This window comes from Paraburkholderia heleia NBRC 101817 (assembly GCF_000739775.1).
GTDB classification, from domain to species: domain Bacteria; phylum Pseudomonadota; class Gammaproteobacteria; order Burkholderiales; family Burkholderiaceae; genus Paraburkholderia; species Paraburkholderia heleia.
Genome location: NZ_BBJH01000055.1, coordinates 1 through 55,060, shown reverse-complemented (window position 1 = coordinate 55,060; position 55,060 = coordinate 1). Strand labels below are relative to the sequence as shown.

The window sequence follows — 55,060 nt, the reverse complement described above, 5'->3', positions numbered from 1 at the left end:
CAGACGCCCTCCGCGCCGGGTTTCAGAAAAGCGGACGACGCAGCGTCCGAGCCGCTGGACTGGCGTTGCACAAGCTGCGGGGACGGCGGATCGACAAAGGCAAGGCGCATGGACAGAGAATTTCGTTGGCGTTGATGACACGGCGACGGCGCCGCGGCGGTACGCATCGCCCGCGCCGTCGTTACAGCTGACGGCCGGCGGCCGGGCTTGCCCCGAGTGAAACGGCACGACAGTACTACAACCTTCATGACACTCACAACCGCACCCCGGCGCATCGCGAAAGCCCGACCAGACGGGCTTTCGGCGCGCTTTCGCCGGCCTTCTGGAGACCTTCCGGAACGCGCCGCGAGCGGCCTGCGCACGTCATCGTGATGACGCATCGATGACGCCTTGATGACAGGACGACGCCGCGTCTGCCTCCGCGCTTGCCTCGACTCCTGCCTCATTCGGGCCGCCAACGCCAGTGGGCGTCGCTTGCGCGCCACATGCTGGCGCTCGCGCGAACCTCGCGCACGAAACCGCTCTGACCACGCTTGCGCCCCCTGCCCCCCGCTCATCGCCGCGTATCGCCGTGCTGACGGCATGTCGCTTGCATATCGGCGCCCCTCGCGCGCGCCGCCGCCCGCTCGCACCGCCTCGCAACCCCGCGCAGACGCTTCGGGAGCGGGTTCGCCAGCCCCGTTCGAGGGGTAAAATCGACACGCTCCGTCAGTGGCGCTCCGACACCCGGGGGCGCCAATCACCACACCTCAATACCCGTCACGAACCAGAAGGCCGATGAACAGGAGACTCTTGCGTCAGGCAGCCGGACCCCTCGGGGTCGTGGTGGTCGCGCTCGTCTGCTGGGCGGCGGCCGGCTGGCTCGCGGACCGCATGGTCCGCCAGGAGTTCGAGACTGCGCTCGCCGCACAACGCCAGGTGATGCGCTCGGTGGTGGACAACATGGCCGAAGTGGTCGCCAGCGACCTCGCCATGTCGCGCGCCATTCCGGCGACGATGGCCGAAACCCGCGTCGTCCAGCAGGCGCTCACCGGGGCTGCGCATTATGCCGCGTCGAGCGATTCGACGGAACTGGCGCGGCGCAAAGCGCTGCAAGGCGTGCCGGCGCTCGCCGGGATCGACCGCTTTCTCCACGACGCCCAGGGCTTCTCCGGGCTCGATGCGATCTGGCTCGTGAACGCGAATGGCATCTGCATCGCGTCGAGCAATGCGCTCGAAAGAATCTCCTACGTCGGCGTGGACATGCGTGCGCGCGCGTATCTGAACGACACGCTGCTTGGGGCGTTCTCCGAAGCCTACGGCGTGGGCACGACAAGCGGCGAGCCCGGCATTTTCGTCGCCGCGCCCGCCTATGACGACGGCTTGCTGGTCGGCGCCGTGGTCGCGAAGGTCGGCATCGCGCGGCTGCGCCACTGGGTCGCTCATCCGGACACCTTCGTCGCGGACAACAATGGGGTCATCATCATGGCCCATGACAGTGCACTCGAAGGACGCGCCCTGCCGAGCTCGCACGTCGCCGAAATGAACGCGGTGGACCGCGTGAGCACCTATCTGCGCGAACGCTTCGCGCCGCTCGATCTGCGCCCGGCGTCGCAGGCCGCGTTGAACGAGGCACCGTGGATCCCGCGAGCCGACGCCGCGCAAATGGTCGAGTTGCCGGGCCAACGCGCGCCTGCCCTCTACGAACAGCGCGGCGGTCTGAACTCCGGGCTCTCGGCGCACCTCGTGGATCCGGTCAATGCGTGGTCCGAGCTGATCGCGAATCATCGGCGCGACCGGCTTCTCATTTTCCTCACGCTCGCGGGCACCGCGGCGCTCGCGGCGGTGATCTCGGTGTCGTGGGTACGCGAGCGGCGTCTGCACCACGCGAGCCGCGATCTCGCCGGGCAGTTGCAAGCGGCGAACGCCCTGCTCGCCGCGGAGGCGCGCCACGACGCCCTGACCGGCGCACTTTCGCGGCGCTATTTCCTCGATCTGCTGCGCCGCGAGATCGACACGGCCTATGCGGCAGGCAAACCGCTGTGCATGGCGATTGCCGACCTCGACTACTTCAAGCAGATCAACGACCGCTTCGGCCACCCGGCGGGTGACCGCGCGCTCCAGCATTTCGTGCAAACCTGCCGCGCCGAACTGCGCGCCGACGACGCCGTCGGGCGCCTGGGCGGCGAGGAGTTCGGCATCCTGCTGCCCTCGACCTCGCTCGCCACGGGCCTCGTCGTGCTCGACCGCCTGCGCGAGCAGGTGGGCAAACGCGTTTGCGTGGAACTGCCCGAGGAAGCGAGCGTGAGCGTGAGCATCGGCGTGACCGAACTCGCGGCCGCGCAGGATCAGCCCGAGCGTCTGATGAGCCGCGCCGACCTCGCCCTCTACATGGCGAAGGCGGCCGGGCGCGACCGCTGTGAGGCCATGACGGCCGAGGGCGTCGTGCCGCCGCGCGCCGCGGCGCCGACCTGGTGAGTGCACAACCCGCTTGCGATCCGTCACACGAGGGATGCCCGTACCGGGCTGCGGGGCTCGCCCGGCTCAACCGGCGAGGCGCGGTATCATGGGATAAACGGCGCGCGCCAGTCCATACCGCGCGCATGAGTCAAACCGCGCCACTTCGGTGTTCCGCACAAATCTGGAGGCATGCATGAAGGGAAATCTGGTCATTGTCTGCCGCGATCAGGATGCACTCGCGTTCGACCAGTTGATGGTCGAGTACGGCGCGTTCCAGACGCGCCTGTCATCGACCGCGTGGTACCTGAAACTCGACGCCACGCCCGAGCTGATTCAGGAAGAGATTCTTGCCCGCCTCGGCAAGTACACCACGCACTACATCTTCGAGGCCGACACCGTGACCTACAACACGGTGGACAATGAGGCCGCCGCCGCGCTCGACACGCTCTTCACGGCCTGAGAACTGCGCCCAACCTCGTCTGGCTGGACATGGCGTCGCTGACGCGGCGCCTTCGGGACGAAGGTCCGGTCCGCCCATCCGGCCATTCAAACGCGAATTACCAGATCTGCGCCGCCTCGGACACGGTGCGCTCCACCACGTCGAACGCAAACGTCATGCGCACCGCGAGGCCGCCGCTCTCGCCGTTGCCGATCGAGAGTTCGCCGCCCGCGCGGCGCACGAGCCGCTCGACGATCGCGAGGCCGAGGCCGCTGTGGCCGTTGCCGCCGCGCGCAGGATCGAGGCGCACGAACGGCCGGCTCGCCTGCGTCAGATCCTGGTCGGCAATGCCCTTGCCGTGGTCGCGCACGGTGAGCGAAAAACCCGTCGGGCCGCGCTCGCTCTCGATCACGACGGGCGGTGCGCCATACGCATGCGCGTTGTCGAGCAGGTTCGAAACCACGCGCTCGAGCGTGGCCGCGGGCAGACGAAACTCCGGACCCGCGCGCAGATGCGTTTCGATCGCAATCGCCTCGCCGCTCGCCGTGCGGTGGTTGCGCGCGATGCGCTCGCACTGGTCGTCGACCTCGACGGGCTCGCTGCGATCGGCGCCGTCGTGCGCAAACACGAGGAACTGGTCGACGATGTGTGCCATCGACTCGACGTCGCGCACGACGCCGTCGCGCACCTTTTGCTCGTCCATCATTTCAGCGCGCAGGCGCAGCCGGGCAAGCGGCGTCTTGAGATCGTGCGCAACGCCCGCCAGCATGACGGCGCGGTCTTTCTCCGTGCGCTCGACTTCCTTGACCATCTGGTTAAAGCCCAGCGTGAGCTGGCGCAGCTCGCGCGGCCCGCGCTCGGGCACGGGCGGCACGGGCTCGCCGCGGCCAAAGCGTCCCACGGCCTGTGCGAGCGCACTCAGCGGCTGCTGCAGCATCCACGCGCCCACGAGCGCGGCGATGACGGCGGTGGCGAAAATGGTGATGACCCAGGGCAGAAACTTGTCGAGCGGCCGCATGATGCGCAGCGGCTGGCCCGGCAGCACGATCCAGCGGGCGTCCTGCGGCCCGCGCACCCAAAGCGTGGGCGGCCCGCCAGGCGACCCGACGCGTACGTCGGTGCCGGCCGGCATGCGCTCGCGCACGTCGTCGATGAAACGGCGCAGCGCCTCGGGCATGCGTTCGGTGACCGGCGGCACGGCGGGACTCGCCGGATCGACGAGTTGCACGCGCGAAGGCAGCGGCTGGTCAGGCTCGCGCTCGACGTGCTGGCGCACCGCGTCGACGAGGAAGCTCGCTTCCTCGACGGCGTAGCGCGTTTGCATCTGATTGTGTTCGACGCGCATGAGCGTGAACCAGGCAACGTGCGACACCAGCAGAACGCCGATGAAGATGACCGCGAGGCGCCCGAACAGCGAATCAACTGGCCGGCGCATGGTTGCCCTGCTCTCCGTCGGGAACGAACACGTAGCCGCGCCCGCGTACGGTCTGAATGAAGCGCGGGGTGGACGGATCGCTCTCGAGAATGCGCCGCAGACGCCACACCTGCACGTCGATGCCGCGGTCGGTGCCGTCATACTCGGGGCCGTGCAGCAATTCCAGCAGGCGCTCGCGCGTCAGCGTACGCATGGGGTAATTCACGAATATTTTCAGCAGCGCGAACTCGCTGCCCGACAACATGATGGGCTTGCCTTCCTGCTGCAGCGTGCGCGACTGGAAGTCGAGCGTGAAGCGGCCGAACGCGTACGGCTCGCGCTGCTCGGGCGCCGCGGCCGAAGGCACCGTGCGGCGCCGGCGCAGGACCGCCTGCACGCGCGCGAGCAGCTCGCGCGGGTTGAACGGCTTGCCGAGGTAGTCGTCCGCGCCGAGTTCGAGGCCGACGATGCGGTCCACGTCGTCCGCGCGCGCCGTGAGCATGATCACGGGAATGTCGTCGCCGGCTGCGCGCAGCTTGCGCAGCGCGGTCAGGCCGTCCACGCCCGGCATCATCAGGTCGAGCACGATCAGGTCCGGGCGCTCGCGCTCGAGCCGACGCTCCAGCGAGCCGGCGTCGTGCAGCACCGAGACCTCCATGCCCTGGCGCGCGAGATAGTCGCGCAGGAGGTCGCGTAGTTCGAGGTCGTCGTCGACGACAAGGATTTGAGTAGCCATGGGATGAAGTGTAACGCGCGCGCACAGGCCGTTTGCTTACAGCTCTTCCAGCCGGGTTACGAGGTGTTACTGCGAAAGGCGCATGTAATGTTGCGTAATCCCGGCGCCCCGCCGCGTAACACGGCCTGTCCGCCGGGTCGATACGCTAGGGACACCGGTTGCGAGCGCCACCACTTCCGGAAAGCGCCGCGCCAGACCGGATAAAACCCTCATGGATTTGTCAGGAGCATCACCATGTACAAGACGACTTCGCGCCTTCTCGCCATCGCCGCCGCCTCGCTCGCGCTCACCGTTGGCGCCACCGCCGCCAACGCCCAGACCCCGCCGCCTCCGGGCGGCCCCGGCATGATGCACGGCGGTCCGGGCATGCATGGCGGCCCCGGCATGCACGGCGACTTCATGCCCGGCTTCAAGAAGCTGCACGACAAGCTGAACCTGAACGCCGCGCAGGAAAAGCAATGGCAGGCCGCACTCGACACGATGAAGCAGAACGGCCAGGCCATGCGCAAGAATCATGAACAGATGAAGCAGCAGTTCGATGCGATGAAGAACCAGCCGATCCTCGACCTGAACGCCATGCACACGGCGCATGAGCAGGTCGAGCAGCAGAACCAGCAGCTGCGCGAGCAAACCACGCAAGCGTGGCTCGCCTTCTATAACGGCCTGAACGACCAGCAGAAGACGACCGTGAGCACGGCGATCAAGGAGCGCTTCGCGAAGATGGAGCAGCGCCACGAGCAGATGCGCCAGCGCTGGGAGCAGCACCACAAGGACGGCGCTTCGGCACCGGCCGCGCAGCAGTGATCGGTACGCGCGCGCAACACACGCAATAATGCGCACACGACAAGGCGCCGCGGGATTCGCACCCCGCGGCGCTTTTTTCATGGCGCGGGCGGTTGTCGGCCGCCGCCGGTCAAAAGCTCAGGCGAGATCGAACAGCAGCACTTCGGCCGCTGCGCCCCGCGCGAGAGCGACCCCCGCCTCGGCCTCGATCATCGCGGCATCGCCGGCTTCGAGGCGCTGGCCGTTCACGTCCAGCGCGCCGCGCGCCACATGCAGATAGACGCGCCGCCCGGCGGGCACCGCGTATTCGACGCGTTCCTCGCCGTCCACGAGGGCCGCGTAGATCGAGGCATCCGACTGCACGGTCACCGATCCGTCGCGCCCATCGGGCGAGGCGACGAGACGCAGCCGCCCGCGCTTGTCGGCGTCGTCGAAGCGCTTCTCCTCGTAGCCGGGCGCTCCGCCACGCTCGCGCGGAAGCAGCCAGATCTGCAGCAAGTGCGCTTCCTCTTCCTTCGAGCCGTTGAACTCGCTGTGCATCACGCCAGTGCCGGCGCTCATGCGCTGCACGTCGCCGGGACGGATGGTCGAGCCGTTGCCCATGCTGTCGCGGTGTGCGAGCGCGCCGGAAAGCACATAGGTCACGATCTCCATGTCGCGGTGGCCGTGCGCGCCAAAGCCCTGGCCGCCCGCAATACGGTCGTCGTTGAGCACTCGCAGCGCGCCGTAGTGCATATGCGCTTCGTCGAAATAGTCGGCAAACGAAAAACTGTGATACGAGTCGAGCCAGCCGTGGTTGGCGTGGCCGCGTTCGTCGGCGCGTCGGATAGTCAGCATGGCAATCTCCGGTCAATCATGTCGATGTCCGAAGGTAAGGGCGGCGGCCCGCTTGCACAATCCGCAGCGGCGCACCGCATCGTTTCGCCAGCAACATCAATAGCCGGTTGCCGGCGTCGCCCTGTGCCGGATCCGCACGTCTTCCGGCTTCGGGTAAAATACCGCGCTTTTCGGCCGGCGCGAGCCAGACGGACCGGAGTGCGGCACCCCGTGGCGGCTACCCCGCCCCGCCAGCGCGCGCCGGGGCCGGGACCGAAGTGCGCCACGCTTTCCGACCCGCATTTTTGATCGCATAGAATGGCGGCCAACGGCCACGAGCCGGGCCGCCTTGCGTCGGCCGCGGCGCCCTTACTGCGCCGCGCCGCCCGTATCAGTCGCGCATGGGACGGAGTCAGTGCTAAAAGGGCACGCGCTCCGGCTCGACAGGAGAATGATGAAGAAGTTTGCAGTGTGCGTGGCGCTCGCCCTGATCGCGGGCAGCGCCGCCGCCAAAGAGTGGAAAACCGTGCGTATCGGCGTGGATGCCAGCTATGCGCCGTTCGAATCCAAAGCGCCGAACGGACAGATCGTTGGCTTCGATGTCGACCTCACGAAAGCCCTGTGCGCGCGCATGAACGTGAAGTGCGTCTGGGTCGAGAACGACCTCGACGGCATTATCCCGGCGCTCAAGGCCCGCAAGTTCGACGCGATCGTGTCGTCGCTGACCGTCACGCCGCAGCGCGCCCAGCGTATCGACTATTCCGCGAAGATGTTCGATGCGCCCGCACGCATGCTCGCGCGCGCAGGCTCGCCGCTTCTGCCCACGCCGGCTTCGCTCAAGGGCAAGAACGTGGGCGTCGAGCAGGGCTCGACCCAGGAAGCGTACGCAAAGGCGCACTGGGCGCCGCAGGGCGTGAACGTGATCTCGTACCAGAATCAGGATCAGGTCTACCAGGATCTGATCGCCGGGCGCCTCGACGCCACGCTGCAAGACGAGGTCCAGGCGGATTTCGGCTTCCTGAAAACGCCGCGCGGCAAGGGCTTCGCGTGGGCGGGCCCGGAAGTCGAAGATCCGGCGACGATCGGCGACGGCACCGCGATCGGCCTGCGCAAGGACGACGCCGACCTCAAGGCGAAGTTCAACACGGCGCTGGCCGCGATTCATGCCGACGGCACGTTCGACAAGATCGCGAAGCAGTACTTCGACTTCGATATCACAAAGGCAAGTGAACGGGAAGGCACACGCAGGTAAATAAACCACGAGACACCACCGCTCGCGCCTCGCGCCAGGACACATGAAAGCCGGCGGCGCCCGGCCCCGGGGGCTCCCCGATAGACCGCCACCGGGCTTCGTATACAGTCACAGGCGCGCTCACGAGCGCAATCGCATCGGCCGCGCGCGCGTACGCAACACCGCGCAAAAAAACCGCGCGGCCATGAACGGATTTGAACCGCGGCAAACAAGCGCCGCGCCTTTCGCGGTGTGAGAAACGCACCGACAAGGAACTCGCCCATGTTTCTTCAAGGCTACGGCCCGCTGATCCTCGCCGGCACCTGGCAGACCGTCAAGCTCGCCGTGCTGTCGCTCGCGCTCTCGTTCGTGCTCGGGCTGATCGGCGCGGCGGCCAAACTTTCCAGGAACCGCGTCGCGCACGGCGCGGGCACGCTCTACACCACGCTCATTCGCGGCGTGCCCGATCTCGTGCTCATGCTGCTGCTCTTCTACAGCATCCAGATCTGGCTGAACAACCTCACCGACATGCTCGGCTGGGATCAGATCGACATCGATCCGTTCCTCGCGGGTGTGGTCGTGCTCGGCTTCATCTACGGCGCGTACTTCACCGAGACGTTTCGCGGCGCGTTCCTCGCGGTGCCGCGCGGCCAGCTCGAAGCGGGCCACGCCTACGGCATGACGAACTGGCAGGTGTTCACGCGCATCATGTTCCCGCAGATGATGCGCTTCGCGCTGCCCGGCATCGGCAACAACTGGCAGGTGCTCGTGAAATCCACCGCGCTCGTCTCGATCATCGGCCTCGCCGACGTCGTGAAGGCAAGCCAGGACGCCGGCAAGGGCACGCTGCGATTCTTCTTCTTCACGCTGCTCGCCGGCGCGATCTATCTCGTCATCACCACGGTCTCCAACTTCGTGCTGATGTATCTCGACAAGCGCTACTCCACCGGTGTGCGCAAGGCGGATCTCTGAATCGCGCGAGGCCAAGACCATGCAAGACTTCGTCCAACTGATCCAGCAATACTGGCGCAACTACCTCTTCTCCGACGGCTACCATTTCAGCGGCGTGGCGATCACGCTGTGGCTGCTCGTCATCTCGATCGGACTCGGCTTCTGCCTCTCGGTGCCGCTCGCCGTGGCCCGCGTGTCGAAGAAGAAGTGGCTCGCCGGGCTCGTGTGGCTCTACACGTACATCTTTCGCGGCACGCCGCTCTACGTGCAGCTGCTGCTGTGCTACACGGGCCTCTACAGCCTCGAGATCGTACGCAACCACGAACTCACGAGCGCCTTCTTTCGCAGCGGGATGAACTGCACGCTGCTTGCGTTCACGCTGAACACCTGCGCATATACCACTGAAATCTTCGCGGGCGCGATCAAGGCGACACCCTACGGCGAGATCGAGGCCGCGCGCGCTTACGGCATGTCGCAATTCACGCTGTACCGCCGCGTGATCCTGCCTTCGGCGCTGCGCCGCGCCCTGCCCTACTACAGCAACGAAGTCATTCTGATGCTGCACGCAACGACCGTGGCCTTCACGGCTACCGTGCCCGACATCCTGAAGATCGCGCGCGACGTGAACTCGGCGACGTATCAGTCGTTCGGCGCATTCGGCATCGCCGCCCTGCTGTACCTGATCATTTCTTTCACGCTCGTGTGGCTGTTCCGCCGCGCCGAGCGCCGCTGGCTCGCATACCTGCGACCGCAGGGCAAGTGAGCCCCAGGGCGTGTTCACGCCATAAAGGTCAATTGATGAATTCCCAGAAGCAGAAGCTGTTCGTCGACTCCATCCACAAGAAGTACGGCGACAACGAAGTCCTCAAGGGCGTGTCCCTGAAAGCGAATGCAGGCGATGTGATCAGCGTGATCGGCTCGTCCGGTTCGGGCAAGAGCACGATGCTGCGTTGCATCAACTTCCTCGAGCAGCCCAACGAAGGGCGCATCGTGGTGGATGGCGAGGAAGTCGCCACGCGCGCGGACAAACGCACGGGCGCACTGCATCCCGCCGACGCGAAGCAGCTCCAGCGCGTGCGCACCAGGCTCGCCATGGTGTTCCAGCACTTCAACCTGTGGTCGCACATGTCGGTGCTCGAGAACGTGATCGAGGCGCCGGTGCACGTGCTGGGCTTGCCGCGCAAGGAAGCCGAAGATCGCGCGCGCACCTGTCTGGAGAAGGTCGGCCTCGCGCCGCGCGTGGAGAAGCAGTATCCCTCGCACCTCTCGGGCGGTCAGCAGCAACGCGTGGCGATTGCCCGCGCGCTCGCCATGCACCCCGACGTGATGCTGTTCGACGAGCCGACTTCGGCGCTCGACCCCGAACTCGTCGGCGAAGTGCTCAAGGTCATGCAGAAGCTCGCCGAGGAAGGCCGCACGATGATCGTGGTCACGCACGAAATGGGTTTCGCGCGCAACGTTTCCAACCACGTCATGTTCCTGCACAAGGGACTCGTGGAGGAGGAAGGCCAGCCGGCCGAGGTATTCGCCAACCCGAAAAGCGAGCGCCTGCGCCAGTTTCTCTCAGGCAGCCTCAAGTAAGGCGCCCCATTGGGTCGCCGCCCTTCGGCAATGTAGTCAAAGTAGCTTTACAAGGCGCTTACGGCGCCTTTGCTTTTTCGCCTTTTCCCCTCGAAAAAACCGCCCGTTTATGCCCAAAAGCGGCGTTTTTCGCATTACTCCTTGTGAAATCTCTCGTCAATAGTGGCAATCCTGAACCCAGCCATTCAATCGACGTGAGTGCCTTATTCCGTCAGGCTTCCGACCTATTTGTAGTACCTCTCTGACCACCATCCAGGAAGGCCATATTGCAATTTGACGACACCCTGGGGTGCGAGCACGAATTAGTTCGCCAGCGCGGACCTTTTTTGCTAAATTAGTAACCAAAGTAGCAAAACAAAGTTCATTAAAAGTAGTTTCACTTCAAAAAGAACGGGAGATGCCAGTCAACCAGGGGACCTGCAAGACGACCCAGCCCGGGTTATGCAGCGGCACCAGCCCGTACGCCGGTCCTCGGGGTAATTCTCCCTCACGCGACGATTTCTGTTCGCAGCGCCGCCAAGCGCACGGACGTCTTTCGCAGTACTTAAGGTTGACTCTTTGACAGGGTATGGAGGAGAAGATGAAGAAAGCATTACTCGCCGCAGCATTGATGTCGGCTGGCGTAGTCGCGCATGCACAAAGCAGCGTTACGCTCTACGGCCGCCTCGACATGGGTGTGGCGTATATGAACGGCATCGGTGCCGGCAGCGGCGCGAATGGTCAAGCCACCCACGGCTCCAGCCAGGTTCAGCTCGAAAGCGGCTACTGGGGCACCAGCCTCTGGGGCATGAAGGGCGTTGAAGACATCGGTGGCGGCAACAAGGTTCTGTTCCACCTGGAAGGCAGCTTCAGCACCGCCAACGGCTCGCTCGGCTCGGCCGGCTCGCTCTGGAATCGCTGGGCGACCGTCGGTATCGCGAACGACCAGTTCGGTACGCTGCTCGCTGGCCGCATGCTGTTCATCTCCAACGGCATTTGGGACTTCGACCCGTTCGGTCAGTCGAACTGGTCGTCGGCTTCGATGGTCCGTGGCCGCAACTGGCCGCAATCGAGCAACAACATTTCGTACCAGTCGCCGAACTGGATGGGCTTCGACGTGTACGGCCAGTACGCGTTCTCGAACGCGACGAACTGGAACGGCAACGGTTCGACGTCGCAAGGTCGCGAAGCTGGCCTGCAACTGACCTACACGAGTTCGCTGTTCCAGATCCGCGGCCTGTATGACGAAATCCGCAATCCGAACAACGGTCAACTCGGCGGCGTATACAACGCGCTCGACGGCAGCACGGCCACGCCGGCCGGCAGCCCTGGCAACGGCAATGGCGTGTTCGCCTACTCGCGCGACTACATGGCCATGTTCAACCTGTTCCTTGGCGCATTCAAGGTTCAGGGCGGCTACGAAGCCATCCGTTCGTCGGGCATGAACCCGGGCATCATCGGTCAACCGACCACCCTCGACCACGAGTGGGGCGGTGTGACGTGGCAAATGACGCCGGCTGCAGCGCTGATCGCAGCGGTCTACCACGTCAATGCGAACAACGGCGGCGGCAACGCCACGCTGTACACGATCGGCGGCTCGTACAACCTGTCCAAGCGCACGCTGCTCGACATCCAGGCAGGCACGGTGCAGAACAGCAAGACGGCCAACTTCGGTCTGAACGCCAACAACTTCGGTACGGCTGCAAGCACGACCAACCCGCTCCCGGGCCACAGCCAGGTTGGCGTGTACGCAGGTATCCAGCACTCGTTCTAATTCGAAGCGAGTGTAGAAAGAACAGCAACATCGACGTTTTCACGCTGCTGCGAGAGGCGCGTATCGGTGCGATGTCCGAAAGGGTATCGCACCGTTTTTTATGCCGGGGACGGGCCGCGCAAGCGGCGCCGTCCCCTTTTCTATTGGTGCACGCGGTGCTGCGTGGACTTCGGGGACCGGTCGTGCAATGCGGGCGGCCTCAAACCGCCGCTTCGTTTTCCTCGCCCGTGCGGATGCGGATCACGCGCTCCACGTCGGTCACGAAGATCTTGCCGTCGCCGATCTTGCCCGTGCGCGCCGCGCCGATGATCGCGTCGATCACCTGATCGGCCTGGCCGCTCGCGACCACCACCTCGATCTTCACTTTCGGCAGGAAGTCGACCACGTATTCGGCGCCGCGGTAAAGCTCCGTGTGGCCCTTCTGGCGGCCGAAGCCCTTGACCTCCGTGACGGTCAGGCCCGTGAGGCCCACTTCGGCGAGCGCCTCGCGCACTTCGTCGAGCTTGAACGGTTTGATCACGGCAGTAATGCGTTTCATGGCGAACCTCGTCTCGTTATCGGATGTGTCGGAAATTTCGGAACCTGTCGGAATTCTACGCTGTGCGGCCGGGGCTCACGCCGAGGGCTTGCCCGCAGGCGCCGCGCCCGCTTCATCGGGCACGCGCTCCAGATCGGCGAGCCAGACCACCGACTCCGAATCGCTGGGCGCGCGCCAGTCGCCGCGCGGCGAGAGCGAGCCGCCCGAGCCGACCTTCGGCGCATTCGGTATGCAGGTGCGCTTGAACTGGCTCTGCCGGAAGAAGCGGTCGAGAAAAATGCGCAGATTGCGCTTGATCGACGCGAGATCGTACTGATTGCGCGCGACCTTCGCGTTCTCGGGCCATGCGCCCGCTTCGCGGTCACCCCACGCGTGGCGCGCGAGGAACGCGACCTTCGAAGGTGCGAAGCCAAAGCGCAGCGTGTAGTAGAGGTTGAAGTCCTGCAACTCGTAGGGGCCGATCGTGCTCTCGGTTTTCTGCTCGGGCGCGCCTTCGGACTTGCCGGGGATCAGTTCCGGGCTGATGTCGGTGGCGAGAATCGCTTCGAGCACGTCGCGGCCGCTCTCCCCGTTCTGGCCAATCTGGCCCGTTTCAGCGACCCAGCGCACGAGGTGCGTAATGAGCGTTTTCGGCACGCTCGCGTTCACGTTGTAGTGCGACATGTGGTCGCCCACACCGTATGTACACCAGCCGAGCGCAAGTTCGGAGAGATCGCCCGTGCCGATCACGATCGCGTGGTTGAAGTTGGCGAGGCGGAACAGGTGATTCGTGCGCTCGCCGGCCTGCACGTTTTCGAAAGTGATGTCGTAGGTCGCCTTGCCTTCCGAGTACGGATGGCCGAGGTCTTCGAGCATCTGCATGCAGCTCTGGCGAATGTCGATTTCGCGCGCCGTGCAGCCCACGAGCGCCATCAGTTCGCGCGCCTGGCGCAGCGTGCGCTCGCTCGTGGCGAACCCCGGCATGGTGTACGCGAGGATGTTCGCGCGCGGCAGCCCGAGGCGATCCATCGCCTTCGCGCACACGAGCAATGCATGCGTGGAGTCGAGGCCGCCCGAGACGCCGATCACCACCTTCTTGATGCCCGCTTGCGAAAGCCGCTGCACGAGCGCCTGCACCTGGATGTTGTAGACCTCGTTGCAGCGCTCGTCGCGCCGCTTCGGATCGGCCGGCACATAAGGAAAGCGTTCCACGCGGCGCGAGAGCCCGAGCGTTTCGCGCTGCCAGGCGCCATCGCCCGCCAGATCACATGCAATCACGCGAAATTTCGCGACTTCATCGGCGTGGCGGCGGATCGAATCGCCGAACGTGGTCTGGCGGATACGCTCCTGCTGCAGCCGCGCGAGATCGACATCGGCGAAGATGAGGTGCGAGTCGTCGGAGAAGCGCTCCGATTGCGCGAGCAGTTCGCCGTTTTCGCACACGAGCGCATGGCCGTCCCAGGCCATGTCGGTGGTCGATTCGCCCTTGCCCGCCGAGGTGTACAGATACGCGGCGAGGCAACGCGCCGACTGTTGCGACACCAGCTGCTGCCGGTAGCCCGCCTTGCCCACCACGACGTTCGACGCCGAAAGATTGACGAGCACGCAAGCGCCCGCGAGCGCCGCGAACGACGACGGCGGAATCGGCACCCAGACGTCCTCGCAGATCTCCACGTGAAAGCGCAGACCCGCGACCTGCGGCACCTCGAACAGCAGGGACGCGCCGAACGGCACGTCCGCGCCGGCAAGGCGCACGGTATCGGTGCTCGCGCTATCGGCGGCGCTGAACTGGCGCGGCTCGTAGAATTCGCCGTAGTTCGGCAGGAAGCTCTTTGGCACGACGCCCGCCACACGCCCGCCCGCCACGACCGCGGCGCAGTTGAAGAGCGAATGCCCCGCGCGCACCGGCAGGCCCACGATCATCACGAGCGGCAGCGCCGCCGACGCTTCGACGATCTGCGCGAGCGCGCGCTCGCAGGCGTCGAGCAATGCTTGCTGATGGAACAGGTCGTCGCAGGTATAGGCCGAAAGCCCGAGCTCGGGGAACGCGACGAGCGCCGCGCCCTGCGCGGCGGCCTCGCGCGCGAGCGCGAGCGTCTGGGCGGCGTTGAATGCCGGATCGGCCACATGGCAGCGCGGCACGCCCACGGCCACGCGCGCAAAGCCGTGCGTATAGAGATTGAAGAAGCGCTCTTTCATTTCGATAACCTTGAGGCGGGCGCGCTGCGCACGAAAGCGCGCGCTCTGACGTTCGGGCTGCCTGATACCGCTTGATAACTCTGGATACCGCTCGATGCTGCCTGGCTGACGCCGCTGCACGCGACGCGGCGGTCCTCACCCGCCCGGGACGTTTGCTTTACCATGACCGTTTGCCGCGGCAGGCGCTGCTGAACCACCCAAGCCGCATCCCACGCCAACGGGCACGCATGAAACAGGAACATTTCGATTATCGCACGGGCATCCTCGGCTCACCGTCCGAGGTCGACGCCGCCGAATGGAACGCGCTGCTCGCACGCCAGGCGCAGCCCACGCCCTTTTTGCGCCACGAATTTCTCGCAGCGCTCGACGCCACGCGCTGCACCACCCCCAACGAGGGCTGGGCCGCGCAGTTCGTCACGCTCACCGACACGCGCACGGGCCGCCTCGCCGCCGCCGCGCCGGTGTATCTCAAGGGCCACTCGTACGGGGAGTACGTGTTCGACTGGGCCTGGGCCGACGCGTACAAGCGCAACGGCCTTGAGTACTACCCGAAGCTGCTGTGCGCCGTGCCGTTCACGCCGGTGCAGGGCACGCGCCTGATCGCCGCCGACGCAACCGCGCGCCGCCATCTGGCCGCAACCTTGCTCGCGTTCGCCGAGCAGGCCGACGTCTCGTCGCTGCACGTGCTCTTTCCGACCACCGAAGACGCCGAGGCGCTGACCGGCCTCGGCATGATGCAGCGCGAAGGCGTGCAGTTTCACTGGCTCAACGACGGCTATCGCGATTTCGAGGACTTCCTTTCCACGCTGGAGCAGAAAAAGCGCAAGAACATCCGCGCGGAGCGCCGCAAGGTGCACGACGCGGGCGTAACGATGCGGCGCGTGCGCGGCGAGGACATCAGCGACACCGAGTGGCGCTTCTTTAGCCGCTGCTACCGGCAGACCTACCGCGAGCATTTCTCTTCGCCATACCTGAATCTCGACTTCTTCCGCATGATCGGCGAGACGATGCCGGAGAATCTGCTGCTCGTGATCGCCGAGCGCGAAGGCAAGCCGATCGCGAGTTCGCTCGTGGTCTGGCAGCGCGGCGAGCATGGCCGAGGCGGCACGCTCTATGGCCGCTACTGGGGCGCGCTCGAACACGTGCCCTGCCTGCACTTCGAGACCGCGTATTATCAGCCGCTCGAATTCTGCATCGAGGAAAAGCTCGACGTGTTCGAAGGCGGCGCGCAAGGCGAACACAAGATGGCGCGCGGTTTCCTGCCCACCGCCACGCGCTCGGCGCACTGGCTCGCCCATCCGGCCTTCTCCGATGCCGTCGCGCGCTTTCTCGAAAGCGAGACGAACCATATTCACGCCTATATGCACGAACTCAACGAACGCAATCCTTTTCGTGCGTGACTCGCGCGTGGCCATGACTCATCCGTAAAACCCGCGCGCGGTGTGTCCTGAAACGCCGTCGCCCATCATGATCATCGCTTCCAGAACTATGCCGTGGTTCCTCTACCTGCTCGAATGCGCCGACGGCAGCGTCTACACGGGCATCGCCATTGACGTCGCCGCCCGCTTCGCCCAGCACGCGAGCGGCACCGGCGCGCGCTACACGCGCTCGCGCAAGCCGGTGCAGGTGCTCGCGCAATTCGAGTTCGCCGACCGCGCGCGCGCCTCGAGCGCCGAGTACTGGGTCAAGCGCCTCACCCCGCGCGAAAAGCGCGCGCTCGCGGCCGGCGCGCGCACGCTCGAATCGGTCTTGCCCCCACCGACCCCGGAAGCGCCCCCGGAAGCGCCCCCGGAAGCGCCCCCGGAAGCGGCCCCGGAAACCGCAGCGCCGGAATGAGCAACCGTCGCGCCAAACGAACGCCCGCTCTTTTCATCGAACACGCCGTCCAAAGCCTAAAGCCGCCGCAGTCCTCGCCGTTATTGTGCACAAGACGCCGGTTCTGGCCACCGGCGTGCGCCCTCATTTCACCTCGCAAGCCGACGGGGAACGGCGAAGCATGAAGAGACCCACCGGAACAGAGACGGGCCGGCTTGCCCCCGGCTGGCACGGATTGCGGCGCACGACCGCGGTCCTGCTGCCGCTATGGCTGCTCGCTGCCGTCATGGCGGCGATCGCCGCGGTCAGCCTCGCGATCATGTCGATCCTGCTTGCCTATGTGGCGGGGGAGAGCAGCTGGTCGAAGGGCCAGAAGGATGCGGTTCACGCGCTGGAGCGCTACGCGCGCACGGGCGAGGAGACCGACTACCGCACATTCCTCGCCGGCATCGCCGTGCCGCTCGGCGACCGCGCGGCCAGGCTGGAGATGAACCGTGCGCAGCCGGACACCGCGGCGATCCGGCACGGTTTCGAGCTAGGCCGCATTGCGCGCGCCGACATGGACGGCATGACGTGGGGCTATCGCACGCTCAGGAACACACCGTGGATGCGCCCAGCGGTGGCGTTCTGGGAGATCGGCGACCACTATATTCTGCGTCTTGCCGATACGGGCGAGCGCCTGCATGCACTCGTGCAGGCCGGCAAACTGCACGCGCCGGAGTCCGCCGGCCTCGTGTACGAGCTGCGCGAGATCGACAGCCAGCTCGCGCCCATCGAAAGCGGCTTTTCCCGTTCGCTCGACGACGCGGCGCGCGCCACGCGCTCGCTCCTCACGCTCGCGCTCGCCGCCTCCGCGATCATGCTGCTCGGCGTGTTCTCGCAGTTCATCCGCCGCGCGCTCGCGCGCAGCGACCGCCTGGAAGCCGAGGTGCGCAAAAACGAGGAGCGCCTCACGCTAGGCTTTGAGGGCATCAACGCCGGACTCTGGGACTGGGAGGTCGGCAGCCGGCAATGCTACTTCTCGAACTGGCTTTACGAGCAGCTTGGCTACGACGTGGGCACGCGCTTCGAAAGCGACACGGGCCTCAGCCAGCTCGTGCACCCGGACGACCTCACGCTCGTGCGCCACGCCCTGCGCCAACACCTTGCACGCGCAACGACCTTCGACGTGGAGTTTCGCCTGCGCACGCTCGCGGGCAGCTACTGCTGGTGCCGCGCGCGCGGCCAGGCGGTGCGCGACGCGCGCGGGCGCGCCGTACGCATGGTCGGTTGCCTGTTCGACATTTCCGAGCTGAGGACTGCGGAAGCGAAGGCCTATACGGAACGCGAACTGGCGGAGGTCACACTGGCCTCCATCGGCGAAGCCGTGATCCGCACCGACGAACACGCGCGCGTAACCTACTGCAACGCGGTGGCCGAACGCATGCTCGGCCGCGCGGCAGCCGACATGCTCGCGCAACCGTTCGATGTGGTCTGCGACCTGCGCAACGACGCGCACGAACCGCAGTGCTTCGACATCCTGATGAATTCACAGGCGACGGGCAACGCAGGCGGCGCGGGTCTCTACGTGCTGCGCCCGAACGGCTCGCGCCTCGCGGTCGACTACTCGGTGTCGAAGCTGCGCGACGCGCAGCGCCGTGTGATCGGAAGCGTCATCGTGCTCTACGACGTCAGCGCACTGCGCGAGCATGCCGAGCGCCTCGCCTACCAGGCGACTCACGACGAGCTCACCGACATCTACAACCGGCGCGAATTCGAGCGGCGCCTCGCCGCGTTGCTCGACGAGAGCGCGAGCACACCACCCGGCCAGCCCGGCCACGCCGTCATGTTCCTCGACCTCGACCAGTTCAAGGTCGTCAACGACACCTGCGGCCACTCGACCGGCGACGAGCTGATCCGCCAGGTCTGCCGCGTGCTCAAAAGCGAGCTGCGCTGCGAAGACGTCATTGCGCGCCTGGGCGGCGACGAATTCGGCGTCGTGCTGCCGCATTGCACGGCCGCGCACGCGGCGCGGCTCGCGGAGAACCTGCGTGCGGGCATCGCCGCTATCCGCTTCACGGGCGCAGGGGGCATCGTGCAGACGAGCGTGAGCATAGGCCTCGTCGGCGACGCGGCGGGTCTCGTTTCCGTGAAAGAGGTGATGAAGGCCGCGGACGTGGCGTGCTACATGGCGAAGAAAAAAGGCCGCAACCGCGTGCACCGCTTTCGCCACGACGACGAGGAACTCTCGCAAACGCACGCGCAGATGGCGTGGGTCTCCGACATCAAGGCGGCGCTCGAGAACGACCGGTTCTGCCTCTTCGGCCAGAAGATCCTCTCGCTTGCGCAGTCGTCCACATCGGCATCGGCGGCCGACGACACGCACGTCGAACTGCTGCTGCGCATGCACTCCGCCTCCGGCGCGCTCGTCGAGCCTTCCGCGTTCATCGGCGCGGCGGAGCGCTTCGACCTCATGCCGGCCATCGACCGCTGGGTGATCGCGAACGCATTTGCGATGATTGCCGAAGGCACACACGATTACGGCACCTGGTCGATCAACCTCTCGGGCGCCTCGCTCGGCGACGAGCAGCTCGCCGCCTATATCGAGGAGCAGCAGCGCATCTGGTCCATCCCGTTCGAGCGCGTGTGCTTCGAGATCACCGAAACCGCCGCGATCACGAACCTGAACGAGGCGATCACCCTCATCGAACGCCTGCGCGCGCAGGGCTGCCGCTTTGCGCTCGACGACTTCGGCGCGGGCATGTCCTCGTTCAACTACCTCAAGCATCTGCACGTCGATTATCTGAAGATCGACGGCAGCTTCATCCGCGGCATCGTCGACAGTCCGCTCGACCAGGCCATCGTGCGATCGATCAACGAGGTCGCGCACGCTGCGGGCAAGCTGACGATCGCCGAGTGCGTGGAGGACGCCGCCATCGTGGACTGGATGATCGCGATGGGGGTGGACTACGCGCAGGGCTACGGCGTGGGCAGGCCCGCGCGGCTCGACATGCTGCGCGGGCCGCAGTTGCGCGACGTCGCCGAAGCGGGTTAGGACCTGTTCGCGCTAATAACAGGCCGCGATCGAGCTTCCATGAAAAAACCGCACGGCCCTGAGGGCACGTGCGGTTTTTTCAAACCTGATGCGCGATTTACTTCTTGAAGTTCGCCACGCCTTCGGTGATTTCCTTGTGGGCGGCTTCGATGCCGACCCAGCCGTCGACCTTGACCCACTTGCCCTTTTCGAGCGCCTTGTAGTTCTCGAAGAAGTGCTTGATCTGGTCCTTCAGGTACTCGGGCACGTCGTCGAGCGACTTGAGGTTGGCCGTCATCGGGCAGACCTTGTCGTGCGGGACCGCGACCAGTTTCGCGTCGACGCCCGACTCGTCGGTCATCTGCAGCATGCCGAGCGCGCGCGAGCGCACCACCGAGCCTGCCAGCAGCGGGAACGGCGTGATCACGAGCACATCGACCGGGTCGCCGTCGCCGGAGAGCGTCTGCGGAATGAAGCCGTAGTTCACGGGATAGCGCATGCCCGTGCCGACGAAACGGTCGACGACGAGCAGGCCCAGGTCCTTGTCGGCTTCGTATTTCACCGGATCGCTTTGCGCGGGAATCTCGATGATCACGTTGAAGTCTTGCGGCAGATCCTTGCCGGCGGGGACATTTGCAAAGCTCATGAGCGCTCTCTGTTGAGAAGGGAAAACCAGCGGTTCGCGCGCAAAACCGGCGCAGAACCGGACGTTGGAGGATGGACGCCATTATAGCCAATCGGCCAGGGCGGCCGGCGGTTCGGCCCAGGGCTTTCCCGCACGCAGATGAAGCGCCTGCTGAATTCCTGCGCGTCGCGCCTGCATTCGGCGCGATAATCAACCTGCCGCCGCGGCCCGCCATCGGGCGATTCGAGACACGCGCCGGCGGCGTTTCCCGTTTTGCGTTCCCTCTCCCTCGTTTCACCCCATTTACGAGGCGCATGCATGGAAGAAGCGAAGCACTTCATCGGCGGCGAATGGCAGTCGCCCGCCAGCGGCGAGACGCTCGCTGCGATCGATCCCTCCACCGGCCGGCCCTTCGCGCAGCTTGCGCGCGGCAATGCCGCCGACATCGACGCCGCTGTCACGGCCGCACGCAAGGCCTTCGAGGGCGCCTGGGGCGCACTGAGCGCCGCCGAGCGCGGGCGAATGCTGTTCGCGCTGTCGGGCCTCGTCAGCCAGCACAAGGAGGAACTCGCGCAGCTCGAAGCGCGCGACACCGGCAAGCCGCTCAAGCAGGCGCGCGCCGACGCCGCCGCGCTCGCGCGCTATTTCGAGTTCTACGCGGGTGCCGCCGACAAGCTGCACGGCGAAACGCTGCCCTACCAGGCCGGCTACACGGTGCTCACGGTGCGCGAGCCGCATGGCGTGACGGGGCATATCGTGCCCTGGAACTACCCGATGCAGATCTTCGGCCGCAGCGTGGGCGCGGCGCTCGCCACCGGCAACGCGTGCGTGGTGAAGCCCGCCGAGGACGCCTGCGTGTCGCTGCTGCGCGTGGCCGAACTCGCGCGCGAAGCCGGCCTGCCCGCGGGCGCGCTCAATATCGTCACCGGGCTCGGGCACGAGGCGGGCGCGGCGCTCAGTGCGCATCCCGGCATCGACCACATCTCATTCACGGGCTCGCCGCAAACGGGCAAGCTCGTCGCGCAGATGGCCGCCGAACACCACGTGCCCGTTACGCTCGAACTGGGCGGCAAGTCGCCGCAAATCGTCTTCGCCGATGCCGATCTCGACGCCGCGCTGCCCGTGCTCGTCGCCGCAATCGTGCAGAACGCGGGGCAAACCTGTTCGGCGGGCAGCCGCGTGCTGATCGAGCGCGGCGCCTACGAGCCGCTCGTCGACCGGCTCGCCGCTTCGTTCGGCAAGTTGCGCGTGGGCCCCGCCAGCGCCGATCTCGACTGCGGCCCCCTCATCAACGAAAAGCAGCGCCAGCGCGTGCGCGGCTTTCTCGACGAGGCGGCCGCGAGCCGCATCGTCACGGCGGCAAGCGGCAGGCTCGAAGCCGATGCCCCCAGCGGCGGCTTCTACGAAGTCCCGACGCTCCTGCGCGACGTGCCGCCGCAAAGCCGCCTCGCCCAGGAGGAAGTGTTCGGCCCCGTGCTCGCGGCCATGCCCTTCGAGAGCGAGGAACAAGCACTCGCGCTCGCCAACGGCACGCCATATGGCCTCGTCGCCGGCATCTGGACACGCGACGGCGCGCGCCAGATGCGTCTCGCCCGGCGCGTGCGCGCGGGCCAGGTGTTCGTCAACAACTACGGCGCGGGCGGCGGCGTCGAGTTGCCGTTCGGCGGCACGCGGCACTCGGGACACGGGCGCGAAAAAGGCTTCGAAGCGCTCTATGGCTTCACGGTGCTCAAGACCATCGCCATCCGGCACGGCTGAATCGTGTCGATCAACACAAACGGAGACACCATGCGACTCAAAGGCAAGACAGCCGTCGTGACCGGCGCCGGTTCGGGCTTCGGCGAAGGCATTGCAAAGACATACGCGCGCGAAGGCGCGAACGTCGTCATCAACGATCTGAACGGCGACGCCGCCGGGCGCGTGGCGAGCGAGATCGCGCTTGCAGGCGGCAAGGCCATCGCCGTGCAAGGGGACATCACGCGCGAAGCCGACTGGCACGCGCTGCGCGAAGCGGCCATCGAAGACTTCGGCAGCGTGCAGATCGTCGTCAACAACGCGGGCACCACGCATCGCAACAAGCCCGTGCTCGAAGTGAGCGAAGCGGAGTTCGACCGCGTGTACGCCGTCAACGTGAAGGGCCTCTACTGGAGCGTGCGCGCGTTCGTGCCGCACTTTCGCGAGCGCGGCGGCGGCGCGTTCGTCAATATCGCGTCGACGGCGGGCATCCGGCCCCGGCCCGGGCTCGTCTGGTACAACGGCAGCAAGGGCGCCATGATCGTGGCCAGCAAGGCACTCGCCGCCGAGCTGGGCCCCGACCGGATCCGCGTGAACTGCGTGAATCCCGTAATCGGCGATACGGGCCTCACGGCGGAGTTCATGGGCGTGCCCGACACGCCCGAGAACCGCCAGCGCTTCGTCGCGACCATTCCGCTCGGGCGCTTTTCCACGCCGCAGGACGTGGCCAACGCGTGTCTCTACCTCGCCTCGGATGAGGCGGCGTTCATCACCGGCACCTGCATCGAAGTGGATGGCGGGCGCTGCGTGTAGCTGTCGCGGGCGTTCAGCAAGTCCTTGACCGATCGGTGTTTTCCCCGAGATTTGCGCGCCGTCGCGCCGCGGCGGCGCGTATAGAATGATCGTGCTTTCGCGTCGAATACCCGCCATCACGATGGCGGCAATACAACAAGCACGACCGATCCGACCTGGAGACACCATGGCCAGTCCAGCCAATCATCTGCCGCAAGCGGGAGCGGGCGCCCCGCCCTCCGCCTTCGAAGAAACCACCTACCGCAAAGTCGCGTGGCGCCTCATTCCGCTTCTCATGCTGTGCTACGTGGTCGCGTATCTGGACCGCGTCAACGTGGGCTTCGCCAAGCTGCAGATGAGCTCGGCGCTCAATCTCTCCGATGCGGTTTATGGCTTCGGCGCGGGCATTTTCTTCGTCGGCTACTTTCTTTTCGAAGTGCCAAGCAATGTGATCCTGCATCGCGTGGGCGCGCGCGTGTGGATCGCGCGCATCATGGTCACATGGGGGCTCGTCTCCATCCTGACGATGTTCGTGACCACGCCGACCCTGTTCTACGTGATGCGCTTTCTGCTCGGCCTGTGCGAAGCGGGCTTCTTCCCCGGCATCATCCTCTATCTCACCTACTGGTATCCGGCGCACCGCCGCGGGCGCGTGACCACGTGGTTCATGACGGCCATTGCGCTGTCGGGCGTGATCGGCGGGCCGGTGTCGGGCTGGATTCTCAAGTCCTTCGACGGCGCGAACGGCTGGCAAGGCTGGCAGTGGCTGTTCCTGCTCGAAGGGCTGCCTTCGGTGATCGTCGGCGTGCTGGTGTTCTTCGTGCTCGATGACCGCATCGGCAAAGCGAAGTGGCTCACGCAGGAAGAGCGCGCGCTGCTCGAACGCAACATCGCCATGGAGGACGCCACCAAGGAAGACCCGCCGATCATGACCGTGCTCACGAGCGCGCGCGTGCTGGTGATGAGCCTCACCTACTTCTCGTTCGTAATGGGCCTCTACGGTGTGAGCTTCTGGCTGCCCACCATCATCAAGGCGACGGGCGTGAAAGACGCGCTGACCATCGGCCTGCTTTCGGCGATCCCGTTCGCGGCAGCCGTGATCGGCATGGTGCTCTTCGCGAAGAGCGCCGACCGCGCGCGCGAGCGCCGCTGGCACATCGCCGTGCCGGCCGCCATCGGCGCGCTCGGCCTCGTGCTGTCGGTCACGTGGGCGCACGACACCACGCTCGCCATGACGGCGCTCACCATCGCGACCATGGGCATTCTCACCACCCTGCCGCTGTTCTGGAGCCTGCCCACGGCCTGGCTCGCGGGCACGGGCGCGGCGGCCGGCATCGCGCTCATCAACTCGATCGGCAATCTCGCGGGCTTTCTGAGCCCGTATGCGGTGGGCTGGCTCAAGGAGGCCACGAAGGCCAACGATTCGGGCATGTACATGCTCGCGGCGTTCATGATCCTGGGCGGCTTGCTCGCCCTATCGGCGCCGGCGAAGCTCGTGAACCGCTAAACGCATGACGGCTTCAGCAAGGACAAACGGCCGCCTGTTTTGCAGGCGGCCGTTTTCGTTACGGCTTCGGTTTCGCGACGGCTTCTTCTTTACACCACGTTCATCGACAGTGCGCTCTCGCGGTAGTGCGAAGCCGCCTTCTCGCCATCGCCCAGCTGCTCGTGCAGGCGCGCGAGCGCGCGATGCGAGCGGATCTTGAGCGGCTCGTTCTGCGTCGCGTCGGCGGACTTGAGCGCGGCTTCGAGGAACGACTGCGCCTTGCCCCACAGTTGCTGCTTCAGGCACAAACGGCCCAGCGCGAACAGCAGGTCGCCGTCCTCGGGGCGCTCCTTGCGCCACGCTTCGGCCTTCTGGATGAGCGGCAGCGCGTCGCTGTCCGCCGTGTCCGGATAGCGGCGCAGCAAGCGCGCGTCCCAGTTCTGCGCGAGCGCTTCCTCGACGATCTTGCGCGCGTCGGCCGGGCGTCCGAGCGCGATCAGCAGTTCGGCGGCGCAGTCGGCGAGGCGCGGCGAGTGGCGCTCGACGTTCGAGAGCGACTGCCACAGCTCGAGCAGCGCATCGGCGTTGTGACGGCGGTCGCGCAGCAGATTTTCCGCCGCAAGCTGGCGCAGACGCACGGCCACGGCCGGGTGCAACGCCTCGCGCTTTTCCAGCGTCTTCACGAGCTTGAGCACTTCGCTCCAGTTCTTGAGCTGCTGCTGCGCGCGCAGCGCGATCTGTTGCGCATGGATGCGGCGGCCACCCTGCGTGCGCATTTCGGTGAGCGCGGCGAGCGCGCCATCGGCGTCGCGGCCGTCGGCGCGCATGTCGGCGGTCGCCATGAGGCGCGCTTCCTGGAGGTCGGGGTCGTCGACCTGGGTGAGCCATTCGTCGCGGCGCGCGTATTCATGCAGACGATGCGCAGCCGTCGCGGCGATCAGGCCCGCGGCGCTCGTATTCTTCGCGTCGGCGAGCGAATCGCGCGCGGCTTTCTCGGCACGCGAGAAGCGGCCCGCGTAGAGGTTGCCCACGGCGTCGCGCAGCGCCGAGTTCGCCTTCTCGGCACGCGCGCGCGCGCGGTAGGCGGCCACGCGGCGCGGCATCGTCACGATATTGCGGGCGAAACGCAGGATCGCGTAAAGCAGCAGGAAGGCCACGACGATGCCGACCACGAACAGGTTGAGCGAGACGTCCACGCGATACGGCGGATAGACGAGCAGCACCTGCCCGGTGTCGAAGCGCCCGACGGTCGCGAGCGCGACGGCAATCGCGAAGAGAAGCGCGAGCCAGAGGAGTCCACGGATCGCCATGTCTTACCCCCGGCTCCGGTATTGCTGGATCGCCTTCAGGCTCGTGTCGAGCGTGGGCAGCGCGACGGCGGCCGAGCCGTCGTTCACTTCCTTGAGCAGCTCGCGCACGGTTTGCGTGTCCTTCGAGGCGCCGTCGAAGTAGCGTGCGAGCGTGGCGTCGGCGGCCGCGAGGTCGGACTTGAGCGTTTCCTGGTTGCGCGAGAGCAGCGACAGGCGCGCCGACAGCAAACGCAGCTTCAGGTTCTCGCGCACGAAATAGCCTTGATCGGGCGACACCAGCATGGCGTCCGCGTTGTCGATGCGGCGCACCTGCACGAGGCTCGCGATCTGCTTGCCCACACCGTCGACGAACGTGTCGATCCAGACCTTCCATTTCGGCTGGTTGGTCGCGGCGGCAACCTGCGCGATATCGGCGGGTTGCGCAGCCTCCGGCTTCGTATGCGCGACGATCGCCTCACCCGAAAGCGGCAGCGAGTCGATCTGGCCGAGCGCGGTGTCGAGCTTGATGGCGAGACCCGTGAGGTCGGTGGACGGTGCGGCCTTGAGCTTGTCGATGTCCTGCGCGATCGCCTTGCGCACGGCGATGGCCTGCGCGTTGTCCGAGGCGGCGAGGCGCGTGTCGGCGCTTTGCAGCGCGAAGAGCGCGAGCTGCGTGTTGCCCGTGAGCTGGAGCTGTTCGCTCGCGCTCGACAGCATCTGGCCGACTTCGGCGAGCGTCCAGTCGTCGCGGCTCTTCGACAGGTCGGCGTATTGCTGCGCGAGCGCCTGCTGCGAATTCTGTGCGTCGGCGATCTTGCCTTCGAGCTGGGCGATCTGCTTGTCGATCTGCTGCGCGCCCGCAACCGCCTGGTCGGTGCGCGCGCGCAGCGCGGCGGTCTGCTGCTCGCTCGCCTGCTGACGTTCGATGGCCTGCATGCCGAGATTGTCGACCTTGCGGTTGAGGAAATAGCCGCCTGCGCCCGAGCCCGCCGCGACCAGCACCACGACGAGCCACAGCAGCGCCGTGCCCGCGCCGCGCCGCCCGTTGCCCGCACCCGGCGGCGGGGTCAGCGGCGCAGAAGACCCCGCACCCGACGAAGCATACGAAGGCCGCGCCGATGCGCCGCCCGATGCCGACGCGCTCGTCGCGACGGCGCCCTGATTAGCTGTGCTGCTCGAGTTGTTCGAATCTGTCATGCGTGGGTTGGCCGGCGCCTGGGCCGGAGTGTTCTGAACCGGTTGAACAACGGAAGAAGCGAGGCCTAGCAGCGTCTCGACGATGCGTTCGTCGCCCGCGCCGGACACCGCAATCCTATCAAAACCCATTGAGCGCGCCGTCTCGGCGATCCGCGGGTGGGGCGCGACGAGCGGCGCGTGACGCAGCTCGACGATCTCGCCCGCCGTGAGGTGCTCGCGCGCGAGTTCGTCGAGGTTGCGCACGCCCTCGGAGCTCGTGACGAGCCACGCATGCGGCGCGCCTTCGAGCAGCCCATGCACCTGGGTCCAGGCGGCGATGGGCGGCTCGGGCACGACGCGGCGGTAGGCCGCCACGGTCTCCACCTCGGCGCCCGCCTCGCGCAGACGCTCGGCGAGCCACTCGCGGCCGCCGTCGCCGCGCACGATCAGGACCCGCTTGCCCGCGAACGCGTCCACGCCGAAGGTCTTTTCGAGCGCGGCGTAGAGCGACTCCGAATCGAAGCGCGCAGGCTCTTCGTCCCCCGCGCCCGCGGGGCTCACCACGCGATGCTCGGGTGCCGCCACGCCGTGCCGCTCAAGTGCGGCCACGCTCGCCGGGCCGACCACGGCCACGGGCAGCGCAGGCGGCCAGATCGACGAGACCGAGGCATAGCACGCGAACGCGCGATCGACGGCGTTCGGCGAAACGAACACGACGAGCGCGTAGCGCTCGAGCGCGCCGAGCGCGGCGCGCAGCGGCGCTTCGTCGGTCACGGGCGCAATGGCGATGAGCGGGAAGTCGAGCGTGCGCATGCCATGCCGCGCGAGCTGCCCGGCGAGACCATCCGACTGACCGGCCGGCCGGGTAATGACGACGGTGAATGCATTACCGTCACCACTGCCGCCATGGCGGTTATCGCCGCCTGGCGTCGACGCGCGCTTCGCGCCGGTGGAGGGCGCGCCAGGCCCGCCCCAGTCGTCGGGCTGGTCGGGGTTGCCGTACGGTTGCCTGGGATCGGCCATCATCTGGAGGCCGGGCCTTCGCCCGCGCCGGTTGGGTTGTGGGTGGCGGCGCCCCTGGCGGGCGCGGCATTGGGACCGTCTGCGGCCTGGGCCGCGTCCGCGAGCGCGCGTACGATCTCGAGCGCGCCCTGCGCGATGAGGTCGTCGGCAACGCGGCGGCCGAGCGCCATGGCATCGTCGACCGTGGATGCCGCGTCGGCCTCCTGCGCGGCGAGCACGCGGCTCGCGTCGGGCGTGGCGATCGTGCCGCGCAGCGCAAGCTTGCCGTCGTGCCACTGCGCGTAGGCCGCAAGCGGCACCGTGCAGCTGCCGCCCAGCGCGCGCGAAACCATGCGCTCGGCTTCGACGGCCTTCGCGGTGGCGTCGTCGTGCAGCGGCGCGAGCCATGCGGCGAGATCGGCGCGATCGGCGCGGATCTCGATGCCGAGCGCGCCCTGGCCCGCCGCCGGCAGGCTGTCCTCGGGCTCGATGAGCGCGCGGATACGCGCGCCGAGGCCAAGGCGCTTCAAGCCCGCGGCCGCGAGAATGATGGCCGCGTAGTCGCCGCGGTCGAGCTTGGAAAGGCGCGTGTCGAGATTGCCGCGCAACGGCTTGACGTCGAGATCCGGATAGCGCGCACGGATCATCGACTCGCGGCGCAGGCTCGACGTGCCCACCACGCTGCCCGCCGGCAGCGCGGCGAGCGAGTCGTAGTCGTTGGAGACGAACGCGTCGCGCGGGTCCTCGCGCTCCATGATGGCCGCGAGCGTGAAGCCTTCGGGCAGCTCCATCGGCACGTCCTTGAGCGAGTGCACGGCGAGATCGGCGCGGCCCTCGGCGAGCGCCTGCTCCAGTTCCTTCACGAAAAGACCCTTGCCGCCCACCTTCGAGAGCGTGCGGTCGAGAATTTGATCGCCGCGTGTCGTCATTCCAACAATTTTCACGTCGCAGGCTGGATATAATTTGTGCAGCGCAGCTTGCACATGCTCGGCCTGCCACATCGCGAGGCGGCTCTCCCGCGAAGCGATCACCAGGGTGCGGGGCATGGGCGCGGATAACGTCTCGGAGTTCATGGCAAGGACATCGAATGACGGGATGAAAAGCAGGATCGGATAACAGGCAATGTTAGCACGCGCCCTTTTTACCGCCTCCCCGCTGGGACAGGCTGACAAGGCGCGGGCGGCGGCAAGGAAGAGACTCGGGCGTTGCAGGGGCGCTTACTGTACCCATCGCAGGCAAACTGGCGCGCGCCCGGCACGTATACGGCCCGCGCAGCCCCGGCCATCGCCGCGGCGTTCGGCTTGCGTCCGCCTTCGCAGCGGCGCACTCTCCAGCAAGGCCTGCACCCGGTGCACCGCCATTGGCGAGCGGCGCCGCCTCTGCCCTATCCGCACGGCTCGCACAGGGTGGCACCTTCCACCCTCTCCAGGTTGCACCCGCAGTACACGGCCCGGCACGCGCCGCGGCCACGCAGTTGGCAGTTCCCCGACTAACCTGCCCATATCCTGGCAAGCCTCAAGGAAAACATCGTGAAGTCTTCAGGCTCGGCGCGCGCAGAGCGCCGCAACACCGCATCGCAGAACGCATCCTCGAAGGCCGCATCGGCCACGCCGTCCACGAAACCGCCGAAAACGACGAAGACCACGAAATCCACGAAATCCACGACGCACAAACCGGCCGCCCAGGCTGCAAAGGCGCCGAAGACGCCGAAGGCCGAAAAAGTGACGAAGGCCACGCGGGCGGCGAAGGCGCCGAAAGCGGGCGCCGGCGCTTCGCGCAATGGCCGCGCGCGCGACGACAAGGACCAGCCGCTCTTCGAAGACATCCGGTACCTGGGCCGCCTGCTCGGCGAGGTACTGCGCGAGCAGGAAGGCGACGCCGTGTTCGACATCGTGGAAACCATTCGTCAGACCGCCGTGCGCTTTCGCCGCGAGGACGACAACGCCGACGCGCTGGCACTGGAAAAGCAGTTGCGCGCGCTCTCGCCCGAGCAGACCGTGAGCGTCGTGCGCGCGTTCAGCTACTTCTCGCATCTCGCGAACATCGCTGAAGACCGCCACCGCAACCGCCGCCGCCGCATTCACGACCTCGCGGGGTCGGCGCCGCAGGCGGGCACCATCGCGCATTCGCTCGAACGTCTCGCGCTTGCGGGCGCGGCCGCGACACCGGTGCTCCAGCAGTTTTTCAACGACGCGCTGATCGTCCCCGTGCTCACCGCGCACCCCACGGAAGTGCAGCGCAAGAGCACGCTCGACTCGCAGCACGACATCGCGCGCCTGCTCGCCGAGCGCGACCAGCCGCTCACGCATCGCGAACTCGAGCACAACGAGTCGCTCCTGCGCGCGCGCGTGACCTCGCTTTGGCAAACGCGCATGCTGCGCGAGTCGCGCCTGACCGTCGGCGACGAAATCGAAAACGCGCTTTCGTATTACCACACGACCTTCCTCACCGAGATCCCGGCGCTCTACGGCGAGATCGAAATGCAGTTGAAGGAACACGGCCTTTCGGCACGCCTGCCCGCTTTCTTCCAGATGGGCAGCTGGATCGGCGGCGACCGCGACGGCAACCCGAACGTCACGGCCGCCACGCTCGAAGAAGCGAGCGAGCGCCAGGCGCAGGTGATCCTGCAGCATTACCTCGACGAAGTGCACCGCCTGGGCGCCGAGCTGTCGGTGTCGAACCTGCTCGCGGGCGCAAGCGCTGAGCTGCAGGCGCTGGCCGAAGCCTCGCCCGACCAGTCGCCGCACCGCGTGGACGAGCCGTATCGCCGCGCGCTGATCGGCGTGTACACGCGCCTTGCCGCCAGCGCGCGCGTGCGTCTGGGCGAAGGCGTGGTGGCCGTGCGCAGCGCGGGCCGCAACGCCGCACCCGTGCGCGCCACGCCCTACGCCGACGCGGACGAGTTCTCGCGCGACCTGCATATCCTGATGGATTCGCTCGCCGAGCATCACGGCGCGTCGCTCGCCACCACGCGGCTTGCCCCGCTCATGCGAGCTGTCGACGTGTTCGGCTTCCATCTCGCCTCGATCGATCTGCGCCAGAGTTCGGACATCCACGAAGCCGTGATTACGGAGCTGCTCGCGCGCGCCGGCGTCGAGGCCGACTACGCGGCGCTGTCCGAAGAGGACAAGCAGATCGTGCTGCTCGCGCAACTCACCGATCCGCGCACGCTGCGCTCGCCGTATCTCGACTATTCGGACCTCGTGAAGAGCGAGCTGGGCGTGCTGGAAATGGCGCGCGTGACGCGCGAGAAGTTCGGCGCGCGCGCGGTGCGCAACTACATCATCTCGCACACCGAAACGGTTTCCGACCTGCTCGAAGTGATGCTGCTGCAGAAGGAAACCGGCCTCATGGGCGGGCGCCTCGGCCACGCGGAAGACCCCGCGAAGGCCGCGCTGATGGTGATCCCGCTCTTCGAGACGATTCCCGACCTGCGCCACGCGCCGGGCATCATGCGCGACCTGCTCGCGCTGCCGGGCATCGACGGCATTGTCGAGCACCAGGGCAACGAGCAGGAAATCATGCTCGGCTACTCGGACAGCAACAAGGACGGCGGCTTCCTCACCTCGAACTGGGAGCTGTACCGCGCGGAGCTGGCGCTCGTCGCGCTGTACAAGCAGCGCGGCATCACGCTGCGTCTGTTCCACGGCCGCGGTGGCACGGTGGGCCGTGGAGGCGGCCCGACCTACAACGCGATCCTCTCGCAGCCGCCGGGCACGGTGGAAGGACAGATCCGCCTCACGGAACAGGGCGAAGTCATCGCGAGCAAGTTCGGTAATCCGGAGATCGGCCGCCGCAACCTCGAAACGGTGATCGCCGCGACCCTCGAAGCGACGCTGCTGCCGATGGGCGGCGCGAGCAGCGCGCCCGACGAACTACCCGCGTTCGAAGAGGCGATGCAGCATCTCTCCGACGCCGCGATGGCCGCGTACCGCTCGCTCGTGTACGAGACGCCGGGCTTCACCGACTATTTCTTCGCCTCGACGCCGATCACGGAAATCGCGGAGCTGAACATCGGCAGCCGCCCAGCCTCGCGCAAGCTGCAGGACCCGAAGAACCGCAAGATCGACGATCTGCGCGCGATTCCATGGGGCTTCTCGTGGGGCCAGTGCCGCCTGCTGCTTACGGGCTGGTATGGCTTCGGCAGCGCGGTGGCCTCGTATCTCGACGACGCGGGCAGCGACGCCGAGCGGGCGCGCCGACTTGCGATGTTCAGGAAAATGTACAAGACCTGGCCGTTCTTCTCGAACCTGCTCTCGAACATGGACATGACGCTCGCGAAGACCGACCTCGCGGTGGCCTCGCGCTACGCGCAGCTCGTCGCGGACAAGAAGCTGCGCAAGCTCGTGTTCGAGCGCATCGTGGCCGAATGGGAGCGCACGACGAAGGTGCTCGGCGAGATCACGGGCACAGCCGGTCGGCTCGCCGATAACCCGCTGCTCGCGCGCTCGATCAAGAACCGCTTCCCGTATCTCGACCCTTTGAATCACTTGCAGGTGGAACTGATCAAGCGCTATCGCGCCGGTGACCCGAGCCCGCGCGTGCGGCGCGGTATTCATCTGACGATCAACGGGATTGCTGCAGGGTTGCGCAATACGGGTTGAGCGTTCGCGCTGGGCTCGTGTGCAAACGGCGTCGTGCCCTCGCGGGCACGACGCCGTTTTTGATTGCCGTGCCCGGGCCTCAATCGCGCCGCGTCGCCTCGATCATCAGTGCATCGAGCTTGAACGACAAATCGCTCTGCACATCGAAGTATCCACGCACCTCATCCGGCGCGCGCTCCCACATCGAGCGGATCGCGCTCACGCGCTCCAGCGGCGTACGCATGCGCGCGACCCACGAATCGAAGTCGAGCGCGATGCGCCAGCGTTCGCTCACCTTCGCGTCGAAGCCGGCGGCGTCGAGCATCGCGAGCCACTCGTCGGCGCGGTAGTCACGAATGTGCGACGCATCGCGCAACAGTTCGATCGCCTGAATATGCGTGTCGTAAAGCGGATCGTCGATGCCCGCGATATCGATGAACTTCAGCCGGCCGCCCGGCTTGAGCACGCGGTGCACCTCGGCCAGCGCGCGCGGCACATCGCGCCAGTGGTGTGCGCTCATGCGGCTCACGGCCCAGTTGAAGCTCGCGTCGGCGAACGGCAGCGTTTCCGCCGCGCCCTGCTGCGTGCGCACGGTCGTCAAGCCACGCTCCTTCGCCGCGGCTTCGACCGTGGCGAGCATCTGCGGGGCAATGTCGTAGGCCACGACTTCGCGCACGTGCGGCGCCACGGCGAAGCTCGCATGGCCCGCGCCGCAGCCCATGTCCAGCACCGTCGCATTGCCGCAGGTGGCCGCGAACGTCGCGGCGAGGTTCTCCAGATCCGCGCCGCTCGCGTGGACCTGGCTCGTGAGGTAGGCGGCGGCGGTCGAGCCGAATGCGTCGGCGACCTGATCGTGATGCTTCATCGCATGCTCCTTTTTGCGGGTTTTGATGCGGTGCTTGATGTAGGGCGCGAAGCGTCGAGCGCTGCGCGCCGCGGGTTCTGCCCTCTCCGGGCTGGCCGACGCGGCGGCCCGTCGCCGCGTCAGACGCTACAATAGAGGCCGTTTTGTACCAGTACAAGTTAAGCGATTATTCTGGTATTGCCGCCACCCGCCCCACACCCAATGAGCCTCGACACGCCCGCCGCCGCGAGCGGCTCCGCCAAAACCCTCGACGCGACGCCCGCCCGCGCGCTCGGCGAATTCATCCGCGCCCATCGCGAGCGTCTTTCGCCGGCGGAGGTCGGCCTGCCGCCCGGCCCGCGCCGCCGCACGCCGGGCCTGCGCCGTGAAGAAGTCGCACAGTTGTGCGGCGTGAGTCCGACCTGGTACACGTGGATCGAGCAGGGGCGCCCCGTTTCGGCCTCGGCAGACGCGCTCGCGCGCATCGCCGTCGCGCTGCGGCTCTCGCGCGCCGAGCGCGCCTATCTGTTCGAGCTGGCCGCGCAGCGCGACCCCGCCGAGCCCGATCCTGCCGCCGCCGCGGACGCGCCCGCCACGCTGCTGCAAACGGTGCAGCTCGTGGATGCCCCCGCCTACGTGCTCGACCGCCAGTGGACCGCGCTCGCCTGGAACGCGCATGCGGCGGACCTCTTCACCGGCTGGCTCGACGGCGGGCACGACCGCAACCTGCTGCGCTTCACGTTCACCGAGCCGCTCGGGCGCGAGCTGATCGTGGATTGGGAAACGCGCGCGCGGCGCCTTGCCGCCGAGTTCCGCGCCGACTCCATCCGCCACCTGAACGACGCACCCACGCGCGCGCTGATCGACTCGCTGATCGCCGCAAGCGACGCGTTCGCGCGCTTCTGGGCCTCGCAGGACGTGTTCGAACGCGAGGGCGGCCGGCGCGAGTTCAACCATCCGCGCCACGGCCGCATCGCCTACGACCAGATCACCTTCAAGCCCGCGCACCGCGAAGATCTCAAGCTCGTGGTGCTGGTGCGGCTCTGAGCGGCGCGCTCCGCCTGGCGGCGTTCCGGCAGAGCGCCAATGTTAAAATCGGGATCTTTCCCGCCGTGCCTGACGTAATGCACCGCAATGCGCCGCGCGGCACGCCTTCTCACCGCTTGCTCGTTCACGCCCCATCACCATGACGTCCCAACTGCACAAAAAAGGCGAAGCCTGGTCGGCTCGCTTCTCCGAACCGATGTCGGAGCTGGTCAAGCGCTACACGTCGTCGGTCTTCTTCGACAAGCGCCTTGCGCTCGTCGATATCGAGGGCTCGCTCGCGCACGCGTCGATGCTGGCCGCGCAGAAGATCATCTCCGCCGACGACCTCGCCGCCATCCAGGGCGGCATGGCGAAGATCAAGGGCGAGATCGAGCGCGGTGAATTCGAATGGCTGCTCGACCTCGAAGACGTGCACCTGAACATCGAAGCGCGCCTGACCGCCCTGATCGGCGACGCGGGCAAGCGCCTGCACACGGGCCGCTCGCGCAACGACCAGGTCGCGACCGACATCCGCCTGTGGCTGCGCGGCGAGATCGACCGCATCGGCGTCCTGCTCGGCGGCCTGCGCGGCGCGCTGCTCGACCTCGCTGAACAGCACTCGGGCACGATCATGCCCGGCTTCACGCACCTGCAAGTGGCGCAGCCGGTCACCTTCGGCCATCACCTGCTCGCCTACGTGGAAATGTTCACGCGCGATGCCGAGCGCATGGCGGACTGCCGCAAGCGCGTGAACCGTCTGCCGCTCGGCGCGGCGGCGCTCGCGGGCACGAGCTACCCGATCGACCGCTTCGCCGTGGCGAAGACGCTCGGCTTCGACGGCATCTGCGCAAACTCGCTCGACGCCGTTTCCGACCGCGACTTCGCCATCGAATTCACGGCGGCGGCCGCGCTCGTGATGACGCACGTCTCGCGCTTCTCGGAAGAGCTGGTGCTGTGGATGAGCCCGCGCGTGGGCTTCATCGATCTGGCCGACCGCTTCTGCACGGGCTCGTCGATCATGCCGCAAAAGAAGAACCCGGACGTGCCGGAGCTCGCGCGCGGCAAGACCGGCCGCGTGAACGGCCATCTCATGGCGCTCCTCACGCTCATGAAGGGCCAGCCGCTCGCCTACAACAAGGACAACCAGGAAGACAAGGAGCCCCTGTTCGACACGGTCGATACCGTGGCGGACACGCTGCGCATCTTCGCGGAGATGGTCGCGGGCATCACGGTCAAGGAGCAGGCAATGCGCGCGGCTGCGCTGCAAGGCTTCTCGACGGCCACCGATCTGGCCGACTACCTCGTCAAGAAGGGCTTGCCGTTCCGCGACGCGCACGAAGCCGTGGCGCACGCGGTGCGTATCTGCGTGGACCGCAACTGCGATCTCGCCGACCTCACGCTCGACGAGATGCGCCGCGAACTGCCGGCCGTCTCACACCTGCTGGGCGAGGACGTGTTCGAAGTGCTGACGCTCGAAGGCTCGGTTTCGGCGCGCAACCATCCGGGCGGCACCGCGCCCGAGCAGGTGCGTGCGGCCATCGCGGCGGCGCGCGCAGCGCTCAGGTAAGCGCAGCGTAGCGGGCGCAAAGCGCCCGCACCCCCCGCCCCATGATCGTCCGCCCACATCTCCACTGGTTCCGCATGCTGCTCGCGTGGCGCGGTTCCGTGCTGCCGCAGCTTCTGCCGCGCCTTTTCATCGTGCTGGTCCTCTCGATCATCGCAGTGGCCGCGCACGATCACATCCTCAAGCTCACGGTCAACCTGAGCACCGTGCCGTTCTCGCTGATCGGCATTGCGCTCGCGGTGTTTCTCGGCTTTCGCAACAGCGCGAGCTACGACCGCTACTGGGAAGGCCGCAAGCTCTGGGGGCAAATGCTCAACGAGACGCGCTCGCTGGTGCGGCAAGCGCTGACGCTCCCGCGCGGCGGCGACGAAGCCGCAACGCGCGAGCGGGCGCGGGAACTGGCCGGCCTGCTCGCTGCGCTGCCGCACGCGCTGCGCCATCAACTGCGCCATACCGACCCGCGCGCCGATCTCGAGCCCCGCCTGCCGCCCGCACTGTTCGAGCGCGTGATGGCTTCGCGCTACCGCCCGGCCACGCTCATGCTCTGCGCCTCGGAATGGGTCCGGCGCGAGACGCACGAAAGCCGCCTCGACGGCTACGCGGTGCTCGCGTTCGAGCACAATCTCAATGGCATTTCGGATGTGATCGGCGGGTGCGAACGTATCGTCTCCACGCCGCTGCCGTTCGCCTATACGGTGATGATTCATCGCACCGTCTACTTCTTCTGCGCGATGCTGCCGTTCGGTCTCGTCGACAGCATCGGCGGCTTGACGCCGATCTTCGCCGTGTTCGTGGCCTACGCGTTCATGGCCCACGAGGCGATCGCCTCGCAGCTCGAAGACCCGTTCGGCACCGAAGACAACGACCTCGCGCTCAACCTGATGTCGGCCGGCATCGAGGCCGCGTTGCACGACCTGATGGGCGAGCCCACGTCGCTGCCGGCGCGCGCGCCGGAGCAGTTCATCCTCGACTGAAGGCGCAGCCTCAGTGGTTGTTCACCGTTTCAGCGAGGCGCTTCAAGGTCGCGAGGCGCCCGCCTAGCAGATCGAGCCGCGCATGCTCGTCGATGAGCGGCGTGGTCGCATCGCGATACGCGCGCCAGGCGCTTTGTGCGCGCGAGACCGTAGGCCGCGCGTGCCTGGGCATGCGCGCATAGAGCTGACGGTAGTAGCGATTGAGGTCGTAGCTCACGTGCTCGCAGCGCGCGTCGGCGCTGCAGACGCGCGCCTTCGGCGCGTCGCCGTCGTACGTGGCCGCCTGATTGCGCAGCGCAAGCGCGCGCTCGCGCACCGGCTGCAGGCGCATGTCCGCCTCGTACAGCTGATAGGTGCTGCCGCTCGTGGTGGCAAACGCGGCACCGAGCATGGTGTCCTCGGCGTCGCGCCAGGCCACCCACTTCTGCTGGCTCAGCTGCCAGCGCTTTTGCTGCGTAGCCGGCAACTTCGCGAGCAGCTGCATGAGCGCGGTGTCGGCGGCCTTGCGCCACGCGGTGCGCGCGTCGTCCATGCACTGGATCTGTCCGGCCGTCGTTGACCGGTCCGCGCGCGCGAGACACGTGCGCATGGCCGTGTCGATCGGATCGGCGGCCGCGACCTCGGCGCGCGCCGCCGGCGCCACGGCGAACAGCACCGTGGCCGCGGACAGCGCCGACACCATCCCGGTAAAGTAACGCGCTAGCCGCGCCGATGAACCACCCAACATTCCCCTCCCTTGCGCGTTCAGTCGCGCACGCAATCCACGAAATACTCGATGCGGCCGTTGATGGTCTCGCCCACGAGCCCGTGGATGTCGGTATGGAAGCCCGGGAAGCGCTCGTTGAACTCGCGCGCGAACTTCAGATAATTCACGATCGTCCTGTTGAAGCGCTCGCCCGGAATCAGCAGCGGAATGCCCGGCGGGTACGGCGTGAGCAGGATCGAGGTGACGCGGCCTTCGAGTTCGTCGACAGGCACGCGGTCGATCTCGCGGTGCGCGAGCTTCGCGAATGCGTCCGAGGGCTTCATGGCGGGCTCCATGCTCGAGAGGTACATCTCGGTCGTGAGGCGCGCGATGTCGTTGGCGCGGTAGACGCTGTGGATCTGCTGGCACAGGTCGCGCAGGCCCACGCGCTCGTACATCGGATGCTGCGCGACGAATTCGGGCAGCACGCGCCACAGCGGCTGGTTGTTGTCGTAGTCGTCCTTGAACTGCTGAAGCTCGGTCACCATCGAGTTCCAGCGGCCCTTCGTGATGCCGATCGTGAACATGATGAAGAACGAGTACAGACCCGTCTTCTCGACGATGATGCCGTGCTCGGCCAGATACTTCGTCACGATCGCGGCCGGAATGCCGGTCTCGCCGAATTCGCCGTCCACGTCCAGACCCGGCGTGACGATGGTCGCCTTGATCGGGTCCAGCATGTTGAAGCCTTCCGCCAGCGCGCCGAAGCCGTGCCAGTGATCGTTCGGGCGCAGCATCCAGTCTTCGCGCGAACCGATGCCTTCCTCGGCCAGCTCGTCCGGCCCCCAGACCTGGAAGAACCAGTCGTCGCCGTATTCGGCGTCCACCTTGCGCATGGCGCGGCGGAAGTCGAGCGCTTCGGCGATGGACTCTTCCACCAGTGCCGGGCCGCCCGGCGCTTCCATCATGGCGGCCGCCACGTCGCACGACGCGATGATCGCGTACTGCGGGCTCGTCGACGTGTGCATCAGATACGCCTCGTTGAAGCGGTGACGGTCGAAGGCGCTGTCTTCCGAATCCTGAACGACGATCTGCGAAGCCTGCGAGATGCCGGCGAGCAGCTTGTGCGTGGAGTGCGTCGCGAACACCAGCGCCTTGGTACGCGGACGGCCCGCGCCGATCGCATGCATGTCCTGGTAGAACGCGTGGAATTCGGCGTGCGGCAGCCAGGCTTCGTCGAAGTGCAGCGTGTCGAGCATGTCGCCGAGCAGATCCTTGATCATCTCGACGTTGTAGATCACGCCGTCATAGGTGCTCTGCGTGATCGTGAGAATACGCGGCTTGACGTTCGGGTTCTTCTCGAGCGCCTCGCGCGCGAACGGATTCGCGAGGATCTTCTTGCGGATGTTTTCGGGCTTGAACTCGTCGCGCGGAATCGGGCCGATGATGCCGAAGTTGTTGCGCGTGGGCGTGAGGAACACGGGAATGGCACCCGTCATCGTGATCGCGTGCAGGATCGACTTGTGGCAGTTGCGGTCCACCAGCACGATGTCGCCGGGCGCGACCGTTGCGTGCCAGACGATCTTGTTCGACGTGGACGTGCCGTTGGTCACGAAGAACACGTGGTCCGCGCTGAAGATGCGCGCCGCGTTGCGCTCCGAGGCCGCGACCGGGCCGGTGTGATCGAGCAGCTGGCCGAGTTCCTCGACCGCATTGCAGACGTCGGCGCGCAGCATGTTCTCGCCGAAGAACTGGTGGAACATCTGGCCGAGCGGATTCTTCAGGAACGCGACGCCGCCCGAGTGACCCGGGCAGTGCCACGAGTACGAACCTTCGTCGGCGTACTTGACGAGCTCCTTGAAGAACGGCGGCGCCAGCGCGTCGAGATACACGCGCGCTTCGCGAATGACGTGGCGCGCAACGAACTCCGGCGTGTCCTCGAACATGTGGATGAAGCCGTGCAGCTCGCGCAGGATGTCGTTGGGCAGATGGCGCGAGGTGCGCGTCTCGCCGTACAGGAAGATGGGGATGTCCGAGTTGCGCTTGCGCACCGCTTCCATGAACGCGCGCAGCGCGACGATGGCGGGGGCGTGCTCGGGCGCTTCCTCGTCCGAACCTTCCACGTAGGGCAGCAGCTCGTCGTCGTCGATCGAAAGGATGAAGCACGCCGCGCGGCTCGACTGCTGCGCGAACGACGTGAGGTCGCCGTAGCTCGTCAGCCCGAGGACTTCCGCGCCCTCTTTCTCGATGGCTTCGGCGAGCGCGCGGATGCCGGAACCCGAGATGTTCTCGGAGCGAAAGTCTTCGTCGATGATGACGACGGGAAAACGAAACTTCATGGGCGATTCTCCAAAAGAAACGACCGCTGCATATGACGCGCAGCGGTCCCCGTATGTCGTTGTGTCCGGTGCCAGGAGCGGTTGCGTCAGGTCTTCGGCAGGGTGACGCCGTGCTGGCCTTGATATTTGCCGCCGCGATCCGCGTACGAGACCTCGCAGATCTCATCGCTCTCGAAGAACAGCACTTGCGCCACCCCCTCGTTCGCGTAGATTTTCGCAGGCAAAGGTGTCGTATTCGAGAATTCGAGCGTGACGTACCCTTCCCACTCGGGCTCGAACGGCGTGACGTTCACGATGATCCCGCAGCGCGCGTAGGTGGACTTGCCCAGACACACGGTCAGGACGTTGCGCGGAATGCGGAAATACTCGACCGTGCGCGCCAGCGCGAACGAATTGGGCGGGATGATGCAGACGTCGCCCTTGAAGTCCACGAACGACTTTTCGTCGAAGTTCTTCGGGTCGACGATGGTCGAGTTGATATTCGTGAAGATCTTGAATTCGTCGGCGCAGCGGATGTCGTAGCCGTAGCTCGAGGTGCCATAGCTCACGATCTTGCGGCCGTCTTCCGACATACGGACCTGATCGCGCACGAACGGCTCGATCATCTTCTGCTCTTCGGCCATGCGCCGGATCCACTTGTCGGACTTGATTGCCATGTTCGCTACTTGATAACGAGAAAATCGGGTCGGGAAAGCATGCGGACGGGCCCACCGGGCGGGCGCCGCGTGCGAAAGGCGCCTATTTTACGCGATGTGGATCGGCATGCCTGGAACTGCGTTTCGCGCGGCCGCAAACGCAACCCCCGGCCATGCTCATTGGGCGCGGATCACCCCGCAGGCGAGCGCCGGGCCGGTGCCGCGCTGCGGATACGCGTAGGGGTCGATGGCGTCCCGGTGCACGATCACCGCGCGCTGCAGCACGGAGCGCACGCCGTCGAGCGAGACGTCGGGGGCGACGATAAAGCCCGACGCCACGCCGTTCGAATCCGCATGGATATTGCCGAGGTCGCCTTCCACGCGCGCGCCGGCCTTCAGGCGCTCCGCGGCGGGCGCGAACACGGCGCCGGCGCTCGAGGCGTCGGTGGCGTTGCAGTCGCCGCGCTCGTGCACCTGCAATGCGTGATCGCTGTCGGGCTGCAGGCCCGCGAGGTTGTAGCTCACCTGCACGCCGTCCGAGTGTTCGACGAACGAAACCGTGCCGCGCGCCTGACTGCCGACGGTGGGCAGCAACTGTGCGGCCGCGCGCTTGTCCTGCTGGCCCATGAAGCTCGTGCAGCCCGCCAGCAGCGTGCAGCCGCAAAGCACGACGAGGGCGATCATCCAGACGACCTGCGCATTCCCCGCTTGCCTGTCGTGTCCTTTATCCATGCGATCCTCTTGCCGGGCGGCGGCCGCCCCGTTGCTGCCGCCATGCCGGACCCGATGAAGCCCACATGATACCGCGCACGCGGCGCGGCGCGCGCCTATCTGTCCCCATGCGCGGGGCGCCGCGGCGCGCGCCGGACGTCAAGTGTTCTGCACGACGATGGTCGGGAACTTCGAGGTCATGTCGCGGGCGCGCTCGGCGATCTGGATCGCCACGCGGCGCGCGATCGCGCGATAGATTGCCGCCACCGGCCCTTCGGGGGCGGCCGCCACGGTGGGGTTGCCCGAATCGGCCTGCTCGCGAATGGCGATGTCGAGCGGCAGACTGCCGAGCACTTCCACGCCGTACTCCTTCGCCATGCGCTCGCCGCCGCCCGCGCCGAAAATGTGCTCGGCGTGGCCGCAGTTCGAGCAGATGTGCACGGCCATGTTCTCGACGATGCCGAGAATCGGAATGCCCACCTTCTCGAACATCTTGAGGCCCTTCTTCGCGTCGAGCAGCGCGATGTCCTGCGGCGTCGTGACGATCACGGCGCCGGTGACGGGCACGCGCTGCGAGAGCGTGAGCTGGATGTCGCCGGTGCCCGGCGGCATGTCGACCACGAGATAGTCGAGCTCGCGCCAGTTGGTCTGACGCAGCAGCTGCTCGAGCGCGGAGGTCGCCATCGGGCCGCGCCAGACCATCGGGTTGTCCTGCTCGATCAGAAAGCCGATCGAGTTGGCCTGGACGCCGTGGCCTTCGAGCGGATTCATCGACTGGCCGTCGGGCGACTCGGGACGGCCCTCGATGCCGAGCATCATCGGCAGCGAGGGGCCGTAGATATCCGCGTCGAGCACGCCGACCGAAGCGCCTTCGGCCGCGAGCGCGAGCGCGAGATTCACGGCGGTCGTGCTCTTGCCCACGCCGCCCTTGCCCGAGGCCACGGCGACGATATTCTTCACGTTGGGCAACAGCTTCACGCCGCGTTGGACCGTATGCGCGGTAATCTCGCTTCTGAGCGCGACGCGGCTCGCCTTGACGCCCGGCACGGCGGCGAGCGCCGCCTCGACCTGCGCGCGCACGGCGTCGAACTGGCTCTTCGCCGGATAGCCGAGCACGATCTCGACGCCGACCGTATCGCCTTCGACGGTGACGTTGCGCACGCCCTTGGCCACCGTGTAGGGATGGCCCGTGTTCGGATCCGTCAAGGCCGCGAGTGCGGCGTCGACCAAAGCCCGATCTATGCTCATTGAAACTCCGTGGGGAGAATGCCGGTTTGCGTGAGTGCCTGTCCGAGTGAGGACTGATCGCCTACGCGCCGGAAATCGAAAGAAATTGTTAAGCTGCATTGCGCAAAATTGCCCGACAGGGCACGCTTCGCGGCAGCATCGATTTTGTGTACCGACCAGGCGGTCCCGAAGCCGCGACGCAGCGGCTTTTCGCCTGGCGGCGCACACCTCAAGGCGTCATTGTAGTAGCTGCCGCCGCGCACCGTTCGAAGACCCTGTTCGCATGCGGGGCCGCGAACGCCGCGGGCAGCGTCCGTTCCACTCAAGAAAGGAAAGCAAATGAACACAAGAATCCTGACTCGCCTGTCCGTCTTCGCCATTGCCGGCGCGCTCGTCGCCGGCTGCGCGACGCAGCAGGGCACCAATACAGCCGTCGGCACCGGTGTCGGCGCGGGCACGGGCGCGGCGATCGGCGCCATCTTCGGCGGCGGCAAGGGCGCGGCAATCGGCGCGGGTGCGGGCGCGCTGGTCGGCGGCATTACCGGCTACAACTGGCAGAACATCAAGAACCGGCTTTCGGGCTCCACCAAGGGCACGGGCACGCAGATCACCGAGCAGCCGGACGGCTCGCTCAAGCTCAACATTCCGAGCAACGTGACCTTCGACACCAGCAGCTACGCGATCAAGCCGTCGTTCGCGCCGGTGCTCGACCAGGTCGCGCAGACGCTCCAGCAGAACCCGGAAGTCGTTGCGCAAGTCGTGGGCCACACGGATAACACCGGCCAGCCCGCGTACAACCAGACGCTGTCGGCCAACCGCGCGCAGAGCGTGGTGAATTACCTCGCCTCGCGCGGCATCCAGATGCAGCGCATGTCGGCCGAAGGCCGCGGCGACACCCAGCCGATCGCCGACAACAACACGGAAGCCGGGCGCGCCGCGAACCGCCGCGTGGAAATCTATCTGCGCGCCACGGCACAACACCAGGGCGGCTAAGCCAGCGACTGCGCAGTAAAACAGCGACACACCAGCGGGACGGCCGTCATGCCGTCCCGTTTGCATTTCGGGCGGCCCGAAGATGCCGCCCGAAGACGCGCCCCGAAACCCTTGCTGGACAGCCATCGGACGCCCTCTTCAAAGCGCCTGCAGAGAATCGAAAAAATTTTCGAACTCTCGGGAAAACGCGCTGTCTGTCTTTACGGTACGTGTGCGGCAGCGCCGCAGCGTCACCATTCTCCTCTTGTCGTTGTTGCTCCGGGGCCATTCTTGCCCCGGTTTTTTTTGATCTCGATTTGTGCAACGCAGCATAGCCGTGCCTGCACGGCCCGCGCTCGCTCGAGGCATTGCGCATACGAGCGTCCACCGGCTCGCGGAACGGCGGTGCGCCTGCCCTGCTAAAATCGCGGTTTCCCCCAGCAACATCGGATTCCCCCTCACTTATGTCAGCACCCGCCACCGACCTCGCAGCAGCCGGCGCGCATGCCAATCCAGGCGGCCGCCGCCAGATTCTCGTTACGTCTGCCCTGCCGTATGCCAACGGTCAGATCCACATCGGCCACCTGGTCGAGTACATCCAGACGGACATCTGGGTTCGCGCGCTGCGAATGCATGGCCACGAGGTCTACTACGTCGGTGCCGACGACACGCACGGCACGCCCGTCATGCTGCGCGCGGAGAAGGAAGGCCTCACGCCGCAGCAGCTGATCGCCCGCGTGTGGCAGGAGCACAAGCGCGACTTCGACAGCTTCGGCGTGTCGTTCGACAACTACTACTCGACGGACTCCGAAGAGAACCGCGTGCTCTCCGAGTCGGTGTATCTGGCGCTCAGGGAAGCGGGCTTCATCGAGACGCGCGACATCGAGCAGGCCTACGACCCGGTCAAGAACATGTTCCTGCCGGACCGCTTCATCAAGGGCGAGTGCCCGAAGTGCGGCGCGAAGGATCAATATGGCGACAGCTGCGAAGTATGCGGCTCGACCTACGCGCCGACCGACCTGAAGAATCCGTACTCGGTGGTCTCGGGCGCAACCCCCATACGCAAGACCTCGACGCACTATTTCTTCCGGCTCTCCGATGCGCGCTGCGAAGACTTCCTGCGCGGCTGGGTGAGCGGCCTCGCGCAACCGGAAGCGACCAACAAGATGCGCGAATGGCTGGGCGAGTCGGGCGAATCGAAGCTCGCAGACTGGGACATCTCGCGCGACGCGCCCTACTTCGGCTTCGAGATTCCGGGCGCGCCAGGCAAGTACTTCTACGTCTGGCTCGACGCGCCGGTCGGCTATTACGCGAGCTTCAAGAACCTGTGCGAGAAACGCGGGCTCGATTTCGAGGCATGGGTGAAGGCCGGCTCGACCACCGAGCAGTACCACTTCATCGGCAAGGACATCCTGTATTTCCATACGCTGTTCTGGCCAGCCATGCTGCAGTTTTCGGGCCACCGCACGCCGACCAACGTCTTCGCGCACGGCTTTTTGACCGTGGACGGCGCGAAGATGTCGAAGTCGCGCGGCACGTTCATCACGGCGCAAAGCTATGTGGACACGGGTCTGAACCCCGAGTGGCTGCGCTACTACTTCGCCGCGAAGCTCAACAGCACGATGGAAGACCTCGACCTGAACCTCGAAGACTTCCAGGCGCGCGTGAACAGCGACCTCGTCGGCAAGTACATCAACATCGCGAGCCGCGCGGCGGGCTTCCTGATCAAGCGCTTCGACGGCCGCGTGCAGGACAGCGCGATGCATCATCCGCTGCTCGAGCAGCTACGCGCCGCCATTGCGCAAATCGCTGCGCACTACGAAGCACGTGAATACAGCCGCGCGCTGCGCCAGACGATGGAGCTCGCCGACGCCGTAAACGGTTACGTCGATACGGCCAAGCCATGGGAGCAGGCCAAGGATCCGGCGAACCCGGTGGCGCTGCACGAGACCTGCAGCGTGAGCCTCGAAGCGTTCCGCCTGCTTTCGCTCGCCTTGAAGCCGGTGCTGCCCACGCTCGCAGAAGGCGTCGAACAGTTCCTGGCGATCGAACCGCTGACCTGGGCCGATGCAGGCAAGGCGCTCTCGTCGCAACAGCCGATCAACGCGTACAAGCACCTCATGACGCGCGTCGATCCGAAGCAGATCGAAGCGCTGCTCGCCGCCAATCGCGACTCGCTGCAGGCAACCGAAGCGCCTGCCGCCGCGGCTGCGGAGGCAAACAAGAAGTCGAAGGCTGCCAGGGAAGCGAAGAAACCAGCCGCGGACGAAACGCCGGAAGTCATCTCCATCGACGACTTCGCGAAAATCGACTTGCGCGTGGCGCTGATCGTCAACTGCAACACGGTCGAAGGCTCGGACAAGCTGCTGCAGCTTACGCTCGACGTGGGCGAGGAAAAGACGCGCAACGTGTTCTCCGGCATCCGTTCGGCATACAAGCCGGAAGACCTCAAGGGCAAGCTCACAGTGATGGTCGCGAACCTCGCACCGCGCAAGATGAAGTTCGGCCTGTCCGAAGGCATGGTGCTCGCGGCTTCCGCCGCCGATGAGAAGGCCGAACCGGGCCTGTACATTCTCGAACCGCATAGCGGCGCGAAACCGGGCATGCGAGTCAGGTAAAAACCGCTCGCTCGCCGATGTCGTGCGAAACGCCCCTTTTGAGGGGCGTTTTTTTTGCGCCTGATTTTTCGACGCCGGTCGCGCCGCGCTATCTGTAATCGAGCAAAACGGTCATCGTCCCGCTGAATGCCCCTACGCGCGCGTTCGCAACGAGCCGCGACAACTGCACCGTGTAGGAACGGCCGGCCGTCGCCACGCGGCTGAGGTCGACAAAATCCGTGACCGTTCCGTTGAGCGGCACCGTCGAACCGGTGACGCCATCGATCAGGCTCACCCCCATGCCGTTACCCAGATTCCAGGTTCCGCTGCCCGCGAGCGTGGTGGGCGAAGTGGCGTTGAACGACACGCCTAGCTTGTAGGACGACGTGCACGGCCGGGTCGCCGTGAGGGTGAGCGGTCGAGTGGCCGCCACCGATCCCGCAACCCCAACTGCCAGCAAGGTGCCAAAGTCGATGGTCGAACTCGGCTGAAACGTCAACGTCGCGTAACAACCGACGAAGAGTACCTGGCCCGTAAGCAGGAAGTTGAGGTTGGAATTGCCATGGGAGTTCAGACCTTGATCGCCGTCGACCTGAAACACGCGATAGCTCGTGAATACCGCCGTGCCACTGGCGGGCGATGTCCCGGTCTTGAGCAGCACGACGGTAAACGTCATGGGAAACGTCAGATCGCTTGCCGATGCCTGCAGCGTGTAGCCCGCATAGATTCTGCCGCTCGACTGCCGATACACAGTACCGTTCAGGCGAATGCCGATTTCCGTGCCGGTGGCAGGCGCCACGCTGCCCGGATTGACATACAGATAGACCCCATCGGTTGGAACGCCCCAATCGCGGGTGCACTTCATTGTCACCGTATACTGTGGCGATTCCCAGATAACGGTGCCGGCTGGCGCATCCGCCGCTATCGCGATATTCGACGGTATTGGCTGCAGGATCGAAAGGCTTCCGCTATTCGCGTCCACGCACTTGAGTGCAAGCGCCGCCGGCGAGAGCAAGAGCAAGAACAAGCCGGCGACGACGGCAAAGAGTTTTCTCGTATTCATTTCCCAACATCCATCCTGCAAACGATTGAACCGCGCGGCGCGCCCTGAAGGCTCGCTCACAGACACAGGGCGTCGGTGACGACCGGCGCCATTACCCTGTTATTGGCCCCGCCCGGCGTGGCGGCTTTGCCATTGACCTCGACCGGCGCCGAATAGCGCACCTTGCAACTTTGCTCGATACCCGCGCCCCACCGCACCGTCAATTCGCTCTCGGGCGCCTTGCTGAAGTACATGGCGCGGCTACCCTGGCTCACCGTGCCGACGTTGTTGCCCTCCTCGTCGAGCAGGTCGGCGCCGAACGGAAGCGCAACGCCGTTCGCGCGGCGCAACCGCATGACCACGGGTCGGCCCCGGTTCTGCGTGTCGAACTTCAGGCGCACCACGGCGCCTGCCGTCGGCGCGAATTGCTGTTCCGTGGTGTTGAGCACGACGCCCATCGGGAGGCCCTTCGTGTCGATATCGACCAGGTTGAGCGAGTACGGATTCATGCCGGCGACAAGCGCGTGCCCGAACCCGTCCACGCGCACGCCTGGCGAACTCGACACGCGCGCATCGACCGCGTCGTTCGCCTCGATGACCGCGAACGTGTCGCCCGTCTGCGGTGAGGCCACCACGCCGCCGCGATACGCGAGCACAGCGCCCGTTGCGCCGCCACCCACCTGCGTGTAACCGCTCGCATAGCCCGCGTTGGCCCGCAATTGCGCGTAACGGCTGAGATAGCCTGCATTCGCGCTCACGTTGCCGTTGCTGCCGCTGCCTGAGTTGTAGCCCGCCGTCACGCCGTAGTTGAACGCGTTGTCGACGCCCGCCGTGCCCGTGAAGCTCTCCTGAATCTGGTTGCTGCCGTCGCGCGTGTCGTGGGTATACGAGGTCGTCGTGTTGGCGATCTTCGAACCGATATCGAGCGGGATGTTCAGGTTGAGCATCACGCGGTTGTCCCAGCGGTTCGAGCTGACGTCGAGGGCGCGCGATAGCGAAATGCCCACGCCCACGCGGCGAATGCTGGTGTTGTAGCCGACCTGGAACGAGGTGTCGGTGCCCGGCTTGTTCCAGTAATTCTGCGTAAAGCCCGACGCGTATATCGCGCCCCAGCCCGACAAGCTCTGGTTGAGCGTGACCTGCAGCCGCCCTTTCTGGATGCCGTTGTTCGTGTTTGCGATACCGCGCAGCGAAAGATCGCGCAACGTCATGGCGTCGGTGAGGTTCAGGAACCCGCTCGTCGAATAGCGGTAGGCCGCGAGCGTGACGTCGGTGTTCGTTGGCGAGAAAACGCGCGAGTAGGAAAGCCGCAGGCTCTGCCCGTTGCGCCTGGGCAGTCCTCCGTGCAGGGTGGTATTCGCCTGGGTCACGTCGAACGCGAAGGCGCCAATGCGCGTGTCGAGCGCGACGCCGGCCGCGGCGGAAAAATAGTCCCCCGAGCCGATCACGCCGCCATAGAGCGTGATGAGGTTGCTGATGCCGCGCTGAACGTTCGCCTCGAACACGAAAGGATGGCTGTTCAGGCTGGTGTCGCGATACTGGCCCGCGACGATGCTGTAGCGCCAGCGGCCCTCGCGCAGCGCGTTCACCGGCGCGGCGTAGGGCACGATGGACACGCGCTGGCTGCCGTCTGCCTCCGTCACCACGACCTGGAGGTCGCCGCCATAGCCCGTCGGATACAGATCATCGATCACGAACGGCCCAGGCGCGACCGTCGTCTCGTAGATAAGGTTGCCGTTCTGCCGGATCTCGACCTTCGCGTTGGTATTCGCGATGCCGCGCACCGTCGGCGCGTAGCTTCGCTGCGATTCCGGATACATCCGGTCGTCCGTGCCCATCTGCGCGCCACGCACGCCGAACGAGTCGAAGATGGAGCCGTCCGTGTACGAATCGCCGAGGGTGAACTGGCTCTTGATCGGCGAGAACGAGCGCTGCAAATACGTCTGCATGCTCTGCACGTGCGTGCCCGCGCCCGTAGCGCTGGTGACATTGCCGTTGTAGCGAAAGCGCCAGGCACCGACATTCACGCCCGCGTTGAGACCCAGGTAGGCTTGCGTCGCCGAAAGGCCGCTGCCGTTCGTGTGATAGACATTCGCGTTGTATTGCAGCAGCGCCGCCGGCACGCCATCGTCCCAGAACTTCGGGTCGACCCAGCCGCGCGCGTTGCGGTTCATCATTGCCTGCGGAATGCTCAGGTCGAGGCGCTGCTCGCCTATGTCGAACGTTGCCGTGCTCTGGGGAATCAGATCGGAGAGCATGGCTCCCCCGCTGCCGCCCGCCGTGGCGTCGAGCCTCGTAGTGGCTTCAGCGGAAACGCGAGCGAGATCCACCCCCGCCCGCACGAGCAAATCGCGATTGAAAACGGGCGCGACGGTGTGTTGCGCGTCGCCGATGTCGCGCACATCGACATCGGTCATGCCCACCCAGACCCCGTTCACATAAAGCGTTGCCCGATAGCGCCCCGGCAGCGCGACATTGCCTTTATCGAAGCGGGAGATGTCCACTTTCGCCGCGCTGCTGCCGTTCAGAAATTGCGGATTGAACTGGACGGGCTCAGGCTCAACGGCCGCGCGACTCAACGGCGCCACGGCGGCAAGCGCGGCTGGCGCCGCCGCCGTGTCCATCGCATCCATCACGCCCGGCGGGTCCGGAATCCGCGGCGCGATGCCGGCTGCGGGCGGCGGGACACCGCGCATCTCAGCGGTCGCGGGCCGGCGCCGGGTGGCGACGTCTTCAGCGGGTGCGCTCTGCGCCTGAGCGTTCGCAAGGGCGAACGAAAGCAGCACCGCGATGCTCGTCTGGCTCAGGATGAGAGCATTGGCGTGAGGATGTCGGTAACGGAATATCACGTTGAGATCGTTCATGGTGAGCCGAATTCGCAGGGCCACAGCAGTGCCTGCCCGCTGCGCGCCTGTCCGTCGGCACATCAACCGCCGACATGAAAAAGACCGATCCTGTTGTGAGCACGCGAAGCTTCACGCCTCGCCCTTCTCACAACGAAAATCCGGCCATTAGTATGGATTCCTGAATGGAATTCCTTCATTCAGCCATGCCACTGCCATTGGCTACGGCGCTACTGCACAACTGCCTCGTGTTTCACAGGTCCGCCGTAGTCATTCAGGGTCGTGAACAAGACTTTGCCCCCTGCTGCGAACTCCCCGGAAAGCGGCAAAACGAGTTCGCCGCCCGGCACGACCATATCGCCGTCATCGAATCTCGGGGCATGCGGACCCTCGCCCACCTGGGCTTCGATGATCGTGACGTGATACGGCGTGGGATTCGAAACAAGCAGCGCGGGCTTGCCGTCTCGCGCGCCGCGACGCCACGTGAGGCTGGCCGGCGCGTCGTCGACATTCCCTTGAAGCCCCACGGGACGGAAAAAGAACTTCAGGCGCGACCGGAACGCCAACTGCACATAGTTCGCGCCAGCCTCTGAAGCCGAGGGCTTGGGCGGCACTTCCAGCACGTTGAACCACATGAGCGACTCCCGGTCGGTGGGCAGCGCCTCACCCGTGTAGGTGATGCGGATAGTCTGCGACTTGCCGGAATCGATGCGGGCGAGCGGCGGCGCCATGATGAAAGGCAGATCGAGCTGGCCCGGATCGACATTGGGATCGCCATTGTCGAGCCACACCTGAACCAGTGAAGGCGTCTTGCCCACATTGGAAAGCCTGAGCGTCACTTCGGTGTCGCTGGCGTTGTACACCACGCGCGTGCCCGCGATGACGACGGACGCCTGCGTGGCGCTGGACATCATCATGGCCAGCGCACACACGCCTGCCGCAGCCGCGCTGTTGACGAGTTTTCGTAGATTCATAACGCTCGAACAGAAGATTGGCGCCGAGGCAACGCGCTCGGGCCAATCGCAACTTCGTCTCTGAAAAGCCGGGCGAACGAAAATCGTCCGCACCCGCCGGTTACTGATAGGCCATCGAATAGGTGACGTTGGTCGTTACCGTACCCGCCGTGGCCCCGCCGGCCGGAGAGATGTACTGCGCGGCGTACTGCAGGTTGGCCGTGCCGCTCGCGATGTTGACGGTCTGCGAGTTCTGCGCATCATCGGCCTTGCTTACGTCGATCACCTTCCGGCCGCTGTTGTAGTCGACCAGTTGAACCTCCACGTTGGTGGCGGTGCCGTTGTTGAGCAGATTGCCGTCGCTCAGCGTATTCGAGCCGTACTCCCAGAACGTATGCACCTTGCCGGTATTGGGTGTGCAGTTGCTCAACGCGATGCTGAAGCCGGTCGAACCCGCAGTCGCCCCCGCGGCCGACAGCTCCGAAGCCGACAGGCTTGGCAGCGTGACCGTGAAATTGTTGCCCTGGCCATTGCCGTTCACGTCGCACGAGTTGGCCGTCAACTGCCCGTTGATGGTCAACACGCCGCCGTTGTTTGCCGGACCCGCGTAGGCAACTGACGCAACGGTGCCCGCGGCCGCGACGACCAAAGAAAGCGCGATTTTTCTCATAAATAGCATTCCTGATAAATTTCCCGATGTGACAAAAGCGACAAGATCGATCAACCGGTCAGTACGTTGATTCCAGTCGCCCGATTTCCCCGCGAGAAGGGAGTGACATTATCCCAACGAGGCCAAGGATTCGCTTATAGGAGCACTCCTAATAAGTCGAAAATTTGCCCGTACAAGTTAGACGAAAGTCAAACGATATCGAACTCGCACATTGAAACTGGAACGGTACCAGGCGGGACACGGCAACATCAGTCATCCGAACGGCCATCGGAACGCCGCAGACCGGAAACAAAAAGCCCGGTCGCCGATATTCGACGACCGGGCATGCAGGCCTGTAGGTGATTTCTGATTCTCTATCGGCGAAGCCGATCGAAACGCCGCGTATAAAGAATATCGGCGCCGTTGAAGGTGCCGCCGTACACCACGAGCGACCAGTAGCGCGAGAGGTTGATCGTGGCCTTCACCGCGTTCGACGCCGACTGCAGGCCCTGTTCATAGCCGATCACGAGACGCTGGTTGATGGCCTTCGCGATCATCACGACCTCGGGGTCGGTCAGGCCCACCTCGCTGCGCCCGATCGAGAATTCGTCGAGGCCGATGCTCTGCGCAATGCGCTTGCCTTGCGCGCTGCCGAGCAGGGCCAGCGCCGTCGTCATCGCGCTCTGCTGGCCGAGGTTGTTGCCCTGGTCGGTGCCGTGCCCGAACAGCAGCCAGGAGAGCTTTTCGTTGTCGGGCACGTTGGGCTCGGAAACGAGGCGCACGGTCGGCGCCTGCACGGTGCCGATGACCTGCACGCCGGCCTCGACCTGCTGGTTGCGCCGCATGGCGAGAATGTTGATGCCCGGATTGCCCACCGGCCCGTTGAACGTGAAGAAGCCGTTTTCGATATTGAGCTTGGTGCCGAACGCCGTGTACGTGGAGCCTTCGGTCACGCGCACGTTGCCGACCGCGCGCAGCGGTACGTCCGGCGCGCTGTTGACCGAAATCATGCCCGCAAGGCCCAGATCCGCACCCTGGCCGCGGAAGCGGAAGTCGTGGCCGAGATCGATGTCGACGTTCGCGCGCGGCGCGAAGCGCGGCGCGGGCCTCGTCGACGCCGTTTCTTCGATGGGCGGCCGGCCGCCTACGGTCGTGCCGTCGGGGCGCACGATCACGACGTCGTCGCCGAGCGAGGGCGCGGGTAACTCGGGCATGTCGAAGAGCGCGTGATCGACGGTGAACTTGCCGTCGATCTGCATGCCGCCCAGATGCCCGCCGTTGGCGATGCTCGCGCTGCCCGAAAGCGACAGCTTGCGGTCGGGCGAGGCGAAAAGCTCGAGCTTGTCCGCGACGATGCTCGCGGTGAGGTCGGGCTCGGCGTTGTCGAGGCGCACCTGACCCTTCGCGCGCAGCGTACCGCTCGTCGCTCCGTGGAACTCCACCTGCTGGAAGTCGACGAGGTTATGCGAGAGCGCGATGCGGATCACGCCGTCCTTCAGCTCGACGCCCTGATCGACCATCGTGGCCGAGATGCCGTCGCCGACCAGCGAGCCCGTGAGATCCGGCTTCCCGACTGTGCCGCCCAGCGCGAGTTGCAGCGCGAGATGGCCGTCGAGCAGATAAGTCGGGCCGAGCATGCCGCCCGTGTTCCTGAGCGAGGGCACGTTCGCCTTGATGGTGCCGCCGATCGGCGCCTCGTCCGCGACGGTGAGCATGCCGTCGCGCGGCACGAGCGTCGTGTAGGCATCGATGTCGAACACGCCCACGCGGCTCGCCTGGGCATGCGCCGCGAGCGTGAGGCGGCTGCCGCCGCTGAAGGCCGCGCGCACGTTGAGCTCGCCCACGCCGAGCGAGGCAAAGCCACGGCCGACCTCGGTCGTGACGTCGCCCGAGCGGCGCCTGATCTGCACGTAGCCGGTGGCCGTGGGGCCGACGGAGAAGTCCCAGTCGCCGTCGAAGATCAGATCGGTCCTGAGCGTGGACGGCACGCCCGTGAACTGCTGCCGGATTTGCATGATGCGCGCGAGCGACACGTTGGTGAGCGTGCCCGCCGAGCGGATGCGGCCATGGTCGAGATCGAACGATTTCAGCTCGAGCGAGGCGCCTTCTCCCGTGATACGCGTCGCGCCGAGCGTGACCCTGCCGGGGCCCGCGCTCACCGTCAGCGGCGACTGGAGCTTTACGCCCGGCACGCCGCGGTTCTCGAGTTGCGTCACCGTGCCGTTCCAGCGCGTGCCTTCGCGCGTGTCCTGCAGGCCGCCGTTCGCCGCCACCGCGAAGTCGACCGGCTGGCCCTGCACCTTGCCCTTTGCGCTCGCGGTGAGCGTGTGCTTCGCGCGCGTGCCGTCGAGGTGCGCGGTGAGCGTCGCGATATCGACGCCCGCCACGGCAATGTCGCTCGCGTCGGTGCTGAAGGCGAGCGCGCCGTTCGCGCCGTCGCGCGCGAGCGCCCGGCCCTCGGCATGGCCGACGCGGTTATCGCCGAACACCACGTGGTCGGCCCGGTAGTCGAGCGAGACGTCGGGATGTGCGAAGGTGCCGGTCACGTCGCCGTTCGCCGCGAGCTGGCCCGCTATGCCAAAGCCGAGCCGGTCGAGCTGTGGCGCATCCACGCGAAAGCGCAGGCGGTCGCCACGCGCCCCGAAGCTGCCTTGCAGATCCACGGTATTGCCCGCGATCGAGAGATTCGCGCGGCTTGGCAGAATGCGCGAGCCCGCCAGCTGGATGAGGCCCTGGCCCGTGAGCGGCAGGTCGTCATAGACGCTCGGGCCGAGCCTGAATTCGGCCCGCGTCGTGAAGGCGGGCGCGAGCACGCCGCTCGCGTTGAGCGTGCCGTTCACGCGCGCCTCGATGGGCCGGCCCGCGGGACGCATGGCGGGCCGCGGCTTCGCTACGGGCCCGGCCGCCGCACCCGGCCGGCTCTCCTGCGCGTTTTCCACGCGCTTTTGCGCGGCGGCCTGCTCGCCCGATTGCGCGGGATTGAGCGACGGGTTCAGCGCCGGATTGAGCGCGAGATTGCGTTGCGGGTTGAGCGCGTCGGCGGCGCGCTGAGGCGCGGGCCGCGGCCGGGCGGCCGGCGCGGGCGATTTCGCTGCAGTGCGCGCCGGGGTTTGCGACGTAAGCGACAGCGGATCGAAATTGGTCAGCACCGCCTTGAGTTGATACGTCGAACTGGCGTCGTGCTTGAGCGCGCCCGACAGGTCGATGCGTCCCGCCCCCGAAGTCAGCCGCACGTCGTTGAGCGACAGGCGCGCGGGGTCCTGCGTGATCTTGCCCTGCACGCGCAGCGCAGCCCTGGGATCGGCGAGGTCGAGCGTGACGCTCTGCACGTCGCCGTTCAGCCGCACGCCGATTGGCCCCGCGAACTGCGTGGCGCGCACGCTCGACTGGATCGCGTTGAGGTCGAGCCCGGCCACCTTCAGGTCGAAGCGTCCGGCGCGCCCGCTGATCGTGCCGCCGCCGGTGAGCGTCGCGTTCTTCACGAGACGCACGGCGAGCTTCGGGATGCGCTGCGTCTTCGCATCGAGCACGACGTCGGCGTGGGCATCGATGAGCGGCAACAGCTTTTCGTCGATGGCGCCCGGCTTCGCGTTCACGATCGAGACCGCGCCCGCCACCGTGAAGC

General features: G+C 66.3%; 41 protein-coding genes. 20 read left to right on the top strand and 21 right to left on the bottom strand.

What is annotated here, in order from left to right:
• The first annotated feature begins 777 nt into the window (after positions 1–777).
• Together BHE01S_RS32655 and BHE01S_RS32650 are read left to right on the top strand one after the other, a co-directional pair.
• Positions 778–2,457 (top strand): GGDEF domain-containing protein, encoded by a 1,680-nt coding sequence (locus BHE01S_RS32655; protein ID WP_042271656.1) that lies wholly within the window; start codon positions 778–780, stop codon positions 2,455–2,457.
• Between the two features lie 175 nt (positions 2,458–2,632).
• Entirely contained in the window at positions 2,633–2,899 is a 267-nt protein-coding gene (locus tag BHE01S_RS32650; RefSeq protein WP_028207711.1) for a double-stranded DNA-specific endonuclease, read from the top strand.
• 97 nt (positions 2,900–2,996) lie between these two features.
• Here the strand turns inward: BHE01S_RS32650 and BHE01S_RS32645 are convergent, their stop codons facing one another.
• Positions 2,997–4,313: an ATP-binding protein gene (locus BHE01S_RS32645; RefSeq protein WP_042271652.1), complete on the bottom strand. Its 1,317-nt coding sequence runs from the start codon at positions 4,311–4,313 to the stop codon at positions 2,997–2,999.
• The gene (locus tag BHE01S_RS32640; RefSeq protein ID WP_042271649.1) at positions 4,297–5,028 is read right to left on the bottom strand and encodes a response regulator; all 732 of its coding nucleotides are present in this window, start codon (positions 5,026–5,028) and stop codon (positions 4,297–4,299) included. Before BHE01S_RS32640 ends, BHE01S_RS32645 begins: the two co-directional genes overlap by 17 nt.
• Positions 5,029–5,262: 234 nt before the next feature.
• Here BHE01S_RS32640 and BHE01S_RS32635 point away from each other — a divergent pair, with 234 nt between their 5' ends.
• Complete coding sequence (locus BHE01S_RS32635; RefSeq protein WP_042271646.1) at positions 5,263–5,832, top strand: periplasmic heavy metal sensor; 570 nt, start codon at positions 5,263–5,265, stop codon at positions 5,830–5,832.
• 117 nt (positions 5,833–5,949) lie between these two features.
• Here BHE01S_RS32635 and BHE01S_RS32630 read toward each other — a convergent pair whose 3' ends face one another.
• Complete coding sequence (locus BHE01S_RS32630; RefSeq protein WP_042271642.1) at positions 5,950–6,648, bottom strand: pirin family protein; 699 nt, start codon at positions 6,646–6,648, stop codon at positions 5,950–5,952.
• 433 nt (positions 6,649–7,081) lie between these two features.
• Here BHE01S_RS32630 and BHE01S_RS32625 point away from each other — a divergent pair, with 433 nt between their 5' ends.
• The 5 genes from BHE01S_RS32625 (at position 7,082) to BHE01S_RS32605 (ending at position 12,143) form a co-directional block, all read left to right on the top strand.
• A complete protein-coding gene (locus BHE01S_RS32625) occupies positions 7,082–7,879 on the top strand; it encodes an ABC transporter substrate-binding protein (protein WP_042271668.1) in 798 nt (265 codons plus the stop codon).
• A gap of 261 nt (positions 7,880–8,140) precedes the next feature.
• Positions 8,141–8,830 (top strand): ABC transporter permease, encoded by a 690-nt coding sequence (locus BHE01S_RS32620; protein WP_042271640.1) that lies wholly within the window; start codon positions 8,141–8,143, stop codon positions 8,828–8,830.
• A 19-nt stretch (positions 8,831–8,849) separates the two neighbouring features.
• The gene (locus tag BHE01S_RS32615) at positions 8,850–9,572 is read left to right on the top strand and encodes an ABC transporter permease (RefSeq protein ID WP_028210520.1); all 723 of its coding nucleotides are present in this window, start codon (positions 8,850–8,852) and stop codon (positions 9,570–9,572) included.
• Between the two features lie 35 nt (positions 9,573–9,607).
• Positions 9,608–10,390: an ABC transporter ATP-binding protein gene (locus BHE01S_RS32610; RefSeq protein ID WP_042271636.1), complete on the top strand. Its 783-nt coding sequence runs from the start codon at positions 9,608–9,610 to the stop codon at positions 10,388–10,390.
• A 580-nt stretch (positions 10,391–10,970) separates the two neighbouring features.
• Entirely contained in the window at positions 10,971–12,143 is a 1,173-nt protein-coding gene (locus tag BHE01S_RS32605) for a porin (RefSeq protein ID WP_042271666.1), read from the top strand.
• A gap of 199 nt (positions 12,144–12,342) precedes the next feature.
• On the opposite strand, the gene BHE01S_RS32600 is transcribed toward BHE01S_RS32605, so the two are convergent.
• Together BHE01S_RS32600 and BHE01S_RS32595 are read right to left on the bottom strand one after the other, a co-directional pair.
• The gene (locus BHE01S_RS32600; protein ID WP_042271632.1) at positions 12,343–12,681 is read right to left on the bottom strand and encodes a P-II family nitrogen regulator; all 339 of its coding nucleotides are present in this window, start codon (positions 12,679–12,681) and stop codon (positions 12,343–12,345) included.
• A 75-nt stretch (positions 12,682–12,756) separates the two neighbouring features.
• A complete protein-coding gene (locus BHE01S_RS32595) occupies positions 12,757–14,859 on the bottom strand; it encodes an NAD(+) synthase (RefSeq protein ID WP_042271629.1) in 2,103 nt (700 codons plus the stop codon).
• Between the two features lie 227 nt (positions 14,860–15,086).
• Between BHE01S_RS32595 and BHE01S_RS32590 the strand changes: the two genes are divergently transcribed.
• From BHE01S_RS32590 to BHE01S_RS32580, 3 genes are all read left to right on the top strand, one after another.
• Entirely contained in the window at positions 15,087–16,259 is a 1,173-nt protein-coding gene (locus tag BHE01S_RS32590; protein WP_042271626.1) for a GNAT family N-acetyltransferase, read from the top strand.
• 88 nt (positions 16,260–16,347) lie between these two features.
• On the top strand, positions 16,348–16,695 hold the full coding sequence (locus BHE01S_RS32585) for a GIY-YIG nuclease family protein (protein ID WP_042271625.1): 348 nt from the start codon (positions 16,348–16,350) through the stop codon (positions 16,693–16,695).
• Positions 16,696–16,855: 160 nt separating this feature from the next.
• Positions 16,856–19,708 carry an EAL domain-containing protein gene (locus BHE01S_RS32580; protein WP_084069507.1) on the top strand — a complete coding sequence of 951 codons (2,853 nt, stop codon included), beginning with the start codon at positions 16,856–16,858 and terminating at the stop codon, positions 19,706–19,708.
• A 97-nt stretch (positions 19,709–19,805) separates the two neighbouring features.
• On the opposite strand, the gene ppa is transcribed toward BHE01S_RS32580, so the two are convergent.
• On the bottom strand, positions 19,806–20,333 hold the full coding sequence (gene ppa, locus BHE01S_RS32575; RefSeq protein ID WP_042271619.1) for an inorganic diphosphatase: 528 nt from the start codon (positions 20,331–20,333) through the stop codon (positions 19,806–19,808).
• Positions 20,334–20,630: 297 nt separating this feature from the next.
• On the opposite strand from ppa, the gene BHE01S_RS32570 reads away from it, so the two are divergent.
• The 3 genes from BHE01S_RS32570 (at position 20,631) to BHE01S_RS32560 (ending at position 24,345) form a co-directional block, all read left to right on the top strand.
• Positions 20,631–22,070 carry an aldehyde dehydrogenase family protein gene (locus tag BHE01S_RS32570; RefSeq protein WP_042271616.1) on the top strand — a complete coding sequence of 480 codons (1,440 nt, stop codon included), beginning with the start codon at positions 20,631–20,633 and terminating at the stop codon, positions 22,068–22,070.
• Between the two features lie 30 nt (positions 22,071–22,100).
• Complete coding sequence (locus BHE01S_RS32565) at positions 22,101–22,859, top strand: SDR family oxidoreductase (protein WP_042271613.1); 759 nt, start codon at positions 22,101–22,103, stop codon at positions 22,857–22,859.
• 166 nt (positions 22,860–23,025) lie between these two features.
• Positions 23,026–24,345, top strand: coding sequence for an MFS transporter (locus BHE01S_RS32560; protein ID WP_042271609.1), 1,320 nt, complete (start codon positions 23,026–23,028; stop codon positions 24,343–24,345).
• Positions 24,346–24,434: 89 nt separating this feature from the next.
• Here BHE01S_RS32560 and BHE01S_RS32555 read toward each other — a convergent pair whose 3' ends face one another.
• The 4 genes from BHE01S_RS32555 to BHE01S_RS39395 all read right to left on the bottom strand — a co-directional run bounded on the left by BHE01S_RS32555 (position 24,435) and on the right by BHE01S_RS39395 (position 29,526).
• Positions 24,435–25,634, bottom strand: a complete 1,200-nt coding sequence (locus BHE01S_RS32555) for a heme biosynthesis protein HemY (protein WP_042271607.1) — start codon at positions 25,632–25,634, stop codon at positions 24,435–24,437.
• 3 nt (positions 25,635–25,637) lie between these two features.
• The gene (gene hemDX / locus BHE01S_RS32550) at positions 25,638–27,815 is read right to left on the bottom strand and encodes a fused uroporphyrinogen-III synthase HemD/membrane protein HemX (RefSeq protein ID WP_245639932.1); all 2,178 of its coding nucleotides are present in this window, start codon (positions 27,813–27,815) and stop codon (positions 25,638–25,640) included.
• Positions 27,812–28,864, bottom strand: a complete 1,053-nt coding sequence (gene hemC, locus BHE01S_RS32545; RefSeq protein WP_042271604.1) for a hydroxymethylbilane synthase — start codon at positions 28,862–28,864, stop codon at positions 27,812–27,814. Before hemC ends, hemDX begins: the two co-directional genes overlap by 4 nt.
• A gap of 416 nt (positions 28,865–29,280) precedes the next feature.
• A complete protein-coding gene (locus tag BHE01S_RS39395; RefSeq protein ID WP_245639931.1) occupies positions 29,281–29,526 on the bottom strand; it encodes a hypothetical protein in 246 nt (81 codons plus the stop codon).
• Between BHE01S_RS39395 and ppc the strand changes: the two genes are divergently transcribed.
• The gene (gene ppc, locus BHE01S_RS32540) at positions 29,513–32,395 is read left to right on the top strand and encodes a phosphoenolpyruvate carboxylase (protein WP_245639930.1); all 2,883 of its coding nucleotides are present in this window, start codon (positions 29,513–29,515) and stop codon (positions 32,393–32,395) included. The genes BHE01S_RS39395 and ppc overlap by 14 nt on opposite strands.
• 79 nt (positions 32,396–32,474) lie before the next feature.
• Here the strand turns inward: ppc and BHE01S_RS32535 are convergent, their stop codons facing one another.
• A complete protein-coding gene (locus tag BHE01S_RS32535) occupies positions 32,475–33,239 on the bottom strand; it encodes a class I SAM-dependent methyltransferase (RefSeq protein WP_042271598.1) in 765 nt (254 codons plus the stop codon).
• Positions 33,240–33,440: 201 nt separating this feature from the next.
• Between BHE01S_RS32535 and BHE01S_RS32530 the strand changes: the two genes are divergently transcribed.
• The 3 genes from BHE01S_RS32530 to BHE01S_RS32520 all read left to right on the top strand — a co-directional run bounded on the left by BHE01S_RS32530 (position 33,441) and on the right by BHE01S_RS32520 (position 36,782).
• Positions 33,441–34,265 carry a helix-turn-helix transcriptional regulator gene (locus BHE01S_RS32530; RefSeq protein ID WP_042271595.1) on the top strand — a complete coding sequence of 275 codons (825 nt, stop codon included), beginning with the start codon at positions 33,441–33,443 and terminating at the stop codon, positions 34,263–34,265.
• Positions 34,266–34,404: 139 nt separating this feature from the next.
• Entirely contained in the window at positions 34,405–35,811 is a 1,407-nt protein-coding gene (argH, locus tag BHE01S_RS32525; protein ID WP_042271592.1) for an argininosuccinate lyase, read from the top strand.
• A 41-nt stretch (positions 35,812–35,852) separates the two neighbouring features.
• Entirely contained in the window at positions 35,853–36,782 is a 930-nt protein-coding gene (locus tag BHE01S_RS32520; RefSeq protein ID WP_042271588.1) for a bestrophin family protein, read from the top strand.
• 10 nt (positions 36,783–36,792) lie between these two features.
• On the opposite strand, the gene BHE01S_RS32515 is transcribed toward BHE01S_RS32520, so the two are convergent.
• The 5 genes from BHE01S_RS32515 to apbC form a co-directional block, all read right to left on the bottom strand.
• The gene (locus BHE01S_RS32515) at positions 36,793–37,509 is read right to left on the bottom strand and encodes a lysozyme inhibitor LprI family protein (RefSeq protein WP_042271585.1); all 717 of its coding nucleotides are present in this window, start codon (positions 37,507–37,509) and stop codon (positions 36,793–36,795) included.
• Positions 37,510–37,526: 17 nt separating this feature from the next.
• Positions 37,527–39,806, bottom strand: coding sequence for an arginine/lysine/ornithine decarboxylase (locus tag BHE01S_RS32510; RefSeq protein ID WP_042271582.1), 2,280 nt, complete (start codon positions 39,804–39,806; stop codon positions 37,527–37,529).
• Positions 39,807–39,892: 86 nt separating this feature from the next.
• Complete coding sequence (dcd, locus tag BHE01S_RS32505; RefSeq protein ID WP_028207739.1) at positions 39,893–40,462, bottom strand: dCTP deaminase; 570 nt, start codon at positions 40,460–40,462, stop codon at positions 39,893–39,895.
• Positions 40,463–40,618: 156 nt separating this feature from the next.
• Entirely contained in the window at positions 40,619–41,173 is a 555-nt protein-coding gene (locus tag BHE01S_RS32500; protein WP_042271580.1) for a superoxide dismutase family protein, read from the bottom strand.
• A 138-nt stretch (positions 41,174–41,311) separates the two neighbouring features.
• Entirely contained in the window at positions 41,312–42,400 is a 1,089-nt protein-coding gene (apbC, locus tag BHE01S_RS32495) for an iron-sulfur cluster carrier protein ApbC (protein ID WP_042271576.1), read from the bottom strand.
• Between the two features lie 318 nt (positions 42,401–42,718).
• On the opposite strand from apbC, the gene BHE01S_RS32490 reads away from it, so the two are divergent.
• Both BHE01S_RS32490 and metG read left to right on the top strand, forming a co-directional pair.
• A complete protein-coding gene (locus BHE01S_RS32490) occupies positions 42,719–43,372 on the top strand; it encodes an OmpA family protein (RefSeq protein WP_042271573.1) in 654 nt (217 codons plus the stop codon).
• A 443-nt stretch (positions 43,373–43,815) separates the two neighbouring features.
• Complete coding sequence (gene metG, locus BHE01S_RS32485; RefSeq protein ID WP_042271570.1) at positions 43,816–45,969, top strand: methionine--tRNA ligase; 2,154 nt, start codon at positions 43,816–43,818, stop codon at positions 45,967–45,969.
• 88 nt (positions 45,970–46,057) lie between these two features.
• Here metG and BHE01S_RS32480 read toward each other — a convergent pair whose 3' ends face one another.
• From BHE01S_RS32480 to BHE01S_RS32460, 5 genes are all read right to left on the bottom strand, one after another.
• The gene (locus BHE01S_RS32480; RefSeq protein WP_042271568.1) at positions 46,058–47,011 is read right to left on the bottom strand and encodes a fimbrial protein; all 954 of its coding nucleotides are present in this window, start codon (positions 47,009–47,011) and stop codon (positions 46,058–46,060) included.
• Between the two features lie 56 nt (positions 47,012–47,067).
• On the bottom strand, positions 47,068–49,854 hold the full coding sequence (locus tag BHE01S_RS32475; protein ID WP_063769117.1) for a fimbria/pilus outer membrane usher protein: 2,787 nt from the start codon (positions 49,852–49,854) through the stop codon (positions 47,068–47,070).
• A 209-nt stretch (positions 49,855–50,063) separates the two neighbouring features.
• The gene (locus tag BHE01S_RS32470; protein ID WP_042271565.1) at positions 50,064–50,807 is read right to left on the bottom strand and encodes a fimbria/pilus periplasmic chaperone; all 744 of its coding nucleotides are present in this window, start codon (positions 50,805–50,807) and stop codon (positions 50,064–50,066) included.
• Positions 50,808–50,907: 100 nt separating this feature from the next.
• Complete coding sequence (locus tag BHE01S_RS32465; protein ID WP_042271563.1) at positions 50,908–51,456, bottom strand: fimbrial protein; 549 nt, start codon at positions 51,454–51,456, stop codon at positions 50,908–50,910.
• Positions 51,457–51,809: 353 nt separating this feature from the next.
• Positions 51,810–55,060 (bottom strand): translocation/assembly module TamB domain-containing protein (locus BHE01S_RS32460; protein WP_042271561.1); only part of this gene is annotated, 3,251 nt, incomplete at its 5' end.

What these genes read in the sequence shown, in the direction of transcription:
- BHE01S_RS32630 (WP_042271642.1), bottom strand. Translation starts at nt 6,648, where the DNA reads ATGCTGACTATCCGACGCGCCGACGAACGCGGCCACGCCAACCACGGC.
- BHE01S_RS32615 (WP_028210520.1), top strand. Translation starts at nt 8,850, where the DNA reads ATGCAAGACTTCGTCCAACTGATCCAGCAATACTGGCGCAACTACCTC.
- BHE01S_RS32470 (WP_042271565.1), bottom strand. Translation starts at nt 50,807, where the DNA reads ATGAATCTACGAAAACTCGTCAACAGCGCGGCTGCGGCAGGCGTGTGT.
- BHE01S_RS32580 (WP_084069507.1), top strand. Translation starts at nt 16,856, where the DNA reads ATGAAGAGACCCACCGGAACAGAGACGGGCCGGCTTGCCCCCGGCTGG.
- BHE01S_RS32595 (WP_042271629.1), bottom strand. Translation starts at nt 14,859, where the DNA reads ATGAAAGAGCGCTTCTTCAATCTCTATACGCACGGCTTTGCGCGCGTG.
- hemC (WP_042271604.1), bottom strand. Translation starts at nt 28,864, where the DNA reads ATGAACTCCGAGACGTTATCCGCGCCCATGCCCCGCACCCTGGTGATC.
- metG (WP_042271570.1), top strand. Translation starts at nt 43,816, where the DNA reads ATGTCAGCACCCGCCACCGACCTCGCAGCAGCCGGCGCGCATGCCAAT.
- BHE01S_RS32565 (WP_042271613.1), top strand. Translation starts at nt 22,101, where the DNA reads ATGCGACTCAAAGGCAAGACAGCCGTCGTGACCGGCGCCGGTTCGGGC.
- ppa (WP_042271619.1), bottom strand. Translation starts at nt 20,333, where the DNA reads ATGAGCTTTGCAAATGTCCCCGCCGGCAAGGATCTGCCGCAAGACTTC.
- BHE01S_RS32590 (WP_042271626.1), top strand. Translation starts at nt 15,087, where the DNA reads ATGAAACAGGAACATTTCGATTATCGCACGGGCATCCTCGGCTCACCG.
- BHE01S_RS32635 (WP_042271646.1), top strand. Translation starts at nt 5,263, where the DNA reads ATGTACAAGACGACTTCGCGCCTTCTCGCCATCGCCGCCGCCTCGCTC.
- BHE01S_RS32465 (WP_042271563.1), bottom strand. Translation starts at nt 51,456, where the DNA reads ATGAGAAAAATCGCGCTTTCTTTGGTCGTCGCGGCCGCGGGCACCGTT.
- BHE01S_RS32605 (WP_042271666.1), top strand. Translation starts at nt 10,971, where the DNA reads ATGAAGAAAGCATTACTCGCCGCAGCATTGATGTCGGCTGGCGTAGTC.
- BHE01S_RS32490 (WP_042271573.1), top strand. Translation starts at nt 42,719, where the DNA reads ATGAACACAAGAATCCTGACTCGCCTGTCCGTCTTCGCCATTGCCGGC.
- BHE01S_RS32480 (WP_042271568.1), bottom strand. Translation starts at nt 47,011, where the DNA reads ATGAATACGAGAAAACTCTTTGCCGTCGTCGCCGGCTTGTTCTTGCTC.
- BHE01S_RS32570 (WP_042271616.1), top strand. Translation starts at nt 20,631, where the DNA reads ATGGAAGAAGCGAAGCACTTCATCGGCGGCGAATGGCAGTCGCCCGCC.
- BHE01S_RS32650 (WP_028207711.1), top strand. Translation starts at nt 2,633, where the DNA reads ATGAAGGGAAATCTGGTCATTGTCTGCCGCGATCAGGATGCACTCGCG.
- BHE01S_RS32535 (WP_042271598.1), bottom strand. Translation starts at nt 33,239, where the DNA reads ATGAAGCATCACGATCAGGTCGCCGACGCATTCGGCTCGACCGCCGCC.
- BHE01S_RS32640 (WP_042271649.1), bottom strand. Translation starts at nt 5,028, where the DNA reads ATGGCTACTCAAATCCTTGTCGTCGACGACGACCTCGAACTACGCGAC.
- BHE01S_RS32610 (WP_042271636.1), top strand. Translation starts at nt 9,608, where the DNA reads ATGAATTCCCAGAAGCAGAAGCTGTTCGTCGACTCCATCCACAAGAAG.
- BHE01S_RS32620 (WP_042271640.1), top strand. Translation starts at nt 8,141, where the DNA reads ATGTTTCTTCAAGGCTACGGCCCGCTGATCCTCGCCGGCACCTGGCAG.
- argH (WP_042271592.1), top strand. Translation starts at nt 34,405, where the DNA reads ATGACGTCCCAACTGCACAAAAAAGGCGAAGCCTGGTCGGCTCGCTTC.
- BHE01S_RS32625 (WP_042271668.1), top strand. Translation starts at nt 7,082, where the DNA reads ATGAAGAAGTTTGCAGTGTGCGTGGCGCTCGCCCTGATCGCGGGCAGC.
- BHE01S_RS32520 (WP_042271588.1), top strand. Translation starts at nt 35,853, where the DNA reads ATGATCGTCCGCCCACATCTCCACTGGTTCCGCATGCTGCTCGCGTGG.
- BHE01S_RS32530 (WP_042271595.1), top strand. Translation starts at nt 33,441, where the DNA reads ATGAGCCTCGACACGCCCGCCGCCGCGAGCGGCTCCGCCAAAACCCTC.
- BHE01S_RS32600 (WP_042271632.1), bottom strand. Translation starts at nt 12,681, where the DNA reads ATGAAACGCATTACTGCCGTGATCAAACCGTTCAAGCTCGACGAAGTG.
- BHE01S_RS32500 (WP_042271580.1), bottom strand. Translation starts at nt 41,173, where the DNA reads ATGGATAAAGGACACGACAGGCAAGCGGGGAATGCGCAGGTCGTCTGG.
- BHE01S_RS32655 (WP_042271656.1), top strand. Translation starts at nt 778, where the DNA reads ATGAACAGGAGACTCTTGCGTCAGGCAGCCGGACCCCTCGGGGTCGTG.
- BHE01S_RS32555 (WP_042271607.1), bottom strand. Translation starts at nt 25,634, where the DNA reads ATGGCGATCCGTGGACTCCTCTGGCTCGCGCTTCTCTTCGCGATTGCC.
- BHE01S_RS32515 (WP_042271585.1), bottom strand. Translation starts at nt 37,509, where the DNA reads ATGTTGGGTGGTTCATCGGCGCGGCTAGCGCGTTACTTTACCGGGATG.
- BHE01S_RS32475 (WP_063769117.1), bottom strand. Translation starts at nt 49,854, where the DNA reads ATGAACGATCTCAACGTGATATTCCGTTACCGACATCCTCACGCCAAT.
- BHE01S_RS32560 (WP_042271609.1), top strand. Translation starts at nt 23,026, where the DNA reads ATGGCCAGTCCAGCCAATCATCTGCCGCAAGCGGGAGCGGGCGCCCCG.
- BHE01S_RS32585 (WP_042271625.1), top strand. Translation starts at nt 16,348, where the DNA reads ATGCCGTGGTTCCTCTACCTGCTCGAATGCGCCGACGGCAGCGTCTAC.
- apbC (WP_042271576.1), bottom strand. Translation starts at nt 42,400, where the DNA reads ATGAGCATAGATCGGGCTTTGGTCGACGCCGCACTCGCGGCCTTGACG.
- BHE01S_RS32645 (WP_042271652.1), bottom strand. Translation starts at nt 4,313, where the DNA reads ATGCGCCGGCCAGTTGATTCGCTGTTCGGGCGCCTCGCGGTCATCTTC.
- BHE01S_RS32510 (WP_042271582.1), bottom strand. Translation starts at nt 39,806, where the DNA reads ATGAAGTTTCGTTTTCCCGTCGTCATCATCGACGAAGACTTTCGCTCC.
- dcd (WP_028207739.1), bottom strand. Translation starts at nt 40,462, where the DNA reads ATGGCAATCAAGTCCGACAAGTGGATCCGGCGCATGGCCGAAGAGCAG.
- hemDX (WP_245639932.1), bottom strand. Translation starts at nt 27,815, where the DNA reads ATGATGGCCGATCCCAGGCAACCGTACGGCAACCCCGACCAGCCCGAC.